The sequence below is a fragment of the Siminovitchia sediminis genome, assembly GCF_042680885.1.
Lineage (GTDB): Bacteria > Bacillota > Bacilli > Bacillales > Bacillaceae_C > Siminovitchia > Siminovitchia sediminis.
Window position 1 is genome coordinate 171739 of sequence record NZ_JBHUEO010000004.1, and the last position, 57671, is coordinate 229409.

Genomic DNA, 57671 nt, shown 5'->3' on the forward strand with positions numbered 1-57671 from the left:
TAATCTAACAGCCGGACAGTATCCCCATCTTTTGCTCCTCGCTGACGAAGGGCATCATCTACTCCCATGGATCGTAACTGTCGTGCAAAGCGGCGGATGGATTCCTCCCGTGAAAAATCGGTCATTTTAAAGAGCCGCTCTACTTTTGCACCGCTGACCACATAGCTCCCATCAGATTCACGTGTAATCGTAAACGGATCCTCCGTTTCTTCATGCTTATAAACCACCCGGTTGACCTCTTCGCTTTCTCCAACCGGTTCATGCAGCGGAAATTCAGGGGTTTCTTCCAACTTATCGGCAATCCCGAACAATAGCTCTCTCAGCCCTTGCCGGGTTAATGCTGAAATGGGATAAATCGGATAGTCCTGTTCTAGACGGGATTTAACATGTTCCAAGTTGTCCGATGCACCAGGCATATCCATTTTATTGGCGACAATGATTTGCGGTCTTTCCATCAGCCTCAAATTATATTTCTCAAGCTCTTCATTGATCGTCAGATAATCTTCATACGGATCCCTGCCTTCTGTAGCAGACATGTCCAGAACATGTACAATCACCCTGGTTCTCTCAACGTGACGAAGAAACTGATGGCCTAACCCAATTCCTTCATGTGCTCCTTCAATCAGTCCCGGGAGATCTGCAATAACAAAGCTTCGGTCATCATCCGTCTGTACTACACCGAGGTTCGGTTTAATGGTTGTAAAATGATAATCTGCAATTTTAGGCTTTGCAGCAGAAACCACTGACAATAATGTTGATTTGCCCACATTGGGAAACCCGACCAGTCCCACATCAGCCAGGAGTTTCAGCTCGAGAATCACTTCACGCTCTTGTCCGGGTTCACCATTTTCAGCAATTTCCGGTGCCGGATTAGCCGGAGTTGCAAACCGGATGTTTCCTCTTCCTCCCCGGCCTCCTTTGGCAATCACAGCTTTCTGTTCATGTTGGACCAGGTCAGAAATGACTTCTCCTGTCTGTTCGTCTATTACAACCGTTCCCGGCGGGACTTTCACAATCAGATCTTCTGCGCTTTTCCCATGCTGGCCTTTAGACATGCCATTCTCCCCGCGCTTTGCTTTAAAATGGCGCTGATAACGAAAATCCATCAATGTTCTTAATCCTTCATCAACCTGGAAGATGACGCTGGCTCCTCTTCCTCCGTCTCCGCCGGCCGGTCCGCCCATCGGCTCGTATTTTTCACGACGGAAAGCAACCATGCCATTTCCGCCATCGCCGCCTTTTACATATACTTTTACTCGATCTACAAACATGTTCGACACTCCATTCTGGACCCGTTAACCGTTCAAATACCATAAAGCCTGTATCAGCCATTCATGGTGTCCCGTCTTTTCATATGTGACTTGATCAGGATAACTGTCTTGCTCAGACAGCCAATGTTTCAATTCTGTTTCATTTTCTAGTATACCGTTGAACTCAAAAAGAAACCGTGCAGTTTCATCAGTGGCTTCTATTTTTACAGTCAGGATATTTTCATAATAAGGGACAACCGCCTGATTCATCAGGTCAAAGAAAATTATAATCCATTCTGTAAGCAAGTTATCATCTAATGTCAGTTTTTCCGGTATGGTTACGAGCTCATAATCTAACTTGAAATGATATCCCTTCCAATTGTGCGTTAGCAAAGTTTCTGCGAAACGAGGCAGCTTTATATTGGACAGCATGGCTTCCTGTTGCATATCAATGACGATTTCTTCCATTATCCGTTCTGCTTGCTCAGGCTTCCCCATCGACAGATTTCCTTTAATCAGCTGCAGTCTATTCAGCCAATCATGTCGTGTATATTTTAATGTCTCTAGAACCGTCCAATGTTTACTCATCCCTGCTCTCCTCATATAGACTTATTCTCTATATATTATAACAAAATAGCGGTGTCTGTAAGGAATTGCTTACCATTTTTATTTAGATGTAACAAAAAAGCCCTAACCGGAATGTCGGTTAGAGCTTAAAATTTCTGATATATACATGTTCGTTCAGCTCCGGAGCTGAACAAGAATTTATGTGTCGGCTCAATTACGCCTCTTGAGCTTCGGGATAAACACTCACTTTTTTCTTGTTGCGTCCCAGACGCTCAAAACGGACAACGCCATCCACTTTGGCAAATAGAGTGTCGTCTTTACCGATCCCTACGTTTTCACCAGGATGAACCTTCGTTCCGCGTTGGCGATACAGGATGGATCCGCCTGAAACAAATTGGCCGTCTGCCCGTTTGGCACCAAGGCGTTTTGCTTCAGAATCCCTTCCGTTTTTAGTGGAACCCGCTCCTTTTTTGGATGCAAAAAACTGAAGATCCAATTTCAACATATCGATTCACCCCCTGTTTGTAAAAATGATGTTTATATACTCGCCATACTCATTTTCAATGGTTTGCAAAGACACAATCATGCCCTGAAGAAGCAGCTGCATCCGTTCAGATGCTTCCGCCGGCAGCCCCGATGGGATCGTACAGGAAAGAAATCCACTGTCCGTCTGCTCAATATCGGGTGTGACCCCTGTTAAGCTAATCACGGCATTGAGGGATCCAAAAGCTACAGCCGATGCTCCAGCACAAACAATGTCCTGGCCTTTTTCCGCAAATTCTGCGTGGCCGCTCATTGTAAAAGATGTAATATTCCCTTGGACATCTTGGCAAATCTCAACATGTATCATTGTTTTTACCCATTAAGCATTAATTTTTTCAACTACAAGTTTCGTGAATGGCTGGCGATGCCCTTGCTTTCTGCGATAGTTCTTTTTAGCCTTATATTTGAAAACAACAAGTTTCTTTTGACGTCCTTGTTTTTCAACTTTGGCTGTAACCGTTGCTCCCTCAACAAATGGGTTGCCCACTTTCACATCGTCGCCGCCTATGAAAAGAACTTTATCAAAAGTGAATGTATCACCTTCAGCTGCATCAAGTTTTTCCACGTAAATCGGCTGGCCTTCTTCAACCTTAATTTGCTTTCCGCCTGTTTCAATGATTGCGTACATACGTCGCACCTCCTTATTTACTAAGACTCGCCGGAAGTAAGGTGACTATTGTGGAATAGCACTTGTGAACCCATTCCGAGCGGTTGTAGCACGGGTGCTACAAACTAACATTGCAATCTTATCATAACAGATTGTCCTGTGTCAATCATCGCCTTATTCTTCCGGAATCATTTCCTTTAGCCTGATGTTTACCTGCTTATTTGCAAAGTAAGCATGAAGCATTTCATTTTCGTCCATGGATCGGATATTGTCCACATGAATTAAATGCTTGCAGCCGCGCTGGAATTTCTCCATAACGTGATAAATCCATTCATTTCCGTCGGCTTCGATGATCTCTAGCCGTTTAATGCCCGCATTGTTACCATAATATCTTTCAAGTAAAAATCTCATGAATACAAACTGTATTTGTTTCCATTCAAGCCAAAGGCTGATGTATAAATAAATCATGACAATCCATAAATGCAAATGAAGAGGGTAAATTAGCAATACGGTGAAGTGTAAAATAGCCAGGATAACAGCAGAGCTAATAATTGTATGTCTCATTGCGGATAAGAACGGCTTTTTTACGGATAAAAAAAGATAAAGCAGCTTCCCGCCATCCAGCGGCCAAACAGGAAGCAGATTAAATAAAAATACCATCGTATTAAACTGATGGAATATGAAAGCACCCTCTCCTGAAACTAATCCCGCTGACTCCAATAGAAACACGGCAGCTCCCAGCCAGATATGCTGAAGGGGCCCGGATAAAACGATGACTAATTCTTCTTTCAGCGGACGATTACCATGTTCATCCACTTCACATTTGCCGCCGAAAGGAAGGATCAGAATTTGTTTGATTTTCCATGAAAAATAGGAGGCAGCCGCTGCATGCCCCAGCTCATGGACAAATACGATAAGAAAAAGAATGAATAGTTCCCAAAAGTAACCGGTAAGCATGGCCGTTCCGGCAACAAGCCAAAAAAGAGGATGCATCCTGACTTTTCCAAGCAGCCTCCACAACTTAATCAAGGTTCATCACCTGTATCGGATCAATGAAGGTATCCTCTTGCTTAATGGCAAAATAGTATTCTCCATGATTGTCATTGGAAGACACCGTACCAATGACCTGTCCTCCTTTTACGCGTTCATGCGGTTTTATGCTTGTTTCATTTAATTTTCCATACCACGATTCAGAACGATCACTATGTTGAATGATGACTGTATGGCCGATATCTTCCTTTTTTCCTGAAAAAATCACCACACCATCAGCCCCTGCTTTGACGGCAAAGTCTTTTTCAGTCTCAATGATGATTCCCCTGCCATCATGTGAAAAACCCTCTGTTATTTTTGCTCCAACCGGCAGCGCATAATCCTCACGGATCACCTGCTGGACAGATGGCTCTTGGTTAGGGTCTGGAAAAAGAACAAGCGGTTTGCCGAATTGGCTTTCGTACCAATCCGAAACTGCAGCAAATTGAAATTCTTTTTCCATCGCATCATTTACCCATGAACGGACCTGGTCAAATCGGGAGGAAGAAGATTGATAAAGGATGGCAATAAGTAACACGAGTACAGCCGAAGAGAGCATCTTAAAAATAAATATTTCTTTCCTCCATAAAGGATGGATCGCAGGTTTTGGTTCATAAATGTGGCGGTTTTCATCTACATCATCAACAGGCGTCTGAGGAATATATTCGTAAGGTTTCTCTGTCATGCGACCGTTTAAGCGCCTTCTTTTTGCAATTCTCTTTTTTATCTTATTGACCCGATGGCTCATCCCCACCATCTCCCTTGCATGAAGTTTCTACACTAACCTATGACTTGTCCTTTATGAATATGCGGTGAAAATAAGCTTGCCAATGACCGTGGTGCTCAAGAAAGCGCATGGGATGCTCAGCCCCGGTAACAGGATGATTCCCGAGACAAGCAAATGCACAAATAGACAGATGGAGCTGCCGGAAACTTGTATAGCCCGCACTGCCATTCAGATCAAAACGGAAAAACACGTTCTGGGAAGCACCGTACTCAGACTTCACTTCCCCCGGCATATATTACTCTGTTAACATCTTCTAAAAAACAAAAAAGCCCTGGCTTTTAAGCCAAAGCTTCTTTATTAAAGATATAGATCTATCAGGAACGGGCAAAGAACTGTTTAATCCGCGCAAACATACCTGCCTTTTCCTCGGTTAAAGACTGAAGCGGCACGGATTCTCCCAGGATCCTTCTTGCAATATTTCTATAGGCTATGGATGCTTTGCTGTTAGGGTTGAGGGCAATGGGCTCTCCTTGGTTGGAAGATCGTATCACTTCATCATCATCTTGTACAATACCCAATAAATCGATCGATAAATGCTGTGTGATTTCGTCAACATCCAACACTTCCCCTTCTTGCATCATCCTGCTTCTGATTCTATTAATGATTAATTTGGGCGATGTTAAATGATCTTCTTTTTCAAGCAGGCCAATAATTCTATCTGCATCCCTTACAGCTGAAATTTCAGGTGTTGTCACAACAATTGCCTGGTCTGCTCCCGCCACGGCATTTTTGAACCCCTGTTCAATTCCAGCAGGGCAATCAATCAATACATAGTCATACTCCTGCTTTAAATCAGTGACAAGTGCTTTCATTTGCTCAGGATTAACGGCAGATTTATCACTCGTTTGAGCTGCAGGGAGCAAGAATAATTTATCTTCGAATCTTTTATCTTTCACAATGGCCTGATGCAGCCTGCACCTTTCCTCAACAACGTCAACAAGATCATATATAATCCGGTTTTCAAGGCCCAGCACGACATCCAGGTTGCGAAGGCCGATATCTGTATCGATCAGGCAGACTTTTTTACCTTGCAAAGCAAGTGCTGTTCCAAGGTTCGCGGATGTGGTTGTCTTTCCGACTCCTCCTTTGCCGGAAGTAATCACGATAGCCTCACCCATAATAATGCCCCCCTTTAAATCTAGTAATATTCGGTCTCAAATGCTTAAGCACTTGCAGATTGTCAATGATAATTTGCTCGTTCTGATCTATATAGGCACATTCCGTTTGGTGATCTGCTTCCTGATCATAGTGATCAGGAGCACGGCTAATGCAATCTGATATCCTCAATTGCGAAGGGGTCATAAAGGAGGCTACAATTACTGATTCATTCCGCCCTGTGTAACCGGCATGGGCAACTCCCTTCAGTGCTCCCATGATAAAAATATTTCCTCCTGCACGAACGGTTCCACCGGGATTGACATCACCAACGAGCAGCAGGTCTCCCGGGACTTCAAGAACCTGACCAGACCTGACAATCGCAGCAACAGATGTCACTTCCTGGCTTTCCACCATCATCTGTGCCTCGGCTTTTGTAATCACATTACTTTCAATCTCTTCAACAATCAAATTTTTCTTTTGACGAATAATCTCTTTTAATTCCTCTTGCTGTTCAGCCGTCAAATAGCGATTTCCTGTTAGAATACGTACGGAAATCAGCTGGCTGTCCTCAGAACCTTGTAATTCAAATAGTTTTTCTCCCAGTTCTTGTAACAGTCCTTCGTATGAACAGCGGTCATTTAATAGGAGTGAGAGGCCGCTTTTTGTGCCTTTAATCATCACATTTTGTTGTGTTTTCATGTTCAGCGGGCACGAAAAGGTTGTAAAGACATGCCCTTATATCTCCTTTCAAGACAAACATCACTATTTAAGGCAAGATTCATTTTGTCATTTTCGACAATGGGCTGCACATTTCCTCTTTTTGTTATGAATTTCCCATCCTTTTTATTCATCGTTCACTTCTTTCTTCCTTTTTTGAAGCCAAATTGTAAAAGGGAAGAAAATTAGGAGGTAAAATACGAGATTCATAAATAGCGTTGGAAGCAGCCTGTCAAAAACAAATGGCGAAGTTGCCACCTGGACATTGAACAGGAAAAGGTTCAAAACATACACAAGTATTTCTACTAATGATAACATGACGATTGTTATTAAACCGGCGGTAAAAACATTGATCTGTAAAACCTTTGTCATTTTGGAAGCAATATAGATCGAGATAGGGAACAGAAATAGATACACCCCGATCAGACCGGTATAATAAATGTCAAATAACAATCCAAATATCGCTGCATAAATCAGGGTAACATTCCGATAGTAGTAAATCCCCATTAAAATGAGGACAACCAATAAAAACCGGGGAGTTACAACCCAATCAGAAATGAGTGAAAAAGACGGGAAAAATTCCACGTAAAGACTATCAGCATAAAAACATACCACTGTCACAAGAGGGAGGATAAACCGTTTCATTCCTCTCCACCTTCCGGTCCAGGCATGGATCGGGCCACTACAATGACATGCTCAAAATGATAAAAATCTGCCGATGGTTTAACATAGGCGGTCTGGGTCAATCCAAACTGATCCAGTTCAAGTTCCTCCACTTTTCCAATATCAAGCCCTTTAGGGAAGATTCCTCCCAGGCCTGAAGTAATGACACCTTGACCCTTTTCCAGCTTGACGTCATCGATAGGTAGGTCTTTCATCAAAAGCATGTCCTTTTCTTTATCATAACCGTCGATTAAACCAAAGACAGACTTCTCTCCCTGTATTTCTGCGGCCACCCGATTTCTCGTATTTTCCGAGCTCAGCAATTCAATCGTCGAGGTCATTTCTGAAGTGCTGACGACTTTACCAATTAATCCTTTCGACGTGATAACAGCCATATCAGGTTGAATTCCGCTCTTTTTCCCCTTATCAATAATAATTTTTTCAAACCAGCGGTCAGGCGCTCTTCCGATGACCGTTGCCTGTATCGGAGTAAATTCCCTCAGATTCTCTGTTTTACCCAATAATTCCCTGAGTTCTTGATTATCATTTTTTAAATCTGTAATTTCCTTTTCAAGTTGTGCCAGACCTTCAAGCCGCGCCTTCAATTTCTTATTTTCTGTGTATGTATTTTGAAGATCCTCAATACCCTCAATAAATGACGCAAATTTATGGGCCGGTTTTGCTGCTAAAGATTGGCCAAATCCCACAATATCCTTAACAAACTGTTCAGGACGGGAAATGTTTTCTTTGTCTCTCAAGGAAAAACCTATTAATGAAACGAGAATAATGATCCCGATCAGTAGGATGATGAGACGCTTATTCAGAAAAAAATTCGGCATCATGTCCACCTCTAAAAATCTAATAGCCTGCCGGTTTCCTGCAAAAATGCATGGAAAAGCAGAGGACCGCCCTTGCAAGCGGCCTCTTGCTTTTCCTTCTCTGCCCGGGGGTAGGCTTTATGCCCGGTCTTTGAACAGATGAATATGATCTAGCGCTTTTCCTGTACCAATAGCCACACAATCAAGCGGCTCTTCTGCAATTATGACTGGCATCTTTGTCTCATCACTGATCACTTTATCCAGATTTCGAAGAAGTGCACCTCCACCTGCCAGTACGATGCCCCTGTCCATAATATCAGCAGCCAGTTCTGGCGGTGTATTCTCCAATGTGTTTTTAACAGCATCAATGATTGCATATACAGTATCATGCAAAGCGCTGGAAATCTCTTCTGCTGTGATTTCAATGGTTTTCGGCAGTCCGGTCAGTAAATCACGGCCCCGAATCTCCATATTATCAACATCTTCTGTTCCGCCTGCAGAACCAATTTCGACTTTAATCGATTCTGCGGTTCTTTCACCTATTAGCAAGTTATAATGTTTACGGATATAATTGACAATCGCCTCGTCAAAATTATCTCCTGCGGTACGAATTGAATTGCTGGCAACAATTCCACCCAGGGAAATAACTGCAACTTCAGTCGTACCACCACCGATGTCTACAACCATACTGCCTGTCGGTTCCCAAACGGGAAGATTTGCACCAATCGCTGCAGCAAAGGGCTCTTCGATAGGGTATGCATCCCGCGCTCCGGCTTCCCTTGTAGCATCCAGGACAGCTCTCTGCTCTACAGCTGTAATTCCCGATGGCACGCAAACCATAACATACGGCTTGCCGCTAAATGATCCTTTTGATTTGGCCGCCTGCTTAATAAAATATTTCATCATCGTAGCCGTTGTATCATAATCTGCAATGACCCCATCTCTCATGGGCCGCATGGCGACAATATTACCCGGGGTGCGTCCAATCATGTTTTTCGCATCATTACCCACAGCTACAATCTTTTTTGTCTCTGTGTTCATGGCCACAACAGATGGCTCACGCAAAACAATTCCTTTTCCTTTTACAAAAACAAGGGTGTTCGCTGTCCCCAAGTCAATTCCTAAATCTTTCGTTCCAAATCCAAACATGATTGTATCTCCCTTTCTAACCCCATTGCATTCATTTTGAATATATGTTAAGACATAGCCTGGAAAAAGACGATATCCGTGTTTATCGACAAAAAATCACAAGATTTATTATATCCTATCAGCTCTAAAAATCATAGCCTCACATAAATCCTTTTTCTTTCATACTTACATATTTATTATCGCCGATAATCAAATGGTCCAAGACTTCAATTCCCATGATTTTACCGCACTCGGCCAATCTTTTGGTGACTTCAATATCTTCTCTTGATGGTGAGGGATCGTAGGGTAGGAACCATGCGCCTTACTCTGTTTTCCAAAGCAGGTTTCACAGCTCCCCCCTCAGAACCGTACGTACACCTTTCAGCGTATACGGCTCGCCAGTTGACTGATCGGAATTTGCTTCTCATAGTGGTCATGATGGCACTTGTAACATAGGACAATGGTTTTTCTATTCCGTTCTATCATTTTCTTGTCCAAATATGTTATGTGCTTCTTTTTCTTCAAATCCTTTAACTTACGGACATGATGAACCTCCATCTGACCTTCTGTTGTCCCACACGCTTCACATTTATTTGCTAATAAACGTTGTTCAAATTCAGTTCTACCCGAATATTTCATTGTGTTAATTAATACATCAATATCGCGAGAGTCAGCTTTGATAGCACCCTTATGCTTCGGCAGGTCTTTCAGCTTTACGAACTGATGAAGCTTCTCGTTGCCATGTTTGTCTTTCCGAACCAGGGATAAGACTCCTTGTTTATGCGTTCGCATGCTGGAAGCAACTTTCATGGAGGTACTTCTTCGTTTATTAGCAATTGTTTTAATGAAACTACTCTCGGCTAAGTAAAACAGTTTATCTAAATGGTGATAGTTATTAGCTAGCTTGTAGTAATTTGCGATTCCTCGCAATTCTGCGTTATAGGTATGAAGTATTTCCATTTCCGAATTGTTTATTAGTTTTGCTCTGTGTAAAATTTTAAAGTTGTCTAAGTTACCATATCCGTTTTTAATTGCAAATTCTTTGATTTTCTTTTCAGGAATTTCTAACTTTATGGCACCTGATAGGGTTCTCTTTTTTAATGGATGTTTTTGTTTTTTGCAAGTAACCCTCTTGACCTTAACCTCATTCCATCTACGAAATTCATATCCAAGAAAGGGTATTGGATTCTTTAGATGGGTTACGAGTGTTTTTTCATCACTAAGTTCAAGATGAAGTTCTTTTTTAAGAAAATATTTAATCGTTTCCTTCATTTTCATAGCACATTGTTTTGAGGCAGCCATTCCAATTACAAAATCATCAGCATAACGGACATATTTCATTCTTTTATAATTTTTATCCATTGGGTCGATAGAAGGAACTTTTACTTGTTTGGCTTTAAGTTCCTGAATATTGAGGACTAATTCCTCCCTGCCTTGCCAATGGTTATGCCCGTTTGTTTCATCAAGTCTTTTAATCTTCCGTGATAGTGTACTGATTTTTGATCGAACCTTGACGTACTCCTCATTTCTTGTTCTAACCTTACCTTTATCAAATTCCTTCATTTGTTTTTCCATAAACAGGTCAAACTCATGAAGATAGATATTGGCTAGAATAGGAGAGATGATACCTCCTTGTGGAGTACCACTGTAGGATTTATGATATGTCCAATTTTCCATTACACCACTGGTTAGTACATTATGAATTAATAGCAGGAAACGATGGTCATTTATTTTCTTTGAGATAAGTTTTAATAGCACCGTATGGTCAATATTGTCGAAGAACCCCTTAATATCTCCTTCAATACACCACGTTAAACCTTTCCACGTGTTTTTGATTTGAGAGAGTGCTGTATGACAGCTTCGACCTTCTCTATATCCGTGTGAGTCTTCAGAGAATATGGAGTCATAAATATTTTCCAATATCATTCTCATAACTTCCTGTACTAACTTATCTTTGAAATTAGGACTCTTTTTTCCATTTGATTTAGGAATATAAACCCTTCTTACAGGTGAGAAACGGAATGTTCCAGCTTTTAATTGCTCTATGATGCCATCTACTTTTTGTAAACTGAAACCATCTTTTGTTTCATTAGATATTCCCTTTGTTAGATTTCCTGCATTCGGATATAGCTTTGCATATGCTTTAATCCACAACTCTTTGTTATACATGAGACGGTAACAATCCGTAATGATGTTTCCTTTTTGAGAAGCATTCCTTATAACGTTCAACTGCCGAAATGGATTAGTTGCCATATTCATGGCTCCTTTCCAGTTAACGTTAACGTCAACCTGTCTCCCTTCCCCCTGCTAAACTCATTACAAGCAAACGTTGGGTACTATGGAGACTCCGTTACCATATGCAATTTTCATAGACCTTTGTCTAATAGCCTGTTGGCACTTGCACTTAGGTAATCCCTGCATTATGTCATAATTTTAGAAACGTGATGGTTAGGTATCCCTTTCGACGGTTTCCTCTAGTTGAGGATTGAAGGACAAACCTTACTATGGACAGGAAAGCGGTGATTTCCAACAGACGCTCTGGAGATACGTCTCCCATTTTGTCCTCATTGCCTGTTAGCTATCGTAGACAATGGCGCACCCATCGCTCATTCGTCCAGGATTCAAGCAGTGCAGCTTTTACCATACATCACTTGGTCTGAAGAACTGACTCGACGATAGATAGCTTTGTCGTCTATTCTCCTTTTTACATCCTGCTCTGTTCCCTCTATGAGTTTCCTCTCAAGGTAAGATGCTGACCATAGAACATTGTAAGGAGTTCTAGATTTCGGTAGAAATCACTAAAATTACGCACCTTGCAGGCGCACTCCGGATGGATGATTATGGAAACAGATAATAGAAGCAGCCGACCTGCGAAATGCTTCACGAAAAACCTCTCTGGGGTGGACAATAGAAGCATTCAAGCTGCCAATAAAAACAGTTTGCCTATGGAGGACTTGATTCTTTGTGTTGAGGTACAAACATACGAAGTGTTCCTGTGTTAAAAATCTCATATCATTCATGACATAATTCGCACCATCTTCAGGGCTGCGTATTATATAACGATCATCATACGTAAGGTTGCTGATCCTTCTTCCTAATTCCACTGCTGCTGCAATTTGAACTGCCTTGGCTTGGCCAATCCCCTTGATGCTCATTACCTCTTCTAATGCTGCATCCTTCAGCCATAACAGCCCGCCGAATTGAGTCAGCAGCCTGTTGGCCAATTGCAGGGCAGATTCAGATTTGGTGCCTGTTCTTAGTAAGATGGCGAGAAGTTCATGGTTGGAGAGGCTGACAGCCCCGTGATGGATTAGTCTTTCCCTGGGACGTTCTTCTGCAGGAAAGTCCCTGATCATCAATGCATCAGACTCGTTCATTCTTTCCTCCTCTTTCAAGCATAATTTACACCGGGTACCCCATTTTCTTCAAAACACGCAATAAGCGGCCGATCGGAAGGCCGACAACGGAATAGTAGTCACCCTGGATGGATTTTACAAGGAGCCCGCCTTGTCCCTGGATCCCGTAGGCACCTGCTTTATCAAAAGGTTCACCGGTATTTACATATTTCTCAATATCCTCATCCGACAATTCCCAAAAAATAACATCGGTCTTTTCATAAAAGGTATGAATAGTTTCGTCATGGATGACGGCCACACCCGTATATACAGAATGGGTATTTCCCGAGAGTTCCGATAACATCTTTTTGGCAGACTCCCGGCTGGCAGGCTTTCCGAGAATTTTGTGACGATAAACGACGATCGTATCCGAACCAATGACAAAGGAATGCGGATATAGCCTTGCTGCTTTCTTAGCTTTTCTGGCTGCGAGCGTTGTTACGATATCGCCCGGCGGCAATTGGGATTCAATGGATTCGTCAATATTGGGTGAATAGGATTCAAATGGGACAGACAATTTTTCCAGAAGTTCTTTGCGACGGGGGGATGAAGAAGCTAAAATGAGGTTTGCCATGCGGTTATTCCTGCCTTTCTCATCAAATGGGAGATACACCTCCATCCTATCAAATAAGCATGCAAGAAACAATAGAGAGAACAAGTAGAGATGGTGAGCGGCGCAGTACAAAAAAAGCCCTCTTCTAAACAGAGGACTCATGAGCTGCAGTATAATATACTTTTAAAAAATTTAATAATGATTGCTGGGCTTTTGTCAGACTTTCCCTGTCTCCTGAAGCGGAAAAGGCACTTAATTGTTGATAAGCGTCATCCAGCTGGTCTCGCATATCTATCCCTGCCTGCTGCTGAATCTCCTGCCCCTTAAACTGTGCAATGACTGTTTCCGCTGTTTGAAGGCTTTGTTCATCCACTTGGCCTGTAGCCTGAGCACCTGCTGCAGCTTTCGCAAGCGCGCCAAAGACAGCTGGAGCTTCTTTGATCCAGTTTGCATCCGCTTGGCTGTCCACTTTGATCTGTTGTTCAGGAACACTAAATTCCTTTGTATATACATCAATCCCTTTGGCTTCGTAATCATCCGCCCAAGCTTTTGCAGATGTGACATTATCCGCAATTCCAACGAATAAAAACTGCTGATCATCCACATTCATAGAAACTGTCGGGACTCCCTGACTTGCCAACTGGCTGGATGTACTCTCCGCAGCCTCTTCCGTTGAGAACACTCCCCCCTGTACAACAGCAGCTGTTAAATCAGGCATTGTTGCTGAAACAGATCCGGCTTGTCCCGCTCCGGTGTCAGCGGTTACCCCCGGCGTTGCATCCGTCAGCGCTGTCCCGCTCTCCGGGTTTTCGACGAGCTTTAAGACGAACAACCCAAACCCGAGTCCTATTGCAACAGCTAAAGCAGCAGACACCAGCAGGCCGGCTTTATTTTTAGCCAACTTTTTTGGAACAAATGGAGCCAAACTCATTTTGGATCCAGGCTTCTTTTGATGAGAGGTGCCTTCTTTGCCGGTTGTTTTCTTAAATTCAGGTACTTCTTTTGAATCTTTCTCCGGCAACACCCACTCAAAATCATCTCCACGCAGCTGATCTTCCGCTGCCGCCGTCTCCTCCTTGGCTTTACTCCAATCTTTTATAAAGACCTCATCTTCTTTTAGAGACTGCTCCTCCCCATTAATTTTCAACTTCATCTGCTTTTTGGCCTGCCTTTTCTTACGTGCCATTTCAATCAGTCCTCCCACTCTAGTAATTTTGTTCATAGTAGCACTTGAAATAAAAAAAAGGACAAGACTTTTGTCGTCTCGCCCTTAAAGGATTTCGCCAATATCCCCTTTGGTTTTATGTATTATGAAAAGATCTTCAGTAATTCTTCACATTATACTTTTTGATGCTGGAAGTTTATCACGAAATAGCATCCTGCAATTTCTTGTAAAACTTTAATATTCCTACAGCCTTTGCATGATGACTATGAAAGGGAATAGGTTTTAATTGATCGATCATTAGCGGGTTGTCTTCAAGCCCTTCATTGGTAATATGGTCAGCTATCATTTTTCCGAACAGTGAAGACATGGCAGCGCCATGACCACAATATCCAAACCCAAAATAAGTTCCATCTTCGAGCCGGCCCATATATGGGATCATCTCTTTCGTGAAGCCTACTTTTCCTCCCCATTGATATTCAACGCGTACGCCTTTTAATTGCGGGAATACCTTGAGCATTCCTTGATGAAGCTGATGGAAAAGGTTTTTTTGGTCCCGTTTGCTCGATGCTCTTCCGGATCCGCCAAAAGCGAGCCGATGATCGGAGGTTCTTCGGAAATAATATAAAAGTCTTTTTGTGTCATGAATCGCGCGGTCATTTTTAATAATATCCTCCGCCAGCTCTTCAGGAAGAGGCTCCGTCGAGATCATAATGCTTTCTATCGGTATAACCGATTTCTTAATTGTTGGGTTTACATCATCTGCATATCCATTTGTTGCAATGACGAGTTCGTCAGCAATGACCCGGCCTTCCGGCGTAGTCACGGTAACTTTACCTGAATTCCTTTCTATTTTTATAGCTGGGGAGTTTTCATATATGATACCGCCCATTTCTTCCACAGCTTCCGCCAGGCCAAGCGCATAGTTCAGCGGGTGAAAATGCGCACTCCCATAGTCAATTCTTCCTCCCTGATAGAAAGAAGTATTCATTTCAGAAGGCAAATCTTCTTTTTCTACAATCTTGATATCGTGATAGTTCATTACACGAGCCATATATTCCTGATCCCGCTTTAACGCATCCATATGACCAGGTTTATAAGCTGCAAAAAGGTCACCGTTTCTTTTGAAATCACAACGGATCTGATGCTTATTTATGATGTCCTCAATTAAATGAATAGAATCCAGGGAGAGCTGCCACATCATTTTTGCTGATTCCAAGCCTTTCTTTTTTTCCCATGCCTCCATGGATCCAATATACCCGGTGAGTACTTCCCCCCCGTTTCTTCCGCTGGCTCCTTGACCGGCTTGCCATTTTTCAACGATGATCGCTTTTACATTCTTTTTTTGCAAGTGATAGGCCGCAGATAGACCGGTATACCCTCCTCCAATAATCACAACATCGCAATGTGTATCTCCCTGAAGATGGGGCCTGTCCTTCCTGTGATTGGACGTTGCTTCCCACATGGATAATGGTTTCATTCCGCATTCCTCCAGCTCTATTCTCTATTTGAATACGCCTTCTTATTGACCCACCATTCTTCTTGCAATTTAAGTGCCAACTTTTAAAACGGCGGCAGACAGTCCTTTCAAAATTTTTATCGGATTCTGTATATTTATTTTTACATAAATTATTCTATTAAGCATAAAAAAGCCCAATGAATATTCCATTGAGCGTAGAAATTAAAAAAAACTCAAATACCAGGCAAGTATTTCATGGTGATAAAAGTAAGCGGCTAGAGTACCTATACCTATGAATGGCCCAAACGGGATCGGCTCTCGTTTTCTCACCATCCCGGTCATCAGGCCTATTCCACCTGCCAATGCTCCAAACAATACAGCCAGAAAAAAAGAAAGCAACACCAATTTTGTACCAAGAACCAGGCCCAAAACTGCAAATAACTTAATATCTCCCCCGCCCATCGCTCCCCTGCTGACCATCGCAATCAATAGAAGCAGCCCAAATCCTGCTGCAGCGCCAGTGATGGAATCCCACCAGGGCTGAAGCGGGTCTATGAATCTTACAATAAGAAAAATCAGAGTAAACACAATTAGTATCTTGTCAGGAATCAACATATAACAAATATCCGTTACGGTGATGATCATAAACAAGGAGATCAGAGTACATGCAATCAAAAAGTCAAACGTCCAGTCAAAATGAAGATAGGCCATAACAAAAAGGATTCCTGTTAACAGTTCGATCAACGGATAAAGATAGGAAATGGGTTCGCTGCAATGGCGGCATTTGCCTTTGCAAACCACAAAAGAGATCACAGGGATCAGTTCAATGGGGGATAAGGACTTATGGCATTTGGGACAGGAAGATCCAGGTTTGATCACTGACTGATTCATCGGAACCCGCAGTCCTGCAACATTAAAGAAGGAGCCAAATAGAAGCCCATATATAAAAATAATGAATATCATGGATAGCGAACCCTTTCAAATTCAAATTTTATCTATACATTTTCAATAGACGATTATGATAGATACAAGATACAAAACATAAAGCCTCATATGAAAGGCAGGAAAAGATGTGAAATTTCTCAGGAGGCCCTGACGGATATTTATTAAGACGGGGAGGTGCCGGTGGGGGTGTGTTCTGACAGAGAGTGCCGGCATTATTGATGAAAGAGGGCGTCTATATAATCGCCCTCTCATAGTATCACGTTTTGATATCCGGCAGATCAACATCTATGTATATAATTATGTTAACAAACTCCCAGTTTCCTGTCACTGTTTATACGAAGACTTTAAAAATTCATTTATTTCATCAATAACTTTATTAACAAAGGTTTTGCTTCGGATATAAAATAGAGAGAACCTGTAATCGCCAATATATCATCAGAATCGAGCCGGTGCACTTCATTTTTGACAAGGCGCCTCCAGTCTTCGTCAACTGTCGCATGTTCCATATTCCCTGCTTCTTTTAGCTGTATCGCAGAAGCTGCTCTCGGAAAATCAAACTGAGTCAGGTAGATTTCCGCATGAATTTGGTTCAGCTGATCAAGCATGGAGGATAAATCTTTGTCTTCCAGCGCAGCAAAGATAATTTTAAGCTTTTTTTCTTTATAACGGCATTTCATCGTTGCGGCAAAAGCTTGCAGTCCCTCTGCATTATGTGCACCATCTAATATAACTGTCGGATGCTCATGCACAATTTCCATTCTCCCCGGCCAATGTGCTTTTGCCAATCCGTCTCTCATATTTTCTTCAGTGACATGCACGAGGGCCCTTGCATTCATATACTGCAAACCCGCCACAGCCAGTGCAGCATTATCGGTTTGATGGCGTCCAAGCATAGAAATCTGTAACTGGTCAAGCCGCTTCCATCTTGACTGGAATGTAAACTGCTCTCCGCCAGCAGCCGGCTTATAATATTCCACTTTAAAATCCCGGCCCAGCTGAAACAGGTCTGCCTTTTGCCTGTCCGCTTCTGATTGAATGACTGTCCTGGCTGCCTCCTGCTTTGCCCCTGTAAAGACCGGTATGCCCTGTTTAATAATCCCCGCCTTCTCAAAGGCAATTTCTTCCATGGTGTCTCCTAATATACGCATGTGATCCATCCCAATATTCGTAATCAATGTAATGAGAGGATGAACAACATTCGTCGAATCATAACGGCCTCCAAGCCCTACTTCCAACAGAGTAAAATCCGGCTTGCGGATGTTTGCAAAATAATAGATGGCCATGGCTGTGATGACCTCAAATTCAGTAGGGGAACCCAAATCACCTTTTTCCATCTCTTCTGTCAACGGCTTTACGATTTTTACGAGCTCCACTATATCCTTATTAGAAACCGGTACTCCATTCAAGCTGATTCTCTCATTAAAAGTCTCTATATAGGGGGAAGTGAACGTCCCTACATCATAACCGGCCTCCTGCAAAACGGAACGAAGGAAAGTGACTGTCGATCCCTTTCCATTTGTACCGGCCACATGAATAACACGAAGATCCTTTTCAGGGCTTCCCATCTTTTTCATCAGCCACTCCATTCTGGCCAGGCCCGGGTTTATCCCGTGTTTTAATCGGGAGTGGATCCATGAGACGGCCTCTGAATAAGTATTCATCAAATCCTCTCCTCGTATTATATTTTTCTAGAACAAAAATTTGTGCCTTGATAACTGAATGATAGAGTTTTTTACTGTTTCCATACCGGCCGGTTTGCCAAGCCACTGATCTTCTGTTTTAAACCCTAGGCATAGCGAAGCTACTTGCCATTAACTGAAGTGTCCGATTCTTAGCAGTGACGGAAAGGGGGCGGGGCCCCTGCCGGCTAGAATCGATTTGTCCGGGTTATCATATGTTGCAGGCGGAGCTTCCAGGCTTTTCTTTCAGCTCACCTGCATCCATCGTTTCCAGGCTTATTCCAAAATCAAATGGTCCTTTCCGTGAAATTATTTGCAGGTACTGATGTCAGCTCTAAAAAACTGGATGTATGCTTCCTCGACAGCGAGGATACACGCCTGAAGGAAGAGACACTTCCTAATGACTTAAATGGCGCCAATCAAATAAAGGAAAAAATTCCAGCCTATAATCAACGGGCCCATTACGAGAAAATTGTCATCGGAAAGGAAAGGCAAAGGCCGATTCAGTGACCCCGAAAAATTGGCAAAAACCATCCGGAAAGCCATAAGATAAAATGCTTTTGAATCCTTTCAGTCATACCCGAACAAACGTTTCTTAAATTGGGCGGATTTAGTTCAGTGCGCCATTTTTTTGGATAAAAAAACATTGACAGCTATTTCTTTTTTCATTATTTCATTGACTTATTACCACAAGTCTTTTCGAAAAGTAAGGGAAGCAAACCCACCCCGGATTCACTTCCCTGTACTTGTCAAAAGCCCGGATGAAACCTTACTGATCCATTTTCCTGGACTTATTCAGCAGATTTTAATTCTTGGAGACGCTCCTCTACTGTCGCACGTTTGGCCAGGTAATCTTTCTCTTTGGCACGCTCTTCATCCACGACCGCCTGGGGAGCTTTGTTTACAAATTTTTCATTGCTTAATTTTTTCTGCACTCTCTCCACTTCGCTGTTCCATTTCTCCCATTCTTTTTCTAAACGTTTGATTTCTTCCTCAATGTTTAATAACCCTGCCAGCGGAAGAAATAGTTCCACTCCGGAGACAACTGCAGTCATTGATTTTTCTGGGGCTTTCAAGTTTACATCCATGGTCAGTTCCTCTGGATTGCAGAATCTTTCGAGATAGTTGCTGTTCTTTTGTAAAATATCAAGTATCTTTTCGTCCTGTGCTTTCAGCATTAATGTGATTTTTTTGCTCATGGGCGTGTTCACTTCGGCACGGATGTTACGCACCGATCGAATGATGTCCATCAAAATTTTCATTTCATTTGCTGCTTCCGGATCTGAGAGACCTTCCTGCACCTTAGGCCAGGAAGCAACGGTGATAGAATCACCTTTATGCGGTAAATTTTGCCATATTTCTTCAGTAATGAACGGCATAAATGGATGCAGGAGTCTCATTGTCTGATCAAGTACATAAGCCAGAACAGATCGGGTTGTTTTCTTCGCATCTTCGTCTTCACTATAAAGAGGAAGCTTTGCCATTTCAATGTACCAATCGCAAAAATCATCCCAAATAAAGTGGTACAATACCCTTCCCACTTCTCCAAACTCGTATTTGTCCGAGAGTCTGGTGACCGTCTCGACGGTTTCGTTCAATCTTGTCAAAATCCATTTGTCTGCTGCCGACTTCTTCCCTGATAAATCAATTTCCTCGTAAGTAAAACCTTCCATGTTCATTAAGGCAAAACGGGAAGCATTCCAGATTTTATTGGCGAAGTTCCAGACGGACTCTACTTTTTCCATGCTGAATCTGAGATCTTGGCCTGGTGAACTGCCGGTTGCAAGGAAGTAGCGGAGAGAGTCTGCGCCATATTTATCAATCACATCCATTGGGTCCACACCATTGCCAAGGGATTTACTCATTTTTCTTCCTTCTGCATCACGGACAAGTCCATGTATCAGGACATCCTTAAACGGCCGTTTGTCTGTGAATTTCAATCCTTGAAAAATCATTCTTGATACCCAAAAGAATATAATGTCATAGCCGGTTACAAGGCAGTCCGTTGGATAATAACGTTTATAATCGGCTGATTCCGTATCCGGCCAGCCCATGGTGGAAAATGGCCATAATGCCGAGCTGAACCATGTATCCAAAACATCCGGATCTTGTTCCCAGTTTTCTTCATCAGCAGGCGCTTCTTGGCCTACATACACTTCGCCGGTTTCTTTATGATACCACGCCGGAATGCGGTGACCCCACCACAGCTGGCGTGAAATACACCAGTCACGGATGTTTTCCATCCAATGAAGATAGGTTTTTTCAAATCGGTCGGGGACAAATTGAACTTTTTCTTCGGATCGCTGCAATTCAATGGCTGCATCTGCCAAAGGCTGCATCTTAACAAACCATTGAGTAGACAAATATGGTTCTACAACAGCCCCGCTCCGTTCGGAATGTCCGACAGAGTGCATATGTTCTTCAATCTTGAAAAGGATCCCTTCTTCCTGAAGATCATTAACAATTTGCTTTCTGCACTCAAATCGGTCCATACCGTTATACTTGCCTGCTTTTTCATTCATCGTCCCGTCTTCATTCATGACCAGTACGCGTTCCAGGTTATGCCTGTTCCCAATTTCAAAGTCATTTGGATCATGGGCCGGTGTAATTTTAACGGCTCCGGAACCAAACTCCATGTCCACATAATCATCTGCGACAATCGGAATTTCCCTGCCGACAATCGGCAAAATGACTGTTTTTCCAATCAGATGTTGATAGCGCTCATCATCTGGATGCACAGCAACAGCTGTATCACCAAGCATGGTTTCGGGACGTGTGGTCGCAATCTCAATAGAGCCGCTGCCGTCCGCCAACGGGTACCTCATATGATAGAAAGCGCCTTGGACATCTTTATAAACAACCTCTATATCAGACAGGGCCGTTTTTGTAGCCGGATCCCAGTTAATGATATATTCACCGCGATAAATAAGTCCTTCATTATAAAGACGGACGAATACCTCGCGAACTGCTTTGGAAAGCCCATCGTCCAATGTGAAACGCTCGCGGGTGTAATCCAATCCCAATCCAAGCTTCGCCCACTGTTTACGAATGAAATCCGCATACTCCTCTTTCCATTCCCATGTTTGTTCGAGAAATGTCTCCCGTCCGAGGTCATAGCGGCTTTTTCCTTCTTTGCGAAGCTGTTCTTCCACCTTTGCCTGGGTGGCGATTCCTGCGTGATCCATTCCCGGAAGCCATAATACATCATACCCCTGCATTCTTTTCATACGGGTTAAAATATCTTGGAGAGTGGTGTCCCACGCATGCCCCAAATGAAGCCTGCCCGTTACATTGGGCGGCGGAATCACAATGGTATATGGCTCCTGGTCGGGATTATTTTTCGGCTCGAAATATTTCCCCTCAATCCACCATGCGTATCTGTTTTTTTCAATTTGAATGGGATCGTACTTCGTTGGCATGTCAATACGGTTGTTATCCATGAAAAATCCTCCTCATTAAACAAAATAAAAAGCCCCCTTCGTTGAAAAGGACGAAGGGAGCTCATTCGCGGTACCACCTTTTTTCACAGGCTGACTGAAAGCCTGGCACTTAAATGGGTTAACGGATCTTCTCCGGCTTTCGCTACTTTTAATGTTCACGAAAACTGCTCAAGGGCGACTTTCCGTTGTTCCGGCTTAGGAAATTCACAGCAATCATTTCCCTCTCTGAAAGCGGATGACAACATACTCTTCCCTATCTTCGCATATCATTGTCATTCATCTATTTTATATAGTATGAAAATTTTTATGTGAAGTCAAATCGATCGGCTAAAAAGTTGCGAGGCACAGAACAGCCCAGTCTTACATAGTTTATCAAAGGAAGCTCTGTTGAGGAGGGTTGGAAATGAAAAGAAAATTTAACCAATATACATTTCGCTCCTGGGTCAGAACGTTTAAAGATGCGTGCAGGCAGCTGATTATTCCTTTTACCATTTTCCAAGCAATACGGACTGTTTTATTCCCTTCCACCATTGATGTATTACTGTTAACCATTTTTATTGCTTTGGCACTTGCCTACCATTATGAAATTATATAAATACCCTTCCTATATTAACCGGAAGGGGGAGGTTCGTTCTCTTCGCTTTTCTGCTGCTCCATTTGTTCAATATTCATCACTAAGTACTCGGTATTTTTCAAATACCAGTATTGTTTTTGCAGTTCTCGAACAAACTGATATTCATTTTTCTTTTTACCGGCAGAGAAATATTGATCCACTACATGAATGGCACCTTCCGGATGTGCCAAATATCCCAAAAACAATAACATTTCCTCTTTCTGAAATGGAAAGTATTTTAAATAAATGGACAGCCATTCCAGCCCTTCATGAAATTTGTTGGGATACGTGCTCAACGATCTGGATAGGAATGGAAGCAGATCCTGAATGGGAGATGCTGTCCGGGTAGATTCAAAATTGATAAAATACCCCTTCCCGTTTTCATCATATAAAAAATGGTCCGATGAGACTTTTCCATGAACAATCACACTTCTGCCTTTTGTCTGTTCTTTTGTCACTTCAAACCACTCATGCAGTTTGCGTATGGAATAATTCTGAGCCAGTGCAATTTCATGATAGAGCATACAAAACAGGAGCTGGAACGGCGACATATAGACATTCTGTTCTGCACGTTCAATATATTGCTCCAGAGCTTCTTTTTCCTTTTCCCAGCGGGCCGCTGTTCTATCAAAATGCTCTTTTCTCTCACTCTCTGATATGTCCACTTCTCTTGCAGTAATAGAATGCAGCCTGGCCAACTCCCGAAACAGCTCTATTCCCTTTTTGTACTGTCCCTCTCTTTCCCGGTCATCAAGCCAGGGCATGAGGTAGAACAGATGACGATGAACCAACACCCCATAACGTCCGTCCATTGTCGGGTAGACCGGAACAATTCTATGGTATCCGCGCTGATAAAGCAGCTGTATATATTGTAAAAAATCAACACCATGCTTGGCCTGTATCCTTTTTAAAGCAAAACTGCCTTTATCTGTATATAACTTATAGACACGCCCATACTCCTCGGCATATTTCACTGTCAATCCATACTGTCCTGCAATGTAGTCGATGTTATATGGCTGGTTCATATGATCACCCTGCTTCGTACTTGTTGAGATCTCTGCGTGGACCTGACAACATAAAGAATAGGAGGATTCTCTCCCATTGCATCCTCCCAGTGTTGAAATGATATTATTTTCTATACGCGGCCTTTTCAGGTATATACAGAACCTGACCTTCGTACACTTCTTGGCCGGGATCCAATTGATTGGCTCTTAAAATTTGCTGGACACTGACTCCATATTTGTCTGCTATCCCATCCAATGAATCTCCGTCCTGGACAAGGCGAACCTTTAATTTGGCAGAAATCTCATCTTCTTTTCTCGCAAAAAAGTCTGCAAAAGACATGGAATGATATTTACCTTTTTTCTTTTTCGGTTTCACCTCGCTGCTTTCCTTTTCTTTACTGCTGCTCGCATGGCTGCTTGATTCCGCGACTGCCTTATCTGCTGAAGGCGAATGTGATGAAGCAGATGGTGATTCCATCACAGCTTTTTGAAAAAAGCCTTTTAACCTGTCAGCCACTTCATTCATATCGATCTCAGGAAGATTTGGAAACGGCATTGACTGGAATGGGTGTTCCCCTTTAGACCCTTTTTCCTGCGAAGCACGAGCTTCTGCCGAAAATGCGGTATATAAGTCATCTTCGTTCTCTTTTTCACCATGTCTTTCTACAAGTTCCTGTATAGGCTCTTCCTTGTATTCTTCCAACTCGACTTCAACCGTGCTTTCACCTTCATCCTCAGCTTCATTTCTCTGTTCTGCCAAAATAGGGGCCTCCTCAGACTTTTCCACCGCCCCCAATTCCTCATGATCTCGCTCTTCAGTATCCTGTGTATCTTGCTCCTCTTCTTCCCCCTGTAAACCGTATATATGCACATCCGCTTCAATCATTAAACGGGAGCTTTCCGGTAAATGATAGTCAAAGGATTGGACTTCAACAAAAATGTCATCTGAACTCGGCACCCGATCTTTTGGGATGGTAATATCAACCGGAAACTGGTGAAGAAATCCACACTCTCCATCATCCCTGTCTTCCACTTGCTGGACATATCTGCCTTTTGGGGCATCATCCTCGGAAGGTTCTTCTTCTGAAACTGTACGCTTATACTCCCCGGCTAAATTCAGGCTTCCTCTTAACATGACAAAACTGTCTTCTTCTAAAATGGATATATCTGGATCCAATGAAATGGAAATCAGCTCATCGACTTCCTGTCCGTTTTTAAATAAAACCGATTCTTCCAGTGAAAATTTAATAGATGACTGTTGGCTGTCAGACAAGATGGTTCCTCCTTTCAATCCGTACAAAAATAGATGGCTCAATTACATCCTATGACGCTTCCATTTTATTTATGAATGAGAAAAGGCGCAGGAGTTACCATCCGTTCGAATCGAAAAGAAAACCATTCTAATTTTAATATTAAAAAGGAACCGCTGCACGCGGTTCCCCCTGTTGATCGGCTTAATTATTGGCAATGGCTGCAAAAGCTTTTTCAGCAGCTTCGATGGTTGCATCAATATCTTCCTGAGTATGCTCAGTTGATAAGAACATTCCTTCAAATTGAGATGGCGGCAAAAAGATTCCTTGGTTCGCCATTTCTCTATAGTAGGCAGCAAATAAAGATAAGTCGCTTGTTTGTGCCTGTTCATAGTTATACACTTCTTTATTTGTAAAGAAGAACCCAACCATGGTTCCTGCGCGATTGACAGTATGCGGAATCTGATATTTTTCCGCTGCCTGTTTCAATCCAGTCTCAAGTTTTTCAGCTTTTTGATTAAATTCTTCGTATGTTTCCGGTGTCAGCTGAACCAGTGTCTCGTAGCCTGCTGCCATGGCCAGCGGGTTTCCTGACAGTGTCCCGGCTTGATAAATAGGCCCGCTTGGAGCAATATTTTCCATAATTTCCGCTTTTCCTCCGAAAGCTCCTACCGGAAGCCCGCCACCGATCACCTTACCCATGCATGTAATGTCGGGTGTAATCCCAAAATGCCCCTGTGCACTGTGATATCCTACGCGGAAACCCGTCATAACTTCATCAAATATTAGCAGCGACCCATATTCATGGGTGATGTCACGCAATCCTTCCAGGAATCCTGGCTGCGGAAGCACGACTCCCATATTACCGGCAACCGGCTCAACAATCACACCCGCGATATCTTCGCCATACTGTTCAAAAGCATAACGAACGCTTTCCAAGTCATTATACGGCACTGTAATTGTATTTTTTGCAACCCCTTCGGGTACGCCCGGGCTGTCCGGAAGTCCCAGTGTCGCCACTCCGGAACCCGCTTTGATCAGGAGCGAGTCACCATGTCCATGATAGCATCCTTCAAACTTCATAATTTTATTGCGGCCTGTATACCCTCTGGCCAGACGCAAAGCGCTCATTGTCGCTTCAGTTCCGGAAGAAACCATGCGGATGATTTCAATGGAAGGAACACGTTCCATGACAAGCTTGGCCAGTTTATTTTCACTGGGGCTTGGTGCCCCGAAGCTTGTTCCGCCTTCAGCTACTTTTTTAATCGTTTCCACCACACGGTCATTGGCGTGGCCCAAAATGAGCGGACCCCAAGACAGCACATAATCTATGTATTCATTTCCGTCAATATCGTAAATTCGGGAACCTTTCCCTTTTTCCATAAAAATCGGGTCCATGTCAACAGACTTAAAGGCGCGCACCGGGCTGTTGACACCACCCGGCATCAGTTTGACTGCTTCCCGGAAAGCTTCTTTGGATTTTTCATAAGTTCTCATGAATTCAACCTCCACTTTACTGAAATAAGAAAAAACTTTGTTTCCGCGTATGAATCAGACGCTTATGCCATTTTTTATTGGCCATAGACGGACAGGATATCCTCGGTCCCACTTGGCTGCCCAGGATCTGGCGTTTGGCAGCGGCAGGGGCTCGAGGTCGCTTCAAAAAACAATGGCAAAGGAGCGCCTTCTTCTGTGCTCGTCTTATGCTTGTCGGGGCTGAGCAAGGCGCTTCCGCTTTTCTTTACCCAAGCCACTTAGCTGCATCCTTTGCAAAATACGTAATGATCATATCTGCTCCGGCACGCTTCATACCTGTCAGCATCTCCATCACGATCGCTTTTTCATCTACCCATCCGTTTTGGGCTGCAGCTTTCACCAGCGAATACTCTCCGCTTACATTATACGCCACAATGGGTGCATTGAATTCATTTCTTACTTCACGAATAATATCCATATAGGACAATGCCGGTTTTACAATCAGCATATCTGCCCCTTCTTCCATATCTGATGCAGCTTCCCGCAGAGCTTCCAGGCGGTTGGCCGGATCCATCTGATAGGTTTTGCGGTCTCCGAATTGCGGTGTGCTGTTCGCTGCTTCACGGAAAGGACCATAAAAAGCAGAAGAATACTTCACAGCATAAGACATGATCGGAATATCATGAAAACCTGCCTCATCCAATCCTTTTCTGATTGCAGCCACAAACCCGTCCATCATATTGGAAGGAGCAATGATATCCGCACCGGCCTTTGCCTGGCTTACCGCTGTTTTCACAAGCAGCTCCAGGCTTTCATCATTTTGCACATAGCTGTCTTTAATGACTCCGCAATGTCCATGGTCTGTATATTCACAAAGACATGTATCGGCTGCCACCAGCATATCAGGAGCATGTTCTTTAATCACCTTTGTCGCTTCCTGGACAATGCCATGATCCACATACGCTCCTGATCCACAATCGTCTTTCTCATCAGGTACACCAAAAAGAATAACTGCCGGGATGCCAAGCGCTGCAATTTCATCTATTTCATTTTTTATGAGATCTAGTGAAATTTGAAACACACCGGGCATGGAAGAAATCTCATTCTTTTTATTCTCACCTTCTACAATAAACAGAGGATAAATAAAATCCTCCGGTCGAAGGTGTGTCTCCCTTACCATGGAGCGGATCGCTGCGGTTTTACGCAGTCTGCGATGACGCCTAAATTGAATTTGGTCCATTGCTACTCTCCCTTTCTATTTTGCCCATAGTACATGCACAGTTCCTGGAACATAGAATCAATCGTATATTTTTCCGGGCAAACTTTCACAGCGAAGCCTTCAGCTTCGATTGCTCTTTTCGTTACTTTACCGATGGCTGTAAATGTAAGAAATTCTATATGTTTTTCCAGATGATGCTGCTGCACGACTTGATAAAAATGGTGGAATGTCGACGGACTCGTGAAACAAGCGGCATCCAGCCTGTTGTCCTTAAGAATGTCTGCCAGCCGGCTATGATCTTTAGTCGGATAATACGTTTCATAGACAATCCATTCATCTGCAATGATTCCGCGGCTTCGAAAACTTTCTGCAATAATCGTACTGGCCAAATTTCCTTTCGGGATCAATACCCGTTTGGCTTTTAACCCTTTTTCAAAAAATTCCTTTGAAAAATCTTCCGCTGTATAGACGTTGGGCATGAAGTACGCATCTACAAAATACCGTTTCAATTCAGACTTCGTTTTTTCGCCTACAGCTGCAAACCGCATGTGTCCCTTTAACATTTCAAACGATTCACGCTGTTCTTCAATATGCTGAAAAAAATACTTCACACCATTTTTACTCGTAAATATGATCCAGTCATATTGATCAAGTGATTGAATGATTGAGCCCGCATTCATGTCGTTATGAGGCCGGAAATCAATTAACGGAATCATATAAGGTATTCCGCCCATGGAAGCCACGTCAGAGCAAAATTTCTCACCCTGCTCGCCACCCCTTGTAATCATTATGTGCCTGCCTCGTAAGGGAAGCCGGTCCGGTATCATTATTGGTCCAGCTCCTCTTTTACCCGTTCCATTAAAACTCCCGCTCCTTGCTGAATCAGATGGGCTGCAGCTTTTTCTCCGATTTGTTTTGGATCTGTCCCCTTGACCTGATCAGAGTATATGGTTTTGCCATCAGGAGATGCAACAAGAGCCGTAAGCTGAATCGTTTCGTCCGGCAATAGTTCTGCATAACCAGCAATCGGAACTTGACAGCTTCCATCCATCTTGTTCAAAAAGACCCGTTCCGCTTCAACGGTCCGTGCTGTTTTATCGCAATTCAGCTTTGCAAGCTCAGTAAGCAATTCCTGATCATCCGCACGGCATTCAATGGCAAGCGCCCCTTGTCCGATAGCCGGCAGCGAAATTTCAGGATCCAGATATTCCGTTACAACGTCATCATTCCAACCCATACGGATCAATCCTGCAGCAGCCAAAATAATGGCATCATATTCTTCATTCTTCAATTTGGACAATCGTGTATCGATATTTCCCCGAATCCATTTAATTTCCAAATCAGGCCGATGTGCCAAGATCTGAGCTCCTCTTCTCAGACTGCTCGTACCGATGATGGCCCCTGCAGGAAGCTCATTGAGTTTGAGTCCGCTCTTGGAAATAAAAGCATCCCGGTGATCTTCACGCGGAGGAACACATCCGATCACCAGCCCCTCCGGAAGCTCAGCAGGCATATCTTTCATACTGTGGACAGCCATATCTATTTCCCCGTCATACATCGCCTGCTCAATCTCTTTTATAAACAAACCCTTTCCGCCAATTTTGGATAAGGTCACATCCAAAATACGGTCACCTTTTGTCACAATTTCTTTTATTTCAAATTCAAAAGGGGCGCCCAGCTCCTCCAGCTGTTTCCGCACCCATTTGGTTTGTGTCATGGCAAGATTACTTCTTCTTGAACCTATTACAATTTTTCTCAACTACAACGCCTCCTGTGCATACGGCCGCATCCTTCATATCAACTTAAGAGTACCAAAAATGAAACGAGGATAAACTGCTGATCAGAAAAAAGTTAATTAGGACAAATAAAAAAGCAACCGTGTTCCATAATGCCAAATTGCGTCCAAATAAGAAACGTTTCGCATGACCATACAGCAAAAATCCATAGATCACCAACAGCAAAAAGGATCCGATAATTTTTGGATCATACCAGTGAAAGATCGGAAGCTTGATGATGGCCCATCTTAATCCGAGAATCAAGCTCAATAAGAGCATTGGAACACCGATTGCATTCAAAATAAACGATGCTTTTTCCAGCTTCGCCAAGTCCGGCAAACGCCATAACTTCTTTTGCCATCTTTTTTCCTTCAATAACTTGAACTGAAGCAAATAAAGAGAAGAAAACACAAAAGATACAGAAAAAGCACCATAGGAAAGGATAGCCATTGTAATATGAATCAGCATCAATTCCGAGATCAGCTGCTCCGCCGATACAGAGGAAAGCTGAACAGGAGCAAACGCATGAATGGCCATAAAAATAAAACCAATTAAATTAGTAAAAAACAATGTAAAATCAACTTTGAAAATATGATGTAAAATCAAAGAAATCGATATGAGCACCCATGTATAAAAATATAAACCTTCAAACAACGTTAAAACCGGAAATCTCCCGGTATACAGCATGTACATAAACAAAAAGATTGTTTGAAGTACCCAAACAATTAAAAGCAACCGGAAAGCAAGGCTGTGAGCCTTCCGGTTGTGGTCAACAAAGTCAATAAAATAAAGCAAGATGGACAGAGCATAAATGACAATGACCAGCTCGGGCAATCTCATCCATAAAGGATCAACCATGGCGTGAACCCTCTTACGACTGGAAGGATTGAAGCGGGGCCGCTAACTTGATTTTTTGTTTGGCAGACTCTTTCGCTTGAACCGGTTCTGCCTGCTCTACCGCCTCTTCCAAGTTAAAAATTTGCTTAAAGAGTGCAATTTTTTCTGTGGCATCAGCCTCTCCGGAAAATTCTTTCACTTGGAGAATCGGATCTTTTAATAACTGATTGATGATGCTTTTCGTATGTTTGCTGATTACTTTTCTTTCCCGTTCAGTTAAATCAGGGATTTTCCGCTCGATGCTTTTCATGGTTTGCGCCTGAATGGACAAGGCCTTTTCTCTCAATGCCGTAATTACAGGCACAACCCCAAGCATATTAAGCCACTCATTAAACTCTACAATCTCGGCCGCGATCATGTCCATAATTTTTTCAGCGGCTTTTTTTCTTTCCTCCAAGTTGGCCTGAACAATGCCTTCCAAATCATCAATATCATATAAGAAAAAGCTGTCTATTTCTGAAATGGCGGGGTCCAGGTCTCTTGGAACAGCAATATCGACCAAGAAAAGAGAGCGGCCTCTGCGCATTTTAGCCACATGTTTCATCATATCTTTTGACAGAATATAATCTTGCGAACCCGTGGAACTAATCACAATATCCGCGTCCATCACTGCACATTGCAATTCATTCAGCGAACGGGCTTGACCATCAAATTGGCTGGCCAAATTTTGTGCTTTTTCCAATGTACGGTTAACGACCGTGACTTTACTGGCTCCATTGGAATAAAGGTTTTTTATCGCCAGCTCGCTCATTTTTCCTGCGCCGATGATGAGCACATGTTTATCTTTTAATTGACCAAATACTTTCTTTGCAAGCTCTACAGCTGCATAACTGACAGAAACAGCATTTGCACCAATATCAGTTTCGGAATGAGCGCGCTTGGCCAATGTGACAGCCTGTTTCATTACATGGTTAAAAACAGTTCCCGTAGTTCCCATCTCCTGCCCAAGTAAGAAACTCTCCCGCACCTGCCCTAAAATTTGGGTTTCGCCGAGGATCATAGAATCTAACCCGCAAGTGACTTTAAATAAGTGTTCAACCGCACGATTTTGCTCATGAACAAACAGATGGCCGGCAAAGTCGCTTTGACCGATTTGAAACCAATCGGAAAGAAACTCCTTTATATAATAGCGGCCTGTATGAAGCTGGTCTACAACCGCGTATACTTCCGTTCGATTGCACGTAGATACAATCACATTTTCCAATATACTTTTTTTGTTTTTTAACGCCGTCATTGCAGATGCCAGATCGTTCTCGGCAAAAGCAAGCCTTTCCCTGACCTCCACTGGTGCTGTTTGATAATTTAATCCGACAACAATGATGTGCATTTGAACATGAGCACCTCCTATCCTATAGTATATCATTTTACATTAGAAGAATTCTAAAAAGATGTGAACAGATAGCGAAACCTATGGTATATTTAAGTGCGAGGCGACGGTTTAGCCTCGACAAGCAGCTGGCAGACGGTTCAACAAATATTGAATACATATACGCTGAGTAATTTCATCCTTTTGTAACATAGCAAATATACTACTGAAATACAAGCAATCGCATTGGATGTGAAGGATTTGGTAAAAAAAGGAATGTTTTCCGGGATTATTTTATTAGGGTTTGGTCTTTACTTTCTTTTACAGCAATACCCTGTAAGCTTTATACAAAACTTTATTTCCTGGCCCACTTTAATTATGATCATTGGAATCGGATTTCTTGTTCAGGGTTATGCAGCAAAAGATCATGAAGCGATTTTACCCGGTGCCATCATAACGGGCGTGGGCATCCACTTTCATGTTATGGACCGCTTTAATATTTGGCAGGATCATGCGGGAGTCTTTCTTTTGTTGGTCGCAATTGGGCTTTTGCTGACGTATGTCAAAACAGGTATCGGGCTGGTAATGGGCCTCTTATTTTTGGCTGCAGCCACTCTGCTGTTGTTTTTTGACCGGCTGGAAGGCTGGGCGCTCCAGCAAGGCCATGATATAACTTTATTCAGCAATTTTTGGCCCCTTGTCTTTATAGCAGCCGGCCTCTACTTTATCCTTACGCAAAGAAAAAAAAAATAACGGAGTCCATGATATTGCAAATAGGGCCAGAGGGACAGACTAGGGCTTTTCGGGTTAATCACATTAAAAAATGCACAGTTCCATCGGCAGTTATTACAATTGAGGAAGGACTATCGATACTTAAGTAGATTTTTCCCGTTTTATAAGCGTGGCAGTCAACATGATTTGACGCAAATTAAAAAAGTGAAGGAAACATATCCTTCACTTTTTTATAAGTATTTCCCCAAGATCTTCCACGATAGATCCTTTCCTTCACCGGTTTCAGACGAAAATGTTACAATCTCATCCGCAGGATCCAGATCCAACGTCTCTTTTGTGATCTTTACATGTTTTGCCCATTTTCCTTTTGGGATTTTATCGGCTTTTGTAGCAATAACAATACAAGGGATCTCGTAATACTTAAGAAAGTCGTACATCATGACATCGTCTTCTGTTGGAGGATGGCGAAGGTCCACGATCAGGAGTACGGCCCGAAGCTCTTTTCTTGTGGTCAAGTAGGTTTCGATCATCCGTCCCCAGGCTTCACGCTCTTTCTTGGACACTTTAGCAAAACCATACCCCGGTACATCGACAAAAAAAAGAGACTCTTCAATTTTATAAAAATTCAGGGTTTGCGTTTTTCCCGGCTTGGAAGAAGTTCTGGCCAGGCTCTTACGGTTGATCATTTTATTAATAAAAGATGATTTTCCAACGTTGGATCTGCCGGCAAGTGCAAATTCCGGCAGACCATCGTCGGGATATTGTTCAGGCTTTACAGCACTGATGACCATTTCAGCGTTATTAACTTTCATTAGCCTCTCCTACCAAAGCATGTTTCAGAACTTCATCCATATGTGTGACTGGAATAAAGCTTAGATCCTGCTTTACACTGTCTGGAATTTCTTCTAAATCCTTTTCGTTGTCCTCAGGGAAAATAATCGTTGTGAGACCGGCTCGATGGGCGCTCATGGATTTTTCTTTTAATCCGCCAATTGGCAGCACCCTGCCACGAAGAGTAATTTCTCCTGTCATCCCCACTTCTTTTCTGATCGGACGGCCGGTCAGTGCCGAGACCAGTGCAGTTGCTATCGTAATGCCGGCGGACGGTCCATCTTTGGGAACCGCGCCTTCCGGTACATGAATATGGACATCGCATGTTTCATAAAAGTTTTTTTCTAAATCAAGGTCTTCTGCTTTTCCTCGTACATAGCTGAAGGCAGCCTGGGCGGATTCCTTCATGACGTCTCCAAGCTTACCGGTCAATATCAGCTTGCCTTTACCCGGTGTTAAGGAAACTTCGATTTGTAACGTGTCCCCTCCAACCGTAGTATACGCCAGTCCTGTAGCAACGCCCACCTGATCTTCAAGCTCAGCCTGACCATATCGGTATTTTTTCTTTCCGAGCAGTTCTTCCAAGTTCTTGGCGGTCACCACAACCCTTTTTCGATCTCCCGATACAATGATTTTTGCAGCCTTTCTGCAAATAGCGGCCAGCTGGCGCTCCAGCTCTCTGACTCCTGCTTCTCGTGTATAATAGCGGACAATGGAGATGATCGCATCCTCTTTTAATTGCAACTGTCCTTTTGTCAGCCCATGTTCTTCTATTTGCTTTGGAAGCAAGTGGTCTTTCGCAATATGAAGCTTTTCCAACTCTGTATAACCGGCAATTGTAATAATCTCCATCCTGTCTCGCAAGGGAGCCGGAATCGTTGCCAAATCATTCGCTGTAGCGATAAACATAACTTTAGAAAGATCATAAGTTTCCTCGATATAATGATCACTAAACGTCTTGTTTTGCTCGGGATCCAGTACTTCCAGCATGGCGGAAGAAGGATCGCCACGAAAATCATTGGACATTTTATCTATTTCGTCAAGTAAAAAAACCGGATTAATCGTGCCCGCTTTTCTCATCCCTTGTATAATCCGCCCCGGCATGGCACCTACATACGTCCGTCTGTGTCCCCTAATCTCAGACTCATCCCTGACTCCTCCGAGAGAGATCCGGACAAAATTCCTGCCCATCGATTCCGCAATGGAACGGGCAAGGCTTGTTTTACCAACACCAGGAGGTCCTGCCAGACAAAGAATCGGACTTCTTAACGATTGAGTCAATTGTTTGACAGCCAAGAACTCCAGTACCCGCTCTTTTACATGCTTAAGTCCATAGTGATCACGTTCCAAAATTTTTTCCGCTTTCTTTATATCCAAATCATCTTTGGTCACTTTGGTCCAAGGCAGTGAAATCAGCCAGTCCAGATAATTGCGGATCACAGCACTCTCAGCTGAAGTAGCAGGGACCTTTTCATATCTGTCAAGCTCTCTGAGAGCAGTCATTTTTGCATGCTCTGTCATACCGGCATTCTCAATTTTTTCAGTCAGCTCTGCAACCTCACCGACTTTGCCTTCCTTTTCACCAAGCTCTTTTTGAATGGCTTTCATTTGTTCACGCAAATAATATTCTTTTTGGGTTCTTTCCATGGACTGCTTAACTCGCTGTCCAATCTTTTTTTCAAGATTGAGAACTTCTTTTTCATTATGAATAATTTCAATGACTTTGTTGAGCCGTTCTTTCACATCAAATGTTTCCAGAATCTCCTGTTTGTCCTGCAATTTCAACGGCAAATGTGAAGCAATGATATCTGCCATCCTTCCAGGTTCTTCCATATCAGCAACGGTTGCAAATGTTTCTGTTGAAATTTTCTTGGACAGCTTGATATATTGCTCAAAAAATTCGAGCATCTTTCTCATTAAAGCCTGAATTTCCAAATCTTTTTCCGTTTCATCTTCAAAGAGAGCAAGAGTCGCGGAAGCATATTGATCTTTTACGATATACTCCTTCATTACGGCTCTTGACAACCCTTCAACAAGAACCCGGATTGTGCCATTTGGCAGCTTTAGCATTTGCTTTACTTTTGTTAATGTTCCTACTTTATATACGTCGTCCTCACCGGGCTCATCCTCTGCAGTATCTTTTTGAGTCGTCAAAAAAATAATATGGTCGGTGAGCATCGCCTGCTCTAATGCATTGACGGATTGCTCCCTTCCCACATCAAGATGCAAAACCATTGTCGGGAAAACAAGCATGCCGCGTAATGGAAGCAGGGGGACGAACGCATCTTTTTGTTTCGTCACAGTCGTACACCTCCCAGAAATACCCACTGTACATATAAACCTCTCGATGAGATAACCCAATTTTAGCTTAAAAGGTTAGGTCATGTCGAGGAACAGGCTTCTGATACTCTATACACTCTTTTTACTCTTTCCCTCAAACAATTCTGTAAAAACGAAATCATGGTCCGTGTTGCTGATCAGAGATTTTTTCAAAACTTCTTCAATTCTATTTACAGGGATAATTTGAATGCCTTCTATATTTTTGAGGGTGGACTGCATGTTTTCTAAGGGAATGAATACTTCTTCCACTCCTGCCAATTTAGCCGCTTTCACTTTGGCTGCTACACCTCCAATCGGCTTGATATCCCCCTGAATTCCAATTTCGCCTGTCATGGCAGTTGTATGTTTTACCGGTATTTTATAAATAGCAGAATAAATTCCCACAGCCATTGCAATCCCTGCAGAAGGACCATCAATAGGTATACCGCCCGGGAAATTTACGTGAATGTCGTATTGATGCGCCGGAACTCCCATCGATCGGAGCACAGTAATGACATTTTCCAGTGAGCCCCTGGCCAGGCTTTTTCTTCTGATGGATTTTCCTTGGCCATTAATACTCTCCTCGTCAACAATCCCTGTAATGGTAATCGTGCCTTTTTCTTGAGCCGGTATGACCGTTATTTCAATTTCCAAGAGAGCCCCGCTGTTGGGCCCTGTAACGGCCAGGCCATTGACGATACCAATGGAAGGATGGGAACCGATCTTTTTTTCATATTTCGGTGCCAGCTGGCTTGCTTCAATGATCCATTCAATATCAGAGTCCAAAATATCTGATCTTTTTTCAGTGATGGCCAAGCCTGCTGCAATCTGAACCATATTGACTGCTTCTCTACCGCTTGCAGCGTAGGAGGCCAATATGGACAAGCCGGATTCATTTATGGATAAATTCACCTTGTCGGCCGCGTTACGTGCCACCTGTTTGATTTCGTTTCGATCAAGTTCCCGAAAGAAAACTTCCATGCAGCGGGACCTTATAGCAGGCGGGATTTCACTTGGAGTCCTTGTTGTGGCGCCAACGAGCCGGAAGTCTGCAGGCAGGCCTTTTTGAAAAATATCATGGATATGCATCGGGATTTGGTTGTTCTCTTCACTGTAATAGGCACTTTCCAAAAAGACCTTGCGATCCTCCAATACTTTGAGCAGTTTGTTCATTTGAATCGGATGCAGTTCACCAATTTCATCTATAAATAAAACGCCGCCGTGCGCATTCGAAACAGCTCCTTGCTTGGGCTGGGGAATGCCAGCCTGCCCCATCGCACCGGCACCTTGATAAATAGGGTCATGGACTGAACCGATCAAAGGGTCCGCTATCCCGCGTTCATCGAATCGGGCTGTTGTAGCGTCCAACTCCACGAACACGGCAGACGGGCGAAAAGGAGAGTTTTTATGCTTCTTGGCTTCTTCCAGTACAAGCCGGGCTGCTGCTGTTTTCCCGACACCGGGGGGACCGTAAATAATAACATGTTGGGGATTCGGACCGCATAAGGCTGCCTTCAAAGCTTTTATGCCGTCCTCCTGTCCGACAATATCTTCAAAGCTTGACGGACGCACTCTCTCGGACAGGGGTTCAGTCAAGTGGATGCTGCGCATCTTCCTCAATTGCTCCATTTCTTTTTTTGATTCTTTATCAATGGTTACCCTGTTACTCCTCTGATTCTTCAACAAGTTGAAAAAATATAGGCCAATCACGGTTCCAAAAAACAATTGAATGAATAAAACGACGACAGTCCAATTCATCATATTACCTCCTGATCACACATTCAAGCATATGGGTAGTATCTCCGTAGGTGACCAGGAATAAACGAAAAAGAAAACCAATCCTGTGCAAGATTGGCAAATTGAAATGAAGCCGCCGGGCATTGTGGCCGTATGGGAAACTCACAAATATTCATCCAGGATATCATGCTCCATTTATGTAGTTCTTGTGTCCTGAAGCTATGCTTTCCCGTACGCAGGCATCACTAAGACATTTTCTTCGTTGTTAAGACAATACACATACTCGCTGACGAGAACATACGGCCAAAATGACGAAAAGATCCAGAAGGGACGGGCCTCCTGGATCTTCTTATTACGCTGTACCCTTTAAAACCGTGCCGTCTTCAAGAATAAGCTTTGGCGGCATTTCATCAACGACAGATTCTTTTGTAATGATACATTTCTTAATGTCTTCCCGGGACGGCAGATCATACATGATATCAAGCATAATACTCTCGATAATGGACCGCAGACCGCGCGCACCCGTCTTCCGTTCGATAGCCTTTTTGGCAATCTCACGCAGACCTTCTTCTTCGAACTCAAGCTCAACATTATCCAACTCAAGCATTTTCTGATATTGCTTGACAAGGGCATTTTTCGGTTTGGTTAAAATCTCGACCAACGCTTCTTCATCGAGCTGCTCAAGGCTTGAAATGACCGGCAAGCGTCCGATAAACTCCGGGATCAGGCCAAACTGCAGAAGATCTTCCGGAAGTACCTTTGATAATAGATTTTTTTCTTCCTCTTCTCCCTTGTTCTCTGAGCCAAATCCAATGACTTTCTGCCCCAAGCGGCGTTTAATAATTTGCTCGATCCCGTCAAAGGCACCGCCGCAAATAAAGAGAATGTTCGTTGTATCAACTTGAATGAATTCCTGATGCGGGTGCTTTCTTCCTCCTTGTGGAGGAACACTGGCAGTTGTTCCTTCCAGGATTTTCAGAAGCGCCTGCTGAACCCCTTCCCCTGAAACATCCCGGGTAATCGATGGATTTTCAGATTTACGGGCCACTTTATCAATCTCATCAATATAGATGATGCCCCGCTCTGCTTTTTCCACGTCATAATCAGCAGCCTGGATCAGTTTTAACAGGATGTTCTCAACGTCCTCACCCACATACCCCGCTTCGGTCAATGAGGTAGCATCCGCAATCGCAAATGGTACATTCAATATCCGTGCAAGCGTTTGGGCAAGAAGCGTTTTACCGCTTCCCGTCGGCCCGATGAGACAAATATTACTTTTGGACAGTTCCACATCATCAATCTTACTATTGGAATTAATCCGCTTATAATGATTATAAACCGCCACAGCAAGGGCTCTTTTTGCCTGTTCCTGGCCGATGACATAGTCATTGAGTATTTCTCGGATCTCCCGAGGTTTTGGAATATCCTTGAATTCAAACTCCTCTTCAGTACCCAGCTCTTCTTCCACAATTTCTGTGCAGAGTTCAATACACTCGTCACATATATATACACCTGGCCCAGCGACCAGTTTACGAACTTGTTCTTGAGTCTTACCGCAAAAAGAACATTTTAACTGTCCTTTTTCTTCATTAAATTTAAACAATGAACTCTCACCCCTTTTATTAACTAGACCTTAGCCTTATCGTAAGTTACAGGTGTTTATGTATTTGCATTGTAGCATATTTCTTAAGAAAAAATACAATTTTTGGCTCAGTACAGGTAATTGAACGATTGCATAAGTGTTAGTGATGAGGGTTATGTATGAAAACCTGTACATCTACTTATGGTAAAACAAGGCACGATTTCACCCGCGCCTTGTTTTATAACTATGTTGAGTATTCCAACTTATGTTAATTTTTATTTATGCTCCGGCTCTGTTTTCAACCAAAAAGTCGACGGCTTTTTGAATCTTAAGATCTGCCTGTATTTGATCAGTATTGCCACCAAATGCTTTTTTAATATCTTCCACATTCATATTGTACATATCAGCCATTTTTTGAAGCTCATTATTCACATCTTCTTCAGAAGGCTCAAGATTTTCAGCATTTGCGATGGCTTCGAGCGTTAAATTCATACGAACGCGTTTTTCTGCATCTTCCTTCATCTGAGTCTTAAGAGCTTCTTCATCCTGGCCGGAGAACTGATAGTAAAGATCCAAGTTCATTCCTTGCATTTGCAAGCGCTGTTCGAACTCTCTCATCATGTTGTTCAATTCGTTTTCCACCATAACTTCCGGCAGATCAATTTCTGCATTTTCTGCAGCCTTTTCAACTAAGGAATCACGGAGCTTATGCTCTGCCTCATGCTCTTTATCCTTTGTCATGCGCTCTTTAATAGAAGCTTTTAACTCATCAAGAGTTTCAGCTTCCTCATCGACATCTTTTGCAAACTCATCGTCAAGCTCAGGAAGTTCTTTTGTTTTAATTTCATGGACTTTCACTTTAAATACAGCTGGTTTTCCAGCCAGTTCTTCGGCATGGTATTCCTCAGGGAAAGTAACGGAGACCTCTTTTTCAGCTCCTGCTTCCACACCCACAAGCTGTTCCTCAAACCCGGGAATAAAGCTTCCGGAACCCAATTCCAGCGAATAGTTTTCACCTTTTCCGCCTTCAAACGCCTCTTCGTCAACGAAACCTTCAAAGTCAATAACCACTGTATCTCCTTCTTCAGCTTCTCCCTCTTCTTTGACGACGAGCTCAGCCTGGCGTTCCTGGAGTGACTTCAATTCCTTTTCAACCTCTTCGTCAGTGACTTCTGTGTCCATTTCTTCGCCTTCAAGTCCTTTATATTCACCCAGTTTCACTTCGGGTTTGACCGTCACTGTCGCTTTGAAGATCAGCTCTTTTCCCTTTTCCATTTGCTCAATATCAATTTCTGGCTGATCTACTGGTTCAATACCTGTTTCTTCTACGGCAGACGTATAGGCTTCAGGAAGAATAGCATCCAATGCATCCTGGTAAAGTGATTCTACACCAAAACGCTTTTCGAAAAGTGAACGAGGGACTCTTCCTTTACGGAAACCCGGGATGTTTACTTGTTTTACCACTTTTTTAAAGGCTGTATCAAGACCTTTATTAACAGTCTCACTGTCTACTTCTACAGTAAGGACTCCTTTATTTCCTTCTAATTTTTCCCACTTTGCTGACATATTCATTACCTCCAACTACATTTCTCGGCTTTCTCTTATGTATAGCTTATTTAATAATGTGACAAAGGATGGCATAACCATTACATTATAACATAGCATTCCGACTATTAAAAGTGTATAGAAGCTAAACAGTTGAAGGTGAATGTTGCTCTAAATTGAAAATAAAGGAAATCGCATAATCTAAATCTTGCAGATTCACTTCAAAAGTTTGGGCAGTTTTCTCAATACTCCATTTCTCTCCGTACATTTCATGGCCAAATCCCCTGTATCCTGCTGCCCAAAGCATCGGGTCTGCAGGCGTAAATTCATACGGATACATAAGAAACTGGTGGCGGAGTATCATTTCCTTCAGCTGTTCAAGCAGTACGGGATTTTCATGTTCAAGCATCTGATTGAGTTTCACTATCACCTCCTGATAAAAAGGCATTTCATGAACATCAGGAAGTTTAGCCGGAATAAACTCACCCTCAAAATCAAACTTCCTTATTTGCACTGATGTTTCAATTTGATGTTCCATTAATACATTCAGTGCAGCTGTCTGCAGAAATGGATGTACCTTGTCATCTCTCAGTAAGCGAATTAAAGCGTCTTTATAAGGCTGGATGTTTTTACTTGCCAGTGAACTGATTTGCAGCAATTGTTCCCTGAAGTCTCCTTCACTGAACAAAAGATCTGGCTTTGTTTCAGAAGTTGTCCTGGGAGTGCCTTTCCGTTCCATTGCTCTTTTGCTGAACTCCAGTAACGTACGGTAATGTTCTTCCTTTTCAGGGGGAACGTGCTGTTCTTCAAACAAAGCTTCCAGCGTATGCACTACTTCGGTATGGAGATTTAACTGCATAAGAACCATCACATATAGATCAATAATCTCATGGTAATTCCCTGCTCCCTTATGAAGCATCTCTTCCGTTGCTTTTTTTGCCTTTTCATAGTTGCCACTTTCATAATAAGCAACTGCAAGCGCCATTTCCACTTCCTCATATTCGGGATCAATTTCCTTCGCTTGCTCAAACAGCTGAACGGCTTCGTCAAATTTGCGTTCGTGCAAATACTCCAATCCGAACCGAAACAGGCGATTTTTCAATCCCGGAAATAAAATAATATTATCTTTACCCACATTTAACACATCCCGCTGAAAATCTGGCCGGTATATTTTAATGGTAAATAGTTTAGCATGCTGACACCTGAAAGACAAACACTTCATCAAATCGAACAGTTATATGAAGGAATATTTCAAATTTTTATAGAATATATATAAATGATGAATGGGACAATCTAGCACAATCTTTTCGCTTGATTCGTATATACCCCCTTGCCCGTTAATTAATCATCCAGGTTTGAACATGTTTGTAATAAACAAGAGAAAGGTGTGATACGAACTGGATGGTGCACTGAAAGGCGTCAGGATTTTGGACCTGTCCAGGATATTGGCAGGCCCCTTTTGCACAATGATATTAGGTGATCTGGGGGCAGATGTGATCAAGGTCGAAAGCCCCGGCGGAGGGGATGACACAAGAAAGTGGGGGCCGCCATTTCAAAAAGGAGTCAGTGCCTATTACTTATGTGCTAACCGCAATAAAAAAAGCATTACGGTTAATTTAAAATCTCCAGAAGGAAAAAACATTATTAAAAAGCTTGTCAAAAACAGTGATGTAGTGATCCATAACTTTAAAACCGGGACAATGGAAAACCTTGGATTATCCTATGAATCTTTGACAGCCATTCATCCAGGCATTATCTACTGTTCTATTACCGGATTTGGAGAAACCGGCCCCTTTAAAGACCTCCCGGGGTACGATTTTATTATCCAGGCCATGAGCGGATTAATGAGTATTACAGGGGATCCGGCTTCCGGCCCGCAAAAAACAGGAGTGGCGATCACAGATGTCCTGACCGGACTTTATGCCTGCATAGGAATCCAAGCTGCTTTACTGGAGCGTAAGCAGTCCGGCATCGGTCAAAAGATCGACATAGCCCTGTATGACAGTGCGGTCAGCGCCCTGATCAATGTAGCCAGTAATTATCTAATGTCCGGGAAAATTCCTCAACCCTCAGGGAACAGTCATCCGAATATTGTTCCTTACCAAACTTTTGACACCAAAGACACCGAGATCGTTATCGCCGTTGGAAACGACAGGCAGTTTGCTGTATTATGCAAGCTATTAGAAATGGACGAACTGGCCAAAGACCCGAAGTTTTCAACCAATCCAAAGAGGGTGGAAAATAGAAATGCGCTCATACCCATTTTGCAAAAACGTCTGATGGAAGCCGGTTCCGAGGAGTGGATCGATCTTTTTCGAAAAAATAATATACCGTGCGGCCCCATTCAAACAATCAATCAACTGGAACATGATCCGCAGCTGCAATCGAGAAAGATCATTCAAACCGTTGACCACCCCACTGCCGGTAAAGTCAAAATCATCGGGAGCCCATTAAAGCTTTCGAGAACCCCGCCCAAAGTCAGATATTACCCGCCTGATGCCGGTGAACATACAAACGATATTTTAATGGAGCTTGGATATGACGAAAATATGATCGGATTTTTAAAGAAAAACCACATTACTTAACAAGGGGTGTTGTCGGTGAATTTCGATTTTAGCGATGAACAGGTGATGTTAAGAAAAACAGTACGAACCTTTGTCGATAAAGAGATTATGCCCTATATCTCCGAATGGGATGAGAGGGGTGAGTTTCATCCCGAGATTATCAGCCACTTGGCAAAGCTGGGACTGATGGGCGTATGCATTCCTGAAAAGTACGGTGGGAGCGGAATGGATTACAACTCTCTTGCCATCGTCTGCGAGGAGCTGGAAAGAGGAGATACGGCATTCCGGACAGCTGTATCCGTACATACAGGACTAAACAGCATGACCTTGCTTCAATGGGGGACTGAAGAACAAAAACAAAAATATCTCGTACCGCAGGCAAAAGGAGAAAAAATCGGCGCTTTTGGCTTAACGGAGCCCAATGCAGGTTCTGATGTAGCGGCGCTTCAATCTACAGCAGTCAAAGATGGAGATTACTATATTTTAAACGGCCAAAAAACGTGGATCTCCCTCTGTGACGTTGCAGATCATTTTCTTGTATTTGCCTATACAGATAAAAGCAAAAAACATCATGGAATTTCTGCGTTCATTGTCGAACGGACAATGAAGGGCTTTTCATCCAAGGCCATCAAAGGAAAACTGGGAATCCGTGCCGGGAATACCGGGGAGATCTTCTTTGAAAATATAAAAGTACCAAAAGAAAATTTACTTGGTGAAGAAGGTGAAGGCTTTAAAATTGCCATGTCCGCATTGGACAGCGGCCGTTTCACTGTCGCAGCAGGCGCCTGCGGACAAATTATGGCTTGCCTGGAAGCCAGTGTTCAATACTGTCACGAACGGGAGACGTTCGGCAAGAAAATTGGTGAACACCAGCTGGTCAAACAGATGATTGCTAATATGGAAGCAGGTCTGCAAATGAGCAGGCTCCTCGTATACCGCGCAGGTGAACTAAAAAACAAAGGTGTAAGAAATACAAGAGAAACATCTCTGGCCAAATGGCAAGCATGTGACTTTGCAAATAAAGCCGCTGATGATGCCGTTCAAATTCATGGGGCATACGGGTATTCAAACGAATATCCTGTGGAACGGTATTTAAGAAATTCCAAAGCTCCGGTTATATATGAAGGAACTCGGGAGATCCACACAATCATGCAGGCTGACTATGTGCTCGGATATCGTAAAGATAAACCGCTTAACAAGATGCTCCCATCCTGGACGCCTAAATGATTTCTTTGAGGGAATAGCGCATGCTGTTCCCTGTTTTATTTTCATTTGTCCTTTTTCCTTATAAGTGTTGATATTATTGTAATGGCTGTTAAAATAATCATTGTTGTTCAGTTACATAAAGATGGAGGAAACAAATGTCAGCCATTATTGTCGAACGATTTCGCATGATTTTCAAGGCAATATTTTCCGGCAAGAGGTTTCAAATAACAATTCCTGTTCTGGTGGTCAGCCTTTTTACATTAAGCGGGTGTACAGACATCGCCCCTTCAGTAGATCAGGATGAAGGTTCAGAAACCGAAAAACTGCCGGCAGAAAATCAGTCTGCCACTGGCGAAAAGTCCGTTGAAAAGAATACAAAAGATACAACAGGGACAACAGATTTGGTCCCTGTCACATTAGTCAAAGTGATCGACGGAGACACAATTAAAGTTTTATATCAGGGGCAAGAAGAAAATGTACGCTATCTGCTGATTGACACGCCTGAAACAAATCATCCCCGATTAGGAAAACAGCCATTTGGAGAAGAGGCTAAAGAACGAAACAAGCAGCTTTTATCAAGCGGTGAAGTAGCTTTGGAATTTGATATCGGAGAGCGTGTAGATAAATACGGACGCTTGCTGGCATATGTATACGTGGATGGCAAGAGTGTACAGGAGACCTTATTGGAAGAGGGATTAGCACGGGTCGCATATGTTTATCCGCCAAATACCAGACACTTGACCCCATTCGAAGAGGCACAAAACAAGGCAAAGGCCAAAGAAGCGGGAATATGGTCAATTGAAAACTATGCCACGGATTCCGGATTTAAAGATTCTTCAAATCATTCGCCAGACACTTCTGGTGTGGATTCCTCAAGCCATAACAAAGCCGGAAACAGCAGTAAGACAGTTTTTCAAAATTGCACAGAGCTGAGGAAGGTCTACCCTGATGGAGTACCAAAAGGCCATTCGGCCTATCAGGATAAAATGGATCGAGATAAGGATGGGTATGCATGCGAGAGATGAGGAATAGCTTACTTTGCCTATTCTTCTTTCCGCTATTCCAGCAACCTTAAAGACCAAAAAAGCCACCCGGCACGTGGTGACTTTCACATTTTCGAATATATATAAACTTGCTCTATTTTAAATCAATTGCCGCGGTCAGGTTCTATTACCTAAACGACGTATGCCCTGCCTCTCATACATCCTTTCGGCTCCGAAGCCGATCCAGTGTGATTAAGTTTTTCATTACATGTAGAACGCCATACTCCTAATTTTTTGGGTTATTCAAGTTCTTTCGAAATGTGCAAGAATAAATTATACCACATAAATTTAATAAAAGAAAGTCTGAAGAAATCATATGACTTTTTGGAGACTCAATGACTCTATAAAACAAGGTGAACGTAGCTGAATCGTTCACCTTATTTCCTATTTATTCAATTATACCAAGTAGCTTATGAATAAACCGACAGACATCAGAAAGCCAAAAATAGTATTCGTTTGACCTGTTGCCTTCATGGCTTTTCCCATGTTCATCGGGTTTTCACTGTGTATAAACCCTCTGATGGCCTGAATGGGTTTTGGGATACTAAGGAATATTAAAAATAGCCAAGGGCTCGTTACCCCTGCAATGACTAAACCAGTCACCCATAAATAAGCCACAAGAAATAAGAATGCCAAAAAATATACTGCTTTTTTCCGGCCCATCAGGATGGCCAATGTCTTGCGGCCGCCCTTCGTATCTTCCTCAATATCGCGGATATTATTTGACAGGTTAATTGCCCCGACAAGAATGGCTACCGGTATGGATATCAGAATACTTTGTGCGGTAATTGTGTTTGTCTGAATAAAAAATGAAATCAAGATGAAAAACGAGCCCATGCACACTCCGGCAAAAAGTTCGCCAAAAGGGGTATAGGCGATGGGATACGGCCCCCCAGTATATAGATAGCCGATTGCCATTCCTGCAAGTCCAATGACAGCCAGCCACCAGCTGCTATTGGTGCAAATATAGATACCCAGCATAAGTGCCAATCCATATAAAGCTAGTGCTAATTGCAAAACCGTTCTCGGTTTCATTCCGTGACGGACAATGGCTCCCCCAATACCTACCGAATCTTCTGTATCCAGCCCACGTTTAAAATCATAATATTCATTAAACAGGTTTGTTGCAATTTGAATAAGGAGACATGCCAATAGCATGGCCAAAAATAGCCATATTTGAATATCCACGTAAAACATCGCCAAAACCGTTCCAATAAAAACCGGTACAAATGACGCCGTTAACGTATGAGGGCGTGTTAATTGCCACAACACTTTTCCCATATTTTTCTCCTCAGGGTTCAGAGATACTTGTATTTGTTTACTGCTCATCCCTCTTATCCTTTCCAATCGGCAAAATGTAAGCTGCATTCATTATATACTGATGCAGGGCGATTTTCATCATGATTTTTGATTTTGTTCTTTCATCAATGCCGTACGACAAACCAAACAGGCATCCGAATGAATGTTTCAGGCGCCCGTAATCTATAACTTTTCACATAAATGGCTTTACAGCCAATAGCGGATCCTCTTCGCATTACTTGGGATGCCAGCCATTTTACTGTAAAAATCATCTGCTCTCCGTAAAAATCTGAGACGCTTTACTCGAAAGCCCGGACATTCATGGTTGTTTCTGAAGGTTTCGTTTTAACCATCACTTCTCCGTTACGAATGGAGTATAGAACTTGTGCCTGTGTCCGTATTGCCTCATACTCAGAATCCGCATCTATCACAATAAGATTTGCCTGATTTCCTTCCTTTACACCGTATCCATCTTCAATACCTAAAGCTTTGGCTCCATTGATGGTTATCAGGTTCAGCGCTTTTACAATGTGTTTATGATCTGTCATATGGCAGGCATGCAGCCCGGCATCAACGACTGGCATTAAATTTCCATCGCCAAGCGGATACCAAGGATCCATAATAGAATCAAGGCCAAAGCATACATTAACACCCTCACTTAATAACTCTTTCACCCTTGTCAGTCCTCGGCGAATCGGATAATTGTCAAATCTGCCCTGCAAATGTAAATTGGCTTTTGGCAGAGCGACGAAATGAATGTTCGCCTTTTTCAAGGTTTGGAACAGCTTGTAAGTGTATGCGTTACTATATGATCCCATCGCGGTTGTATGACTTGCAGTCACACGGTCACCCATCCCCAGTTTCAGTGTTTCCCCTGCAAGGACTTCCACATATCTTGATTGATCATCATCAATCTCATCGCAATGGATATCGACAAGTTTATCATATTTTCCGGCAAGTTCCAGCGCCTTCACAACTGAACGGACCCCATCTTCGCGCGTTAATTCATAATGTGGGATGCCGCCAATAACATCGGCTCCCATTTCAATTGCTTGAATGAGTAATTCTTCTCCATCCGGTCTTGTATAAAGCCCCTCTTGAGGAAAGGCCACAAGCTGAAGATCCACCCATGGTTTCATTTCCTCTTTGACTTCCAGCAATGCTTCTAACCCTTTTAATGACGGGTCACTCACATCCACATGAGTTCGAATATATTGAATACCGTGTTTCAACTGCATTTTTATCGCTTTTAATGCACGTTTTTTCAAATCATCTTTTGTTTCGTGAATCATTTGTTTCCGTTCTGACCAAATTTCAATGCCCTCGAAGACAGAACCTGTTTTGCTCCATCGAGGTGTTCCCGCTGTCAGGACATAATCCAGATGGATATGCGGTTCCACATAAGGAGGCAGTATGATTTTCCCTTCCAGATCAATGACTTTTTTTCCATCTGTTTCTATTTCCTTTTCAGCCGGGGTAATAGATCGTATGTACCCGTCTTCCATATGAATATTCCATTTGCCTTCTTGGCCATAAAGCTTTGCATTGTTTAAAATCATTCAAAACCAACTCCCTTGCGGATTCTTTGGCTGCTGACCAATGACTTACATCCATTTTAACATATACCAACATCCAGTCTGATTCTAAAGAAACGCACTGCCGGAAACAGTACACGCAACTGACACTTCCATATTAAGCTCAAATATTCCATTCTTGGTTTGTTAATGTCAGCAAATGATACTTCCTGAAAATTCCTACTTAATGAGGAGAGGTTTGATTTGGAGGAAACTAAGGAATATTACTATTAAATGACTTATCCCATAAAGTTTTCGAATAAAATAAAAAGAAGAAAGAATCATCTTACACTTTCAGCCAAATAATTGGTTTTCTTCGTGCTTAATGGGAAATTCTATTCTTTAAGATAATTTATTTATTGCAAAAGGAGTTAAGGGATGGAGACACTTTGGCTTGAATACGCGTGGACATTATTAATACTCATTGGATTGGAAGGGTTGTTATCTGCTGATAATGCCCTAGTACTAGCAGTAATAGCAAAACATTTACCAGAAGATCAGAAAAGAAAGGCAATCAATTATGGAATTATGATGGCCTTTGCTTTCCGTTTCATTGCTCTTTTTGCCATTTCATTTATCGCAAACATCTGGCAGATTCAGGCAATCGGAGCGGCATATCTTTTATACCTGGGTTTAAAACATATTATTCAAGCCAGGTTAGGAAAAGCAAATAAGAAAATTCATAAGGACGATGAGAAAGCCGCGGCCGGTAAAGGATTCTGGCCTACAGTAGGAAAGATTGCACTGGCAGACCTTGCTTTTGCAATTGATTCCATTCTGGCTGCAGTTGCTCTGGCCCTTGGTCTTCCGGATTCACCACTTGGTAATATCGGCGGAATGGATGGTGGACAATTTATTGTCGTTGTCATTGGAGGAATCGCAGGATTGATACTGATTAAGTTTGCAGCGACTTGGTTTGTGAAACTTCTTGCAAAACGGCCGGCATTGGAAACCACGGCTTATGCCATTGTTGCTTGGGTTGGTGTTAAACTTGCTGTGATTACCCTTGCCCATGAAGATATTGGTGTCATAGATCATGATTTTCCACATAGTACCGTTTGGACTCTCATCTTTTATGGGGTATTGGTAGGCATCGCCCTCATCGGCTGGTTTGCACCGAGAAAATCAGTTACCGGCGGATAGATCCAATAATTTGAAAATGAATCAATTTTGTGGAGCTATATGAACCCCGCATATAACCTCCCCCGTTCTTCTCAGGACGGGGGAGGTTCCAATTCCATGGTCCTCTGTACCAGAATAACTCTTTTTACGGTCTACCTCATTTGCCGTTTTCGTCTGATGACGAATGCATGATCTGCCTTTTCAAAACGATCTTAGGATCATATCCAGTGGCATCAATTGATGAGATCAACAATCATGCAACCTCTTCACCCAGTTTCTCTTGAATACAGCGAATAAGATTTTTTCCAAATTCACGCAGTTGGTAACCGCCAGCCACAGTAAGGTCTGACAATTAACAACAATAGGAGTAATCGGTTATGGCTCTCGCTACCCCACCAGTTGTCCGTTGTTTCCGGCCGTTACAATCAAATCTGCATGGTCTATCATTCTTTTTACGTTTATATCCTCTACTGGCCAGTTTAATCCCTGATTTCTTAAGGACCGCCGCCACTCCATTGTTTGAACAATTCCATAATTCATCCTCATACCCCCGTTCCTCTCGTCCTTGGAAGGATTTTTAGAAGAGATATTCAATCTGTAATCTCTGCCCTTCTTGATTTATGATAAAAATTATTTTTCCGGCGTGATACATCCTCTCTTTGATTGCCGGGCGGTTAACTATTTTTACGTTTGCTTAAGTTTTCTCTCATAAGTGCTGCTACTTGTAAGTTATCTTGGTCAGAAGTATTTTCCAAGTGCTTAATAATTAATTTTTGGCGTTCCTCAGGGTGGTTTTGACTTAATTTAGCTTTCGCTTCTATTTTTTCAATGTTTATTTTAAACGCCGCAATCCCTTTATTCATTCGATCTAAAAATTCAGAGTCTACTTTACTTAAATGATAGGGGCTATTCCGGCTTTCATATTTGTTCACCATATCATTTAACGAATCAAAGATGACTTCCTGATCCTCAATCAATTCCATTGTGCCATATATGTGGACAGCTACATAATTCCATGTAGGGACGGCTTTCATCGTCTCGTACCATGAAGGTGAAATATAACTGTGCGGCCCTTGAAAAACTACGAGAACCTGCTGATTTTTGATATCCTTCCATTGTTTGTTGGGACGGGAAAAATGTCCGTATAGCGCATGTTCACTTTTATTTAGTGTGAGTGGAAGATGAGTGGCATAAGGTGCCTGGTTATGCTGAGAAAATAAGATAGCAAAGCTGTGTTTTTCAATAAAATCATAAATGGCTTCTTCCTCATCCATTTTAAAATGTTTAGGTACGTACATAGCAGATCTTCTCCTTTGTCAAACTCGACTGTTGGCAGTTCATCATCGATATACATATTGTATAATGCAATCTGACATGCGAAAAGGTACAATTACCAAAAGATCATATAAACCATCTGAAGCTAACACCAGCTGCGTCCTTTCTGACGCAGACCAAGTACACTGATGATCATTACGAGATGAACTTTAACCCTATCGCTGCACCCAAAATCATTGCTATAAAAACAATCCTTTTCCAGTCTTTCGACTCACCATATACGATCATTCCCAATAAGGCCCCGCCTGATGCACCAATACCAGTCCAAATAGCGTAAGCTGTTCCCATAGATATTGTTTTCATGGCATATGCGAGCAAAAGGAAACTGGCTCCAAATCCCAGAATCAAGCATAAGAGTGACTGCCAATTACGATCCCGATGCAATGTATGAATCATGGCTACACCAAACATTTCAAATAATCCGGCTAAAACCAAAGATGCCCATGCCATTAAGAATCCACTCCTTTATGAACGTTGTCATGAGTCACTGATTTCAATCCGATGACCCCCGTCAATAAAACCAAAATTAAGATGATTTTAGCTGCCTTTAATGGTTCACCAAAAAATACAATATCCGATAAAACAGTCCCTGCAGTACCGAGTCCGACAAAAACGGCATATACCGTACCAACCGGAAGTTTTCTGCCAGCGTTAATCATCAAGTAAAAACTGACGATGATAGCAATCACTGTTCCCGTCCACGTCCAAAAGTCATCTGCATGTTTTAAACCAATGACCCACAATACTTCAAACAGAGCGGCAATCAACACTTTCACCCAGTTTATATTCATTTACGAACACCTCCCTTTTTATTAAGGTTTAAACGAAAAAAGCCCAGGAGATCTTGTTAAAGAATCTCCTGGGCTTTTATCCGTCCGTGGCACAGCACATGCTGTGAGTTTTCCCTTGGACCAGACCAGCAACATGGCTGCGGAACCCTAGAAAACTTTTTTATTCAGTTACCGATATTATTTCACATGTTTATACATTATGCAAGATGAAGGCAGCTCGTTTTCCTCGTTTAAGGTGGAAAACAAAAAAAATTTCTTAACTCCATGTTTGATCTTCTTCAAGTGTTTTGACCATGATAAAATCCGTTTGTTGTTCATCCCCCATATAAAAAGAGTGAGTCCCAGTCTGGACAAACCCCATTTCCTTATAAAAGGCAATGGCCCTTTCATTTTTCTCCCATACACCGAGCCATATTTTCTTTTTCCCGTATTCTTTTGCTAATTTCATTGCATGTTTTAACAGCCGTTTACCAAGCCCCAGCCTCTGAAAAGAGCTTTTTATATAAATTCTCTCAATTTCAAGAAACTCGTCTCCCATATGTTCAGATTGTGCATCATTCATATTCACCTTTACATATCCGGCAACTTCATCATGGTAATATACAAAATAGAATTCCGAAGAAAGGTTGGATAACTCCTTTCCCATTTGTTGTATGTTAAAGGCTCTTTCCAAATAGGTGTTCAGATGTTCTGGTGAATTTTGTTTCTCAAAGGTCTCCTGAAATGTTTCAAAACTGATTTTTTGGAGTTTCAGTACTTCACTGCATGTACACTTTTTTATACATATGGTCATTTGAAGGTACGCTCCTTTTGACAATCAATAATTTCTCTTGTTCCCCTTTTTTACAAATTCCCAATCCTTTTCAATATTTTTCCTTACTCTTTGAAGAAGATGGAGGATGGTTTCTGCTTCTGTGTCAGTAAATCCGGCTAGTGCAACTCGATTTGAATGATCATGTTCCCTTTTTATAAATGGATAAATCTTACGCCCTTTCTCTGTAGGAAAAAGTTTTTTGATTTTTTTGTTATGCGGATCATCTTTCTTTTCAATAAAACCATTTTTCTCAAGCTTTTTAATGGCACGAGAGACGGTAGTCCGGTCAACTTTAATCATATCAGCCAACTTTTCCTGAATGATCCCAGGGTTTTCACATATTCGGACAAAATACAAATATTGTCCTTTCGTCAAGTCATATTCTCTAAATTCGATATTGCTTATCGAATCCAAAGCCCTTGCTATCATGCCGATTTCACGAAGAATTTCTGTCATGATTTGACTCCTTACATACGTATTTTTGTTGCAAATGCAACAAAAGTGGTATATATTTAATGTATACTAATTATATTGTAATTGCAACATAAAAGTATTCCGACTTTTGCAAATAGAAATCCCTTATTTTAATAAAAAAAGGAAGTACTTAAAAAAATGACAAACTCCAACTCCGGCAAAATAAAATACGCTTTTTATGTCTTAGGAATTTTAATCTTAACCCTCGGCATTTCTTTTACTATACTTTCCGACCTGGGAACCTCACCCTTTGATGCACTGTTGGTAGGATTGTCCAAAAATGTGGGGCTAACAGTGGGAAGCTGGGAAATTATTATTGCTTTTCTGTTGATTTGCTGCAATTCATTATTAAAAAAACAAAGACCTGAAATGTTGGGGTTGTTAACAGCATTTATCGCGGGTGCAGGCATTGATACGTGGCTTTTTTTGTTGGACGATTGGGTTACACCGGAGCAGTGGTACAGCAAAGCGGTTTGTTTTGGAATCGGCTTAGGGGTCGTAGGACTTGGAACAGCCATCTATTTACATACAAATTTCGCTCCAATTCCGGTTGACCGATTAACCTTAATCATTCAAGAATTAATGCGTACGAGCATATTGTATTCAAGAACCTTCATATACTTTGTATTCTTAATAATGGCACTCATATTCAATGGTCCTATTGGAGTCGGAACTTTATTAACTGTTGCTTTAGGAGGACTCCTACTTAATTTCTTTATGCCTATCACTGAAAAACTATTAACTCCAATATTGGCACCCGCGAATCTATCAGCCAATTATGAAAAGGATCATGAGGCGGGGATGTAACCAGCCTTTGATTGGAACATTGAAGATGATTATTACAAATATAAAAACAACCTCACCCTAAAAAGGACAAGGTTGCGGTAGCAGCTTGCATGGACAAGCTGCTAAAATATATCTATTCCATAGTCAGGAACAAAGGTACATGAAGATTTCGTTTAAAAGAGACTTCACTTAGTATCATGGCCCTTTAAAAAAGATTTGGCAGCTTATTTTCTACTTATAGATGTTTTACTTTTGAAGCTTACCGGCTGATCATTGGTCCAGCTTGACCTCAATACCCATTTATTGGTATTTTTTATAAGTTTGGCAGACAAAAAAGTAGACCCTGCTTGAAGTTGTTTAGTGGTGATCTTTTTCTACACAGCAGGGCCTGCCACAAATGAATGCCTACCAAATTAACCAAAGGCAAAATATTTCATCATTAAATAAAAGTTATGGTTTTATCGCAAAGTTTTTAACGCTCCACTCCAGGCTATCGTGGGCAGCTGACGCCCATTTTTTTCCGTAATATCCGTTATACTCCATTCTTTTTTGTACAGATCTTGAATCATCCAGAATACCTCTTCCCTTGTTTCATCGTTCTTTTATCTCTCCTCCCGTAATAGTTTATAAATCTATTACAGTCGGAAAACGTCGAAACTCTAAAGTTAGTTTTATTCCGGCTATTTTTTAATTTTATATTCGGCTGTAACGTTTTCAAACCTGTCTCACTAATCCAACACCGGCAGCCATTATAATCATCGTCAGATTAGTCATCAGTGAAGCCATCATCACCGTCATTGTCCAGATAAATTGCCGGTGTTCATAAGAATAAATACAACAATCCTGCCCTTTTAATATCCACATATGCTAAAATCTACCACTCTGATTACGTATAGTAGTTTTAAGGTTGTAATAGCACTGAGAGTTTTACTTTCATACTGCTTGCATTCAATCCTTGGTGAATGGCCGGGACATAAACGTCAAAAATCCGTTTGGAAGACTGATTCTAATTGTTTTTCTTGGATTTTAGATGGCAGCATTCGCATGATGGAATTACGAATGTTTATGAGGAGGGGATGATCTAACTGTACTGCTTTTCCTATTCGCCATGACACATTGACTATCTTTTTCGTCTTTGATATTCGTACATTCTTAAATTCAACAAAAGCATCTTCCAGGTTTCTTTTATTCTTTAAAACTTGGCTGAGTATAATTGCATCTTCAATCGCTTGACCAGCTCCTTGTCCCATGTTGGGGGTAGTTGCATGAGCTGCATCCCCTATAAGCAGTATTTTATTGAAACTAAAGCGCTCTATAGGTTTTAAATCAATGATGTCGTTCCATATAAGGTCTTCGTCCCTTGACCATTTGATGATTTCTGATACAGGGGAATGATAATCACGAAATAGATGATACAAATCATCCGTTGTAAAAGCGGACATCGCTTTGCTTTGATAAGGGGCATTGACACAGGCAAACCAATATATTTGGTGATTTGTTAAAGGAACAATACCGAATCGCCCTTTTGCACCCCATGTTTCAGTAAATTCTCCTGATAAGAACTTTTCTTTAGGTACTTCTACAACAGCACGCCAGCATGTATAACCTGAATAACGTGGCTTTATGTGGGGAAAGCAGATTTTCCGTATAGTGGAATGGATGCCGTCTGCTGCTATCAGCGCATCCCCTATCATGTTACTCCCATCTTCCAGATACGCTGTAACTCCCTTTTCATTTTGATCGACATGGACGATTTTTCTTCCAAATTCCAGCGTACCAGGTTTAAGGTGTTGAGCGAGTACTTTTTGGAGATCTGCCCGATGGACAGTAAAATAAGCGACACCGTATTTCTCGTTAAGCCGTTCAATATCCATTTTACTGATCAGATTCCCTTTGTGATCAAGGAATTTTGTGCTTTTGATAAGATTGCATTTCATTTCTAAGTCATGAGTGATCCCCAAACGGGAAAGACCTTTCCAAGCGTTAGCACCCAGGCCGAGCCCTGCCCCAACCTCTTTTAATTCATTGACACGTTCAAGAACTTTAACATGATAGCCTTCTTTCTGTAATGCAATGGCTGTTGTTAATCCAGCTATCCCTCCTCCAGCTATAAGGAAGTCATGTTTCATTTTGAGTATCCTCCCTTTTACTTACAAATTTTCAATAAGTTAGCCACTAATCTTAAAACCACGTATTTTGTTCAGTATAGCTTGAAGTTACTTTACCATATCCTTCCTTTTGCTAGTGACACTGCCCCTTAAATGTGCATAAACGTACGTAGGTTGTATTAGGATAAACTGGTTCCTTCAATGTTTGAACAAGTCAAACACAACAAACACCCTATGAAAAATAGCAACGTTATCTTTTATAATCCCTCACTTTTTCTGAACAATGAGGTTCAGACCTATTGAGAAGCTTTGTATTCTTGGAGTCAAGCTTCTATTTCTGTTAAGAGGTTAATAATTTCATGATTGACCTGAACGGGCTTATCAAGGTTTGCAGCATGATGGGCATTTTTTATATAAACGAATTTAGACTGAGGAATACGTTGAGCCATCTCCCGTTGCTGTCTTTCTGTCATAGTATCATGGTCTCCTTGAAGTATTAAGGTGGGGCAATGTACTTTATGCAAATCTTCCCCGCTTTCCATCTTGGGTAACTGAATGCCATATGCGTACCCAGCGGTTTAATGGTATGGAGCTAACTGCTTCATGGATATATTGTTTGTTTTTGCTATTAAACTTAGAGAGCGTTCTTGCCTGAATGGCTGCCATTACTCCCATTGGTATTAAACAACTTGACCATAGATTGATAGGAACAAATACTCTCTCAAAACAATTGTATGAATTGGTAAAAGGTGTACCGATCAATATAAGTGATTTGACGAAGTCCGGGTACCTTATGGCAGTTTGCAGAGAGATATGCCCTCCCATGGATAAACCGCAAAGGTGCCTTGTTTTACATTTAAATGTGTTAAAATTGCAACCAAATCCTTGCTGAAATCCTCAGAGTCCACTTTCCCTTTAGGTAATGAAGATTGACCATGTCCACGTACATCCCAGGTAATGGTTGTATATCGTTTAGATAATTCATCAATCTGTGGTTCCCATTGTCGATGATCCCATGAAGCACCGTGTGTAAATACAATAACATCACCAGAACCTTTTACTTCATAATACAATTCAACATGATTTACTTTAAGTTTAGGCATTTCTTCACCTGCATTTCACTGGAATGAATTTAGGCGTCATAGGGTTTCGATATTAATATTTTCCAGAAGCCTTAGTCCTTTACCTGCTTGACCAGGAAGATTTATCCAATGACCCGGCTTGTCTATTTCAATGTTTTGCTGCCCGATTTCCACTATAGGGGCCTTTAGATCACTGCATTCATCCACAACTTAAAACAATGCATAAACTTGAGGTACCAGAATCCTCAGTTGATCTCCGTGCAGCCAGTTAACTTGGTAACTGTAATCAATTCGTAATCCAATTAACATGTCTATGTTCTTTTTACCTAAATCATTCGTGATATGATTATTTATGGTGCCGGAAACCAGGGAGGTCATTTGATGCAGAAACACGTAAATGTAGATCCTTCGGCAGTTACACATTCGGTTACCGCTGATGAAAGTACCGTTTCATATGGTGAATTTGATAAGCAGGTTATTTTGGAGCTTAATAAATGCTGAACCAACGAAAAAACACCGGTTGTCTAAAGGATCCGCAGGAATGGAAAAAGCTTATCCAGGAAAATGAGAAATTAAAAGAAGAAGTGGAAGTTCTAAGATTTGCTATACGGATTGAACGGGCAAAAATACGTTCCCTAAAGAAGATGTTAAAAGCAGAATATCGACTCTCGAAAATTTACAATTCGAATCTCTTGCTGGGTTTAGATATGGATGCTGATCAAACATTAATAAAGAAGGAATATAAAAAATTACTTAAAGCCCTTCACCCCGATCGAGGGGGTGATGAACGACTCTATAAAGTATTCAATGAACATTACAAAAAATTTAAGGGTTAGTCACCCTTATCGTAACCTGCAGTTCTAGTCATGTTTTTATAGCAGTTTAATTATACATAATTGGGCAGGTCCTCTACGTCAATACCAGACATACAGATCATCTTGATTTGAATAACTTTTGATTGCTTGAATAATTTACTTTACTTGCTATGGGAGTGTTTTAGGTGGAAACGGTATCAGTGAATTTGCCGGAATTCAAGAAGAAGTTATCAACGATAGAGCAATTGGCAATTAAAAATTTCTTGTTTAAATGGTAGGTGAACCGTCAGCAGGTTCAGATAAATTTCTGCCGGTTAAATACAATGAAGACGACTTTGCGAAAATGGAGGTAAAAATGGTGCCAGGTTCAATCAAGGGTGAAGAATACCTCAGATACGCAACAATCACAGAAGCTAATCAAATTGTACTAGAAATTTTAGATTCAAATGAAGGGTTAAAACATAAAATTGTTTTTCTGGATGAGCTTCTTATAAACGCTGGGACAAAAAAATTTTAATTACAGTAAAATCCG

Annotated in this window: 53 protein-coding genes, 3 pseudogenes, 1 riboswitch and 2 other annotated features (1 of these 59 running past the window's edge); of the genes and pseudogenes, 10 read left to right on the top strand and 46 right to left on the bottom strand. The window is 42.1% G+C overall.

The window, feature by feature from the left end; translation table 11 throughout:
* From obgE to ACFSCZ_RS02315, 20 genes and pseudogenes are all read right to left on the bottom strand, one after another.
* Nucleotides 1–1271, bottom strand: the 5' portion of a protein-coding gene (gene obgE, locus ACFSCZ_RS02220; protein WP_380772083.1) for a GTPase ObgE. It extends 22 nt beyond the left edge of the window; the window shows 1271 of its 1293 coding nt (coding positions 1–1271); its start codon is at nt 1269–1271; its stop codon lies beyond the left edge, outside the window.
* Nucleotides 1272–1295: 24 nt separating this feature from the next.
* Nucleotides 1296–1838: a Spo0B C-terminal domain-containing protein gene (locus tag ACFSCZ_RS02225; RefSeq protein WP_380772085.1), complete on the bottom strand. Its 543-nt coding sequence runs from the start codon at nt 1836–1838 to the stop codon at nt 1296–1298.
* Nucleotides 1839–2031: 193 nt separating this feature from the next.
* Nucleotides 2032–2322: a 50S ribosomal protein L27 gene (rpmA, locus tag ACFSCZ_RS02230; protein ID WP_380772086.1), complete on the bottom strand. Its 291-nt coding sequence runs from the start codon at nt 2320–2322 to the stop codon at nt 2032–2034.
* A gap of 6 nt (nt 2323–2328) precedes the next feature.
* Nucleotides 2329–2667: a ribosomal-processing cysteine protease Prp gene (locus tag ACFSCZ_RS02235; RefSeq protein WP_380772088.1), complete on the bottom strand. Its 339-nt coding sequence runs from the start codon at nt 2665–2667 to the stop codon at nt 2329–2331.
* A gap of 12 nt (nt 2668–2679) precedes the next feature.
* The gene (gene rplU, locus ACFSCZ_RS02240; RefSeq protein WP_380772090.1) at nt 2680–2988 is read right to left on the bottom strand and encodes a 50S ribosomal protein L21; all 309 of its coding nucleotides are present in this window, start codon (nt 2986–2988) and stop codon (nt 2680–2682) included.
* Between the two features lie 13 nt (nt 2989–3001).
* Nucleotides 3002–3083: a sequence feature (ribosomal protein L21 leader region), on the bottom strand.
* Between the two features lie 58 nt (nt 3084–3141).
* Nucleotides 3142–3996, bottom strand: coding sequence for a M50 family metallopeptidase (locus ACFSCZ_RS02245; RefSeq protein ID WP_380772092.1), 855 nt, complete (start codon nt 3994–3996; stop codon nt 3142–3144).
* Complete coding sequence (locus ACFSCZ_RS02250) at nt 3989–4744, bottom strand: peptidoglycan DD-metalloendopeptidase family protein (RefSeq protein ID WP_380772094.1); 756 nt, start codon at nt 4742–4744, stop codon at nt 3989–3991. The genes ACFSCZ_RS02245 and ACFSCZ_RS02250 overlap by 8 nt, the downstream gene beginning before the upstream one ends.
* Nucleotides 4745–5097: 353 nt before the next feature.
* Nucleotides 5098–5901 (bottom strand): septum site-determining protein MinD, encoded by an 804-nt coding sequence (gene minD, locus ACFSCZ_RS02255; protein WP_380772095.1) that lies wholly within the window; start codon nt 5899–5901, stop codon nt 5098–5100.
* Nucleotides 5894–6580: a septum site-determining protein MinC gene (minC, locus tag ACFSCZ_RS02260; RefSeq protein ID WP_380772097.1), complete on the bottom strand. Its 687-nt coding sequence runs from the start codon at nt 6578–6580 to the stop codon at nt 5894–5896. Before minC ends, minD begins: the two co-directional genes overlap by 8 nt.
* 144 nt (nt 6581–6724) lie before the next feature.
* Nucleotides 6725–7243 carry a rod shape-determining protein MreD gene (gene mreD, locus ACFSCZ_RS02265; RefSeq protein ID WP_380772099.1) on the bottom strand — a complete coding sequence of 173 codons (519 nt, stop codon included), beginning with the start codon at nt 7241–7243 and terminating at the stop codon, nt 6725–6727.
* Nucleotides 7240–8100, bottom strand: coding sequence for a rod shape-determining protein MreC (gene mreC, locus ACFSCZ_RS02270; RefSeq protein WP_380772101.1), 861 nt, complete (start codon nt 8098–8100; stop codon nt 7240–7242). Before mreC ends, mreD begins: the two co-directional genes overlap by 4 nt.
* 117 nt (nt 8101–8217) lie before the next feature.
* The gene (locus tag ACFSCZ_RS02275) at nt 8218–9228 is read right to left on the bottom strand and encodes a rod shape-determining protein (RefSeq protein ID WP_380772103.1); all 1011 of its coding nucleotides are present in this window, start codon (nt 9226–9228) and stop codon (nt 8218–8220) included.
* A 139-nt stretch (nt 9229–9367) separates the two neighbouring features.
* Nucleotides 9368–9508: pseudogene (locus ACFSCZ_RS02280) on the bottom strand (JAB domain-containing protein); the annotation flags it as partial.
* 80 nt (nt 9509–9588) lie between these two features.
* Nucleotides 9589–11460, bottom strand: coding sequence for a reverse transcriptase domain-containing protein (locus tag ACFSCZ_RS02285; protein ID WP_380772105.1), 1872 nt, complete (start codon nt 11458–11460; stop codon nt 9589–9591).
* Nucleotides 11461–12032: 572 nt separating this feature from the next.
* Nucleotides 12033–12584, bottom strand: a pseudogene (radC, locus tag ACFSCZ_RS02290) (RadC family protein); the annotation flags it as partial.
* A 25-nt stretch (nt 12585–12609) separates the two neighbouring features.
* Nucleotides 12610–13176 (bottom strand): Maf family protein, encoded by a 567-nt coding sequence (locus ACFSCZ_RS02295; RefSeq protein ID WP_380772107.1) that lies wholly within the window; start codon nt 13174–13176, stop codon nt 12610–12612.
* Nucleotides 13177–13300: 124 nt separating this feature from the next.
* Nucleotides 13301–14341 carry a hypothetical protein gene (locus ACFSCZ_RS02300; protein ID WP_380772109.1) on the bottom strand — a complete coding sequence of 347 codons (1041 nt, stop codon included), beginning with the start codon at nt 14339–14341 and terminating at the stop codon, nt 13301–13303.
* A 178-nt stretch (nt 14342–14519) separates the two neighbouring features.
* Nucleotides 14520–15797: an NAD(P)/FAD-dependent oxidoreductase gene (locus ACFSCZ_RS02305; protein ID WP_380772111.1), complete on the bottom strand. Its 1278-nt coding sequence runs from the start codon at nt 15795–15797 to the stop codon at nt 14520–14522.
* Between the two features lie 201 nt (nt 15798–15998).
* On the bottom strand, nt 15999–16739 hold the full coding sequence (locus ACFSCZ_RS02310) for a prepilin peptidase (protein ID WP_380772113.1): 741 nt from the start codon (nt 16737–16739) through the stop codon (nt 15999–16001).
* Nucleotides 16740–17077: 338 nt separating this feature from the next.
* Nucleotides 17078–18382, bottom strand: coding sequence for a bifunctional folylpolyglutamate synthase/dihydrofolate synthase (locus ACFSCZ_RS02315; protein WP_380772115.1), 1305 nt, complete (start codon nt 18380–18382; stop codon nt 17078–17080).
* A 321-nt stretch (nt 18383–18703) separates the two neighbouring features.
* Between ACFSCZ_RS02315 and ACFSCZ_RS02320 the strand changes: the two genes are divergently transcribed.
* Nucleotides 18704–18910 (top strand): hypothetical protein, encoded by a 207-nt coding sequence (locus ACFSCZ_RS02320; protein WP_380772116.1) that lies wholly within the window; start codon nt 18704–18706, stop codon nt 18908–18910.
* A gap of 281 nt (nt 18911–19191) precedes the next feature.
* On the opposite strand, the gene ACFSCZ_RS02325 is transcribed toward ACFSCZ_RS02320, so the two are convergent.
* On the bottom strand, nt 19192–21840 hold the full coding sequence (locus ACFSCZ_RS02325; protein WP_380772118.1) for a valine--tRNA ligase: 2649 nt from the start codon (nt 21838–21840) through the stop codon (nt 19192–19194).
* A 43-nt stretch (nt 21841–21883) separates the two neighbouring features.
* Nucleotides 21884–22109: a binding site (T-box leader), on the bottom strand.
* 134 nt (nt 22110–22243) lie between these two features.
* Here ACFSCZ_RS02325 and ACFSCZ_RS02330 point away from each other — a divergent pair.
* On the top strand, nt 22244–22435 hold the full coding sequence (locus ACFSCZ_RS02330; protein WP_380772121.1) for a hypothetical protein: 192 nt from the start codon (nt 22244–22246) through the stop codon (nt 22433–22435).
* Between the two features lie 14 nt (nt 22436–22449).
* On the opposite strand, the gene ysxE is transcribed toward ACFSCZ_RS02330, so the two are convergent.
* The 8 genes from ysxE to hemA all read right to left on the bottom strand — a co-directional run bounded on the left by ysxE (nt 22450) and on the right by hemA (nt 31401).
* Nucleotides 22450–23478: a spore coat protein YsxE gene (gene ysxE, locus ACFSCZ_RS02335; RefSeq protein ID WP_380772123.1), complete on the bottom strand. Its 1029-nt coding sequence runs from the start codon at nt 23476–23478 to the stop codon at nt 22450–22452.
* A gap of 103 nt (nt 23479–23581) precedes the next feature.
* Nucleotides 23582–24730 carry a stage VI sporulation protein D gene (gene spoVID / locus ACFSCZ_RS02340; protein ID WP_380772125.1) on the bottom strand — a complete coding sequence of 383 codons (1149 nt, stop codon included), beginning with the start codon at nt 24728–24730 and terminating at the stop codon, nt 23582–23584.
* Between the two features lie 181 nt (nt 24731–24911).
* A complete protein-coding gene (gene hemL / locus ACFSCZ_RS02345; RefSeq protein WP_380772126.1) occupies nt 24912–26204 on the bottom strand; it encodes a glutamate-1-semialdehyde 2,1-aminomutase in 1293 nt (430 codons plus the stop codon).
* A 244-nt stretch (nt 26205–26448) separates the two neighbouring features.
* Nucleotides 26449–27423, bottom strand: coding sequence for a porphobilinogen synthase (gene hemB, locus ACFSCZ_RS02350; protein ID WP_380772127.1), 975 nt, complete (start codon nt 27421–27423; stop codon nt 26449–26451).
* 2 nt (nt 27424–27425) lie between these two features.
* On the bottom strand, nt 27426–28190 hold the full coding sequence (locus ACFSCZ_RS02355; RefSeq protein ID WP_380772128.1) for a uroporphyrinogen-III synthase: 765 nt from the start codon (nt 28188–28190) through the stop codon (nt 27426–27428).
* Nucleotides 28191–28228: 38 nt separating this feature from the next.
* Complete coding sequence (gene hemC, locus ACFSCZ_RS02360; protein WP_380772129.1) at nt 28229–29161, bottom strand: hydroxymethylbilane synthase; 933 nt, start codon at nt 29159–29161, stop codon at nt 28229–28231.
* A 43-nt stretch (nt 29162–29204) separates the two neighbouring features.
* Nucleotides 29205–30035, bottom strand: coding sequence for a cytochrome C assembly family protein (locus ACFSCZ_RS02365; RefSeq protein ID WP_380772130.1), 831 nt, complete (start codon nt 30033–30035; stop codon nt 29205–29207).
* Between the two features lie 13 nt (nt 30036–30048).
* Nucleotides 30049–31401: a glutamyl-tRNA reductase gene (hemA, locus tag ACFSCZ_RS02370; RefSeq protein WP_380772131.1), complete on the bottom strand. Its 1353-nt coding sequence runs from the start codon at nt 31399–31401 to the stop codon at nt 30049–30051.
* Nucleotides 31402–31641: 240 nt separating this feature from the next.
* On the opposite strand from hemA, the gene ACFSCZ_RS02375 reads away from it, so the two are divergent.
* Entirely contained in the window at nt 31642–32133 is a 492-nt protein-coding gene (locus ACFSCZ_RS02375; RefSeq protein ID WP_380772132.1) for a LiaI-LiaF-like domain-containing protein, read from the top strand.
* A 209-nt stretch (nt 32134–32342) separates the two neighbouring features.
* Here ACFSCZ_RS02375 and yihA read toward each other — a convergent pair whose 3' ends face one another.
* From yihA to ACFSCZ_RS02405, 6 genes are all read right to left on the bottom strand, one after another.
* Entirely contained in the window at nt 32343–32924 is a 582-nt protein-coding gene (gene yihA, locus ACFSCZ_RS02380) for a ribosome biogenesis GTP-binding protein YihA/YsxC (RefSeq protein WP_380772133.1), read from the bottom strand.
* Nucleotides 32914–35196, bottom strand: a complete 2283-nt coding sequence (lon, locus tag ACFSCZ_RS02385) for an endopeptidase La (RefSeq protein WP_380772178.1) — start codon at nt 35194–35196, stop codon at nt 32914–32916. The genes yihA and lon overlap by 11 nt, the downstream gene beginning before the upstream one ends.
* Nucleotides 35197–35352: 156 nt before the next feature.
* Nucleotides 35353–37020, bottom strand: coding sequence for an ATP-dependent protease LonB (lonB, locus tag ACFSCZ_RS02390; protein WP_380772134.1), 1668 nt, complete (start codon nt 37018–37020; stop codon nt 35353–35355).
* Between the two features lie 331 nt (nt 37021–37351).
* Entirely contained in the window at nt 37352–38602 is a 1251-nt protein-coding gene (gene clpX / locus ACFSCZ_RS02395) for an ATP-dependent protease ATP-binding subunit ClpX (RefSeq protein WP_380772135.1), read from the bottom strand.
* A 258-nt stretch (nt 38603–38860) separates the two neighbouring features.
* On the bottom strand, nt 38861–40147 hold the full coding sequence (gene tig, locus ACFSCZ_RS02400; protein ID WP_380772136.1) for a trigger factor: 1287 nt from the start codon (nt 40145–40147) through the stop codon (nt 38861–38863).
* 124 nt (nt 40148–40271) lie between these two features.
* The gene (locus tag ACFSCZ_RS02405) at nt 40272–41261 is read right to left on the bottom strand and encodes a tetratricopeptide repeat protein (RefSeq protein WP_380772137.1); all 990 of its coding nucleotides are present in this window, start codon (nt 41259–41261) and stop codon (nt 40272–40274) included.
* A 262-nt stretch (nt 41262–41523) separates the two neighbouring features.
* Between ACFSCZ_RS02405 and ACFSCZ_RS02410 the strand changes: the two genes are divergently transcribed.
* The 3 genes from ACFSCZ_RS02410 (at nt 41524) to ACFSCZ_RS02420 (ending at nt 44921) form a co-directional block, all read left to right on the top strand.
* The gene (locus ACFSCZ_RS02410; RefSeq protein ID WP_380772179.1) at nt 41524–42711 is read left to right on the top strand and encodes a CaiB/BaiF CoA transferase family protein; all 1188 of its coding nucleotides are present in this window, start codon (nt 41524–41526) and stop codon (nt 42709–42711) included.
* Between the two features lie 15 nt (nt 42712–42726).
* A complete protein-coding gene (locus ACFSCZ_RS02415) occupies nt 42727–43917 on the top strand; it encodes an acyl-CoA dehydrogenase family protein (protein WP_380772138.1) in 1191 nt (396 codons plus the stop codon).
* A gap of 134 nt (nt 43918–44051) precedes the next feature.
* On the top strand, nt 44052–44921 hold the full coding sequence (locus ACFSCZ_RS02420; RefSeq protein ID WP_380772139.1) for a thermonuclease family protein: 870 nt from the start codon (nt 44052–44054) through the stop codon (nt 44919–44921).
* A 414-nt stretch (nt 44922–45335) separates the two neighbouring features.
* Here the strand turns inward: ACFSCZ_RS02420 and ACFSCZ_RS02425 are convergent, their stop codons facing one another.
* On the bottom strand, nt 45336–46268 hold the full coding sequence (locus ACFSCZ_RS02425) for a 1,4-dihydroxy-2-naphthoate polyprenyltransferase (RefSeq protein ID WP_380772140.1): 933 nt from the start codon (nt 46266–46268) through the stop codon (nt 45336–45338).
* A gap of 269 nt (nt 46269–46537) precedes the next feature.
* On the bottom strand, nt 46538–47797 hold the full coding sequence (gene codA / locus ACFSCZ_RS02430; protein WP_380772141.1) for a cytosine deaminase: 1260 nt from the start codon (nt 47795–47797) through the stop codon (nt 46538–46540).
* A 393-nt stretch (nt 47798–48190) separates the two neighbouring features.
* Between codA and ACFSCZ_RS02435 the strand changes: the two genes are divergently transcribed.
* On the top strand, nt 48191–48955 hold the full coding sequence (locus tag ACFSCZ_RS02435) for a TerC family protein (protein ID WP_380772142.1): 765 nt from the start codon (nt 48191–48193) through the stop codon (nt 48953–48955).
* Nucleotides 48956–49321: 366 nt separating this feature from the next.
* Here the strand turns inward: ACFSCZ_RS02435 and ACFSCZ_RS02440 are convergent, their stop codons facing one another.
* The 6 genes from ACFSCZ_RS02440 to ACFSCZ_RS02465 all read right to left on the bottom strand — a co-directional run bounded on the left by ACFSCZ_RS02440 (nt 49322) and on the right by ACFSCZ_RS02465 (nt 52330).
* Complete coding sequence (locus ACFSCZ_RS02440) at nt 49322–49474, bottom strand: hypothetical protein (protein WP_380772143.1); 153 nt, start codon at nt 49472–49474, stop codon at nt 49322–49324.
* A gap of 134 nt (nt 49475–49608) precedes the next feature.
* On the bottom strand, nt 49609–50232 hold the full coding sequence (locus ACFSCZ_RS02445; protein ID WP_380772144.1) for an FMN-binding negative transcriptional regulator: 624 nt from the start codon (nt 50230–50232) through the stop codon (nt 49609–49611).
* Nucleotides 50233–50404: 172 nt separating this feature from the next.
* Nucleotides 50405–50719 carry a DMT family transporter gene (locus tag ACFSCZ_RS02450; RefSeq protein WP_380772145.1) on the bottom strand — a complete coding sequence of 105 codons (315 nt, stop codon included), beginning with the start codon at nt 50717–50719 and terminating at the stop codon, nt 50405–50407.
* Nucleotides 50719–51060: a DMT family transporter gene (locus ACFSCZ_RS02455; RefSeq protein WP_380772146.1), complete on the bottom strand. Its 342-nt coding sequence runs from the start codon at nt 51058–51060 to the stop codon at nt 50719–50721. Before ACFSCZ_RS02455 ends, ACFSCZ_RS02450 begins: the two co-directional genes overlap by 1 nt.
* Nucleotides 51061–51123: 63 nt before the next feature.
* A riboswitch (guanidine-I (ykkC/yxkD leader) is annotated at nt 51124–51222 on the bottom strand.
* A 94-nt stretch (nt 51223–51316) separates the two neighbouring features.
* On the bottom strand, nt 51317–51853 hold the full coding sequence (paiA, locus tag ACFSCZ_RS02460; protein WP_380772147.1) for a spermidine/spermine N(1)-acetyltransferase: 537 nt from the start codon (nt 51851–51853) through the stop codon (nt 51317–51319).
* A gap of 24 nt (nt 51854–51877) precedes the next feature.
* Nucleotides 51878–52330: a MarR family winged helix-turn-helix transcriptional regulator gene (locus ACFSCZ_RS02465; protein ID WP_380772148.1), complete on the bottom strand. Its 453-nt coding sequence runs from the start codon at nt 52328–52330 to the stop codon at nt 51878–51880.
* 180 nt (nt 52331–52510) lie between these two features.
* On the opposite strand from ACFSCZ_RS02465, the gene ACFSCZ_RS02470 reads away from it, so the two are divergent.
* Complete coding sequence (locus ACFSCZ_RS02470) at nt 52511–53155, top strand: YczE/YyaS/YitT family protein (RefSeq protein ID WP_380772180.1); 645 nt, start codon at nt 52511–52513, stop codon at nt 53153–53155.
* 959 nt (nt 53156–54114) lie between these two features.
* Here the strand turns inward: ACFSCZ_RS02470 and ACFSCZ_RS02475 are convergent.
* The 3 genes and pseudogenes from ACFSCZ_RS02475 to ACFSCZ_RS02485 form a co-directional block, all read right to left on the bottom strand.
* Nucleotides 54115–55263, bottom strand: coding sequence for an FAD-dependent monooxygenase (locus ACFSCZ_RS02475; protein WP_380772149.1), 1149 nt, complete (start codon nt 55261–55263; stop codon nt 54115–54117).
* A gap of 302 nt (nt 55264–55565) precedes the next feature.
* A complete protein-coding gene (locus ACFSCZ_RS02480; protein WP_380772150.1) occupies nt 55566–55715 on the bottom strand; it encodes an alpha/beta fold hydrolase in 150 nt (49 codons plus the stop codon).
* A gap of 43 nt (nt 55716–55758) precedes the next feature.
* Nucleotides 55759–56345 (bottom strand): annotated as a pseudogene (locus ACFSCZ_RS02485) (alpha/beta fold hydrolase).
* Nucleotides 56346–56818: 473 nt separating this feature from the next.
* Here ACFSCZ_RS02485 and ACFSCZ_RS02490 point away from each other — a divergent pair.
* Nucleotides 56819–57160: a DnaJ domain-containing protein gene (locus tag ACFSCZ_RS02490; protein ID WP_380772151.1), complete on the top strand. Its 342-nt coding sequence runs from the start codon at nt 56819–56821 to the stop codon at nt 57158–57160.
* A 334-nt stretch (nt 57161–57494) separates the two neighbouring features.
* Nucleotides 57495–57656 (top strand): hypothetical protein, encoded by a 162-nt coding sequence (locus ACFSCZ_RS02495; RefSeq protein WP_380772152.1) that lies wholly within the window; start codon nt 57495–57497, stop codon nt 57654–57656.
* Nucleotides 57657–57671 lie beyond the last annotated feature (15 nt).

Coding starts and splice junctions, on each gene's coding strand:
- hemA (WP_380772131.1), bottom strand. CDS start 31,401: ATGCACATCATTGTTGTCGGATTAAATTATCAAACAGCACCAGTGGAG.
- lonB (WP_380772134.1), bottom strand. CDS start 37,020: ATGAATTGGACTGTCGTCGTTTTATTCATTCAATTGTTTTTTGGAACC.
- ACFSCZ_RS02275 (WP_380772103.1), bottom strand. CDS start 9,228: ATGTTTGGATTTGGAACGAAAGATTTAGGAATTGACTTGGGGACAGCG.
- codA (WP_380772141.1), bottom strand. CDS start 47,797: ATGATTTTAAACAATGCAAAGCTTTATGGCCAAGAAGGCAAATGGAAT.
- ACFSCZ_RS02425 (WP_380772140.1), bottom strand. CDS start 46,268: ATGAGCAGTAAACAAATACAAGTATCTCTGAACCCTGAGGAGAAAAAT.
- ACFSCZ_RS02455 (WP_380772146.1), bottom strand. CDS start 51,060: ATGAATATAAACTGGGTGAAAGTGTTGATTGCCGCTCTGTTTGAAGTA.
- ACFSCZ_RS02300 (WP_380772109.1), bottom strand. CDS start 14,341: ATGGCACGTAAGAAAAGGCAGGCCAAAAAGCAGATGAAGTTGAAAATT.
- ACFSCZ_RS02450 (WP_380772145.1), bottom strand. CDS start 50,719: ATGGCATGGGCATCTTTGGTTTTAGCCGGATTATTTGAAATGTTTGGT.
- rplU (WP_380772090.1), bottom strand. CDS start 2,988: ATGTACGCAATCATTGAAACAGGCGGAAAGCAAATTAAGGTTGAAGAA.
- ACFSCZ_RS02250 (WP_380772094.1), bottom strand. CDS start 4,744: ATGAGCCATCGGGTCAATAAGATAAAAAAGAGAATTGCAAAAAGAAGG.
- ACFSCZ_RS02295 (WP_380772107.1), bottom strand. CDS start 13,176: ATGGCAAACCTCATTTTAGCTTCTTCATCCCCCCGTCGCAAAGAACTT.
- paiA (WP_380772147.1), bottom strand. CDS start 51,853: ATGACCATATGTATAAAAAAGTGTACATGCAGTGAAGTACTGAAACTC.
- ACFSCZ_RS02435 (WP_380772142.1), top strand. CDS start 48,191: ATGGAGACACTTTGGCTTGAATACGCGTGGACATTATTAATACTCATT.
- lon (WP_380772178.1), bottom strand. CDS start 35,196: ATGCTTGTTTTCCCGACAATGGTTTTGCATCTTGATGTGGGAAGGGAG.
- ACFSCZ_RS02475 (WP_380772149.1), bottom strand. CDS start 55,263: ATGAAACATGACTTCCTTATAGCTGGAGGAGGGATAGCTGGATTAACA.
- rpmA (WP_380772086.1), bottom strand. CDS start 2,322: ATGTTGAAATTGGATCTTCAGTTTTTTGCATCCAAAAAAGGAGCGGGT.
- mreD (WP_380772099.1), bottom strand. CDS start 7,243: ATGAAACGGTTTATCCTCCCTCTTGTGACAGTGGTATGTTTTTATGCT.
- ACFSCZ_RS02235 (WP_380772088.1), bottom strand. CDS start 2,667: ATGATACATGTTGAGATTTGCCAAGATGTCCAAGGGAATATTACATCT.
- ACFSCZ_RS02310 (WP_380772113.1), bottom strand. CDS start 16,739: ATGATATTCATTATTTTTATATATGGGCTTCTATTTGGCTCCTTCTTT.
- ACFSCZ_RS02465 (WP_380772148.1), bottom strand. CDS start 52,330: ATGACAGAAATTCTTCGTGAAATCGGCATGATAGCAAGGGCTTTGGAT.
- ACFSCZ_RS02445 (WP_380772144.1), bottom strand. CDS start 50,232: ATGTACGTACCTAAACATTTTAAAATGGATGAGGAAGAAGCCATTTAT.
- yihA (WP_380772133.1), bottom strand. CDS start 32,924: ATGAAAGTTAATAACGCTGAAATGGTCATCAGTGCTGTAAAGCCTGAA.
- hemB (WP_380772127.1), bottom strand. CDS start 27,423: ATGGACCAAATTCAATTTAGGCGTCATCGCAGACTGCGTAAAACCGCA.
- ACFSCZ_RS02495 (WP_380772152.1), top strand. CDS start 57,495: ATGGTGCCAGGTTCAATCAAGGGTGAAGAATACCTCAGATACGCAACA.
- ysxE (WP_380772123.1), bottom strand. CDS start 23,478: ATGAACCAGCCATATAACATCGACTACATTGCAGGACAGTATGGATTG.
- ACFSCZ_RS02480 (WP_380772150.1), bottom strand. CDS start 55,715: ATGACAGAAAGACAGCAACGGGAGATGGCTCAACGTATTCCTCAGTCT.
- hemL (WP_380772126.1), bottom strand. CDS start 26,204: ATGAGAACTTATGAAAAATCCAAAGAAGCTTTCCGGGAAGCAGTCAAA.
- ACFSCZ_RS02420 (WP_380772139.1), top strand. CDS start 44,052: ATGTCAGCCATTATTGTCGAACGATTTCGCATGATTTTCAAGGCAATA.
- ACFSCZ_RS02325 (WP_380772118.1), bottom strand. CDS start 21,840: ATGGATAACAACCGTATTGACATGCCAACGAAGTACGATCCCATTCAA.
- ACFSCZ_RS02315 (WP_380772115.1), bottom strand. CDS start 18,382: ATGAATACTTATTCAGAGGCCGTCTCATGGATCCACTCCCGATTAAAA.
- ACFSCZ_RS02490 (WP_380772151.1), top strand. CDS start 56,819: ATGCTGAACCAACGAAAAAACACCGGTTGTCTAAAGGATCCGCAGGAA.
- ACFSCZ_RS02365 (WP_380772130.1), bottom strand. CDS start 30,035: ATGGTTGATCCTTTATGGATGAGATTGCCCGAGCTGGTCATTGTCATT.
- ACFSCZ_RS02355 (WP_380772128.1), bottom strand. CDS start 28,190: ATGATTACAAGGGGTGGCGAGCAGGGTGAGAAATTTTGCTCTGACGTG.
- ACFSCZ_RS02225 (WP_380772085.1), bottom strand. CDS start 1,838: ATGAGTAAACATTGGACGGTTCTAGAGACATTAAAATATACACGACAT.
- ACFSCZ_RS02440 (WP_380772143.1), bottom strand. CDS start 49,474: ATGAATTATGGAATTGTTCAAACAATGGAGTGGCGGCGGTCCTTAAGA.
- ACFSCZ_RS02285 (WP_380772105.1), bottom strand. CDS start 11,460: ATGGCAACTAATCCATTTCGGCAGTTGAACGTTATAAGGAATGCTTCT.
- minD (WP_380772095.1), bottom strand. CDS start 5,901: ATGGGTGAGGCTATCGTGATTACTTCCGGCAAAGGAGGAGTCGGAAAG.
- tig (WP_380772136.1), bottom strand. CDS start 40,147: ATGTCAGCAAAGTGGGAAAAATTAGAAGGAAATAAAGGAGTCCTTACT.
- mreC (WP_380772101.1), bottom strand. CDS start 8,100: ATGCCGAATTTTTTTCTGAATAAGCGTCTCATCATCCTACTGATCGGG.
- ACFSCZ_RS02330 (WP_380772121.1), top strand. CDS start 22,244: ATGAAAAGAAAATTTAACCAATATACATTTCGCTCCTGGGTCAGAACG.
- ACFSCZ_RS02305 (WP_380772111.1), bottom strand. CDS start 15,797: ATGAAACCATTATCCATGTGGGAAGCAACGTCCAATCACAGGAAGGAC.
- minC (WP_380772097.1), bottom strand. CDS start 6,580: ATGAAAACACAACAAAATGTGATGATTAAAGGCACAAAAAGCGGCCTC.